The 57,671-nt window shown below is 52.2% G+C and carries 51 protein-coding genes and 1 tRNA gene (2 of these 52 only partly in view); 15 read left to right on the top strand and 37 right to left on the bottom strand.

The window, feature by feature from the left end; all coding sequences use genetic code 11:
• The 3 genes from Abor_RS04710 to Abor_RS04700 form a co-directional block, all read right to left on the bottom strand.
• Positions 1–301, bottom strand: partial view of a lytic transglycosylase domain-containing protein gene (locus tag Abor_RS04710; RefSeq protein WP_048840658.1) — the 5' portion only. 1,637 nt of this gene lie to the left of the window's left edge; only the first 301 of its 1,938 coding nucleotides appear in the window; its start codon is at positions 299–301; its stop codon lies off the left edge, out of view.
• 210 nt (positions 302–511) lie between these two features.
• Entirely contained in the window at positions 512–1,387 is an 876-nt protein-coding gene (locus Abor_RS04705; RefSeq protein ID WP_048840657.1) for a uracil-DNA glycosylase, read from the bottom strand.
• Entirely contained in the window at positions 1,388–1,540 is a 153-nt protein-coding gene (locus Abor_RS04700) for a hypothetical protein (RefSeq protein ID WP_158319718.1), read from the bottom strand.
• A 52-nt stretch (positions 1,541–1,592) separates the two neighbouring features.
• Between Abor_RS04700 and Abor_RS04695 the strand changes: the two genes are divergently transcribed.
• From Abor_RS04695 to Abor_RS04665, 7 genes are all read left to right on the top strand, one after another.
• Positions 1,593–3,386 carry a tetratricopeptide repeat protein gene (locus Abor_RS04695; protein ID WP_244877867.1) on the top strand — a complete coding sequence of 598 codons (1,794 nt, stop codon included), beginning with the start codon at positions 1,593–1,595 and terminating at the stop codon, positions 3,384–3,386.
• Positions 3,386–4,309, top strand: coding sequence for a 4-(cytidine 5'-diphospho)-2-C-methyl-D-erythritol kinase (locus Abor_RS04690; RefSeq protein WP_048840656.1), 924 nt, complete (start codon positions 3,386–3,388; stop codon positions 4,307–4,309). The genes Abor_RS04695 and Abor_RS04690 overlap by 1 nt, the downstream gene beginning before the upstream one ends.
• 151 nt (positions 4,310–4,460) lie before the next feature.
• Positions 4,461–4,808 carry a hypothetical protein gene (locus Abor_RS04685; RefSeq protein ID WP_232015171.1) on the top strand — a complete coding sequence of 116 codons (348 nt, stop codon included), beginning with the start codon at positions 4,461–4,463 and terminating at the stop codon, positions 4,806–4,808.
• Positions 4,809–4,887: 79 nt separating this feature from the next.
• Positions 4,888–5,094 (top strand): TOBE domain-containing protein, encoded by a 207-nt coding sequence (locus tag Abor_RS04680; protein WP_048840654.1) that lies wholly within the window; start codon positions 4,888–4,890, stop codon positions 5,092–5,094.
• Positions 5,095–5,615: 521 nt separating this feature from the next.
• The gene (locus Abor_RS04675) at positions 5,616–8,072 is read left to right on the top strand and encodes a membrane-bound PQQ-dependent dehydrogenase, glucose/quinate/shikimate family (protein ID WP_048840653.1); all 2,457 of its coding nucleotides are present in this window, start codon (positions 5,616–5,618) and stop codon (positions 8,070–8,072) included.
• A gap of 70 nt (positions 8,073–8,142) precedes the next feature.
• Positions 8,143–9,033 carry a transporter gene (locus Abor_RS04670; protein ID WP_048840652.1) on the top strand — a complete coding sequence of 297 codons (891 nt, stop codon included), beginning with the start codon at positions 8,143–8,145 and terminating at the stop codon, positions 9,031–9,033.
• A gap of 157 nt (positions 9,034–9,190) precedes the next feature.
• Entirely contained in the window at positions 9,191–10,111 is a 921-nt protein-coding gene (locus Abor_RS04665) for a helix-turn-helix domain-containing protein (RefSeq protein WP_048840705.1), read from the top strand.
• Between the two features lie 39 nt (positions 10,112–10,150).
• On the opposite strand, the gene Abor_RS04660 is transcribed toward Abor_RS04665, so the two are convergent.
• From Abor_RS04660 to Abor_RS04640, 5 genes are all read right to left on the bottom strand, one after another.
• Entirely contained in the window at positions 10,151–12,484 is a 2,334-nt protein-coding gene (locus Abor_RS04660; protein WP_232015170.1) for a TonB-dependent receptor, read from the bottom strand.
• Between the two features lie 367 nt (positions 12,485–12,851).
• A complete protein-coding gene (locus Abor_RS04655) occupies positions 12,852–13,391 on the bottom strand; it encodes a Dps family protein (protein WP_048840651.1) in 540 nt (179 codons plus the stop codon).
• A gap of 168 nt (positions 13,392–13,559) precedes the next feature.
• Positions 13,560–14,516 (bottom strand): NAD(P)H-dependent glycerol-3-phosphate dehydrogenase, encoded by a 957-nt coding sequence (locus tag Abor_RS04650; RefSeq protein ID WP_048840650.1) that lies wholly within the window; start codon positions 14,514–14,516, stop codon positions 13,560–13,562.
• Between the two features lie 75 nt (positions 14,517–14,591).
• Positions 14,592–14,828, bottom strand: a complete 237-nt coding sequence (locus tag Abor_RS04645) for a (2Fe-2S)-binding protein (protein ID WP_084594372.1) — start codon at positions 14,826–14,828, stop codon at positions 14,592–14,594.
• Between the two features lie 271 nt (positions 14,829–15,099).
• The gene (locus tag Abor_RS04640) at positions 15,100–15,561 is read right to left on the bottom strand and encodes a PACE efflux transporter (protein ID WP_244877866.1); all 462 of its coding nucleotides are present in this window, start codon (positions 15,559–15,561) and stop codon (positions 15,100–15,102) included.
• A gap of 273 nt (positions 15,562–15,834) precedes the next feature.
• On the opposite strand from Abor_RS04640, the gene Abor_RS04635 reads away from it, so the two are divergent.
• The 4 genes from Abor_RS04635 (at position 15,835) to Abor_RS04620 (ending at position 24,586) form a co-directional block, all read left to right on the top strand.
• Positions 15,835–16,851: a CgeB family protein gene (locus tag Abor_RS04635; protein WP_048840648.1), complete on the top strand. Its 1,017-nt coding sequence runs from the start codon at positions 15,835–15,837 to the stop codon at positions 16,849–16,851.
• 59 nt (positions 16,852–16,910) lie between these two features.
• Positions 16,911–19,841: a glycosyltransferase gene (locus Abor_RS04630; protein ID WP_048840647.1), complete on the top strand. Its 2,931-nt coding sequence runs from the start codon at positions 16,911–16,913 to the stop codon at positions 19,839–19,841.
• 137 nt (positions 19,842–19,978) lie between these two features.
• A complete protein-coding gene (locus Abor_RS04625) occupies positions 19,979–23,338 on the top strand; it encodes a glycosyltransferase (RefSeq protein WP_048840646.1) in 3,360 nt (1,119 codons plus the stop codon).
• 57 nt (positions 23,339–23,395) lie between these two features.
• Positions 23,396–24,586, top strand: a complete 1,191-nt coding sequence (locus Abor_RS04620; protein WP_048840645.1) for a hypothetical protein — start codon at positions 23,396–23,398, stop codon at positions 24,584–24,586.
• A 25-nt stretch (positions 24,587–24,611) separates the two neighbouring features.
• Here the strand turns inward: Abor_RS04620 and Abor_RS04615 are convergent, their stop codons facing one another.
• The 13 genes from Abor_RS04615 to Abor_RS04560 form a co-directional block, all read right to left on the bottom strand.
• Positions 24,612–25,358 (bottom strand): lysophospholipid acyltransferase family protein, encoded by a 747-nt coding sequence (locus tag Abor_RS04615; RefSeq protein ID WP_048840644.1) that lies wholly within the window; start codon positions 25,356–25,358, stop codon positions 24,612–24,614.
• A gap of 63 nt (positions 25,359–25,421) precedes the next feature.
• On the bottom strand, positions 25,422–26,426 hold the full coding sequence (locus Abor_RS04610; protein ID WP_048840643.1) for an ABC transporter ATP-binding protein: 1,005 nt from the start codon (positions 26,424–26,426) through the stop codon (positions 25,422–25,424).
• Complete coding sequence (locus tag Abor_RS04605; protein ID WP_048840702.1) at positions 26,423–27,490, bottom strand: ABC transporter ATP-binding protein; 1,068 nt, start codon at positions 27,488–27,490, stop codon at positions 26,423–26,425. The genes Abor_RS04610 and Abor_RS04605 overlap by 4 nt, the downstream gene beginning before the upstream one ends.
• Before the next feature lies 1 nt (position 27,491).
• Positions 27,492–28,466, bottom strand: a complete 975-nt coding sequence (locus Abor_RS04600; protein WP_048840642.1) for an ABC transporter permease — start codon at positions 28,464–28,466, stop codon at positions 27,492–27,494.
• Between the two features lie 16 nt (positions 28,467–28,482).
• Entirely contained in the window at positions 28,483–29,493 is a 1,011-nt protein-coding gene (locus Abor_RS04595; protein ID WP_048840641.1) for an ABC transporter permease, read from the bottom strand.
• Positions 29,486–29,611, bottom strand: a complete 126-nt coding sequence (locus Abor_RS13215; RefSeq protein WP_261767200.1) for a hypothetical protein — start codon at positions 29,609–29,611, stop codon at positions 29,486–29,488. Before Abor_RS13215 ends, Abor_RS04595 begins: the two co-directional genes overlap by 8 nt.
• A gap of 40 nt (positions 29,612–29,651) precedes the next feature.
• The gene (locus Abor_RS04590; protein WP_048840640.1) at positions 29,652–30,785 is read right to left on the bottom strand and encodes an acyl-CoA dehydrogenase family protein; all 1,134 of its coding nucleotides are present in this window, start codon (positions 30,783–30,785) and stop codon (positions 29,652–29,654) included.
• A gap of 35 nt (positions 30,786–30,820) precedes the next feature.
• The gene (locus Abor_RS04585) at positions 30,821–31,435 is read right to left on the bottom strand and encodes an SCO family protein (RefSeq protein ID WP_048840639.1); all 615 of its coding nucleotides are present in this window, start codon (positions 31,433–31,435) and stop codon (positions 30,821–30,823) included.
• Positions 31,436–31,437: 2 nt separating this feature from the next.
• Entirely contained in the window at positions 31,438–34,254 is a 2,817-nt protein-coding gene (polA, locus tag Abor_RS04580) for a DNA polymerase I (RefSeq protein WP_048840638.1), read from the bottom strand.
• 148 nt (positions 34,255–34,402) lie between these two features.
• Positions 34,403–35,461 carry a TonB-dependent receptor domain-containing protein gene (locus Abor_RS04575; RefSeq protein WP_052946357.1) on the bottom strand — a complete coding sequence of 353 codons (1,059 nt, stop codon included), beginning with the start codon at positions 35,459–35,461 and terminating at the stop codon, positions 34,403–34,405.
• 1 nt (position 35,462) lies between these two features.
• Positions 35,463–36,812 carry a TonB-dependent receptor plug domain-containing protein gene (locus Abor_RS04570; protein WP_052946356.1) on the bottom strand — a complete coding sequence of 450 codons (1,350 nt, stop codon included), beginning with the start codon at positions 36,810–36,812 and terminating at the stop codon, positions 35,463–35,465.
• A 217-nt stretch (positions 36,813–37,029) separates the two neighbouring features.
• On the bottom strand, positions 37,030–39,183 hold the full coding sequence (locus tag Abor_RS04565) for a protein-disulfide reductase DsbD family protein (RefSeq protein ID WP_084594371.1): 2,154 nt from the start codon (positions 39,181–39,183) through the stop codon (positions 37,030–37,032).
• Between the two features lie 141 nt (positions 39,184–39,324).
• Entirely contained in the window at positions 39,325–39,540 is a 216-nt protein-coding gene (locus tag Abor_RS04560) for a zinc-finger domain-containing protein (RefSeq protein ID WP_048840637.1), read from the bottom strand.
• A 166-nt stretch (positions 39,541–39,706) separates the two neighbouring features.
• On the opposite strand from Abor_RS04560, the gene Abor_RS04555 reads away from it, so the two are divergent.
• Positions 39,707–40,789 carry an alpha/beta fold hydrolase gene (locus Abor_RS04555; RefSeq protein ID WP_052946355.1) on the top strand — a complete coding sequence of 361 codons (1,083 nt, stop codon included), beginning with the start codon at positions 39,707–39,709 and terminating at the stop codon, positions 40,787–40,789.
• Between the two features lie 137 nt (positions 40,790–40,926).
• Here the strand turns inward: Abor_RS04555 and Abor_RS04550 are convergent.
• Positions 40,927–41,003, bottom strand: a tRNA-Arg gene (locus Abor_RS04550).
• Between the two features lie 189 nt (positions 41,004–41,192).
• Here Abor_RS04550 and Abor_RS04545 point away from each other — a divergent pair.
• From Abor_RS04545 to Abor_RS04535, 3 genes are all read left to right on the top strand, one after another.
• Positions 41,193–41,684 carry a hypothetical protein gene (locus Abor_RS04545; RefSeq protein ID WP_048840636.1) on the top strand — a complete coding sequence of 164 codons (492 nt, stop codon included), beginning with the start codon at positions 41,193–41,195 and terminating at the stop codon, positions 41,682–41,684.
• A 16-nt stretch (positions 41,685–41,700) separates the two neighbouring features.
• Complete coding sequence (locus tag Abor_RS04540) at positions 41,701–42,192, top strand: GAF domain-containing protein (protein ID WP_048840635.1); 492 nt, start codon at positions 41,701–41,703, stop codon at positions 42,190–42,192.
• A gap of 572 nt (positions 42,193–42,764) precedes the next feature.
• Positions 42,765–43,139, top strand: coding sequence for a hypothetical protein (locus Abor_RS04535; RefSeq protein WP_048840634.1), 375 nt, complete (start codon positions 42,765–42,767; stop codon positions 43,137–43,139).
• 446 nt (positions 43,140–43,585) lie between these two features.
• Here the strand turns inward: Abor_RS04535 and Abor_RS04530 are convergent, their stop codons facing one another.
• From Abor_RS04530 to Abor_RS04460, 15 genes are all read right to left on the bottom strand, one after another.
• Positions 43,586–44,170 carry a YceI family protein gene (locus Abor_RS04530; protein WP_048840633.1) on the bottom strand — a complete coding sequence of 195 codons (585 nt, stop codon included), beginning with the start codon at positions 44,168–44,170 and terminating at the stop codon, positions 43,586–43,588.
• Positions 44,171–44,461: 291 nt separating this feature from the next.
• On the bottom strand, positions 44,462–44,881 hold the full coding sequence (locus Abor_RS04525; protein WP_052946354.1) for a hypothetical protein: 420 nt from the start codon (positions 44,879–44,881) through the stop codon (positions 44,462–44,464).
• Between the two features lie 72 nt (positions 44,882–44,953).
• Positions 44,954–45,142: a hypothetical protein gene (locus Abor_RS04520; RefSeq protein WP_048840632.1), complete on the bottom strand. Its 189-nt coding sequence runs from the start codon at positions 45,140–45,142 to the stop codon at positions 44,954–44,956.
• Between the two features lie 250 nt (positions 45,143–45,392).
• Positions 45,393–45,824 carry a DUF1489 family protein gene (locus tag Abor_RS04515; protein ID WP_048840631.1) on the bottom strand — a complete coding sequence of 144 codons (432 nt, stop codon included), beginning with the start codon at positions 45,822–45,824 and terminating at the stop codon, positions 45,393–45,395.
• A gap of 139 nt (positions 45,825–45,963) precedes the next feature.
• Positions 45,964–47,064, bottom strand: coding sequence for a nucleoside hydrolase (locus Abor_RS04510; RefSeq protein WP_048840698.1), 1,101 nt, complete (start codon positions 47,062–47,064; stop codon positions 45,964–45,966).
• A 322-nt stretch (positions 47,065–47,386) separates the two neighbouring features.
• Positions 47,387–48,547, bottom strand: coding sequence for a radical SAM family heme chaperone HemW (gene hemW, locus Abor_RS04505; protein WP_048840630.1), 1,161 nt, complete (start codon positions 48,545–48,547; stop codon positions 47,387–47,389).
• On the bottom strand, positions 48,544–50,544 hold the full coding sequence (locus Abor_RS04500; RefSeq protein ID WP_048840629.1) for a potassium transporter Kup: 2,001 nt from the start codon (positions 50,542–50,544) through the stop codon (positions 48,544–48,546). Before Abor_RS04500 ends, hemW begins: the two co-directional genes overlap by 4 nt.
• 98 nt (positions 50,545–50,642) lie before the next feature.
• Complete coding sequence (locus Abor_RS04495) at positions 50,643–51,326, bottom strand: YggS family pyridoxal phosphate-dependent enzyme (protein WP_048840628.1); 684 nt, start codon at positions 51,324–51,326, stop codon at positions 50,643–50,645.
• Between the two features lie 160 nt (positions 51,327–51,486).
• Positions 51,487–52,515 carry an NAD(P)H-quinone oxidoreductase gene (locus Abor_RS04490; RefSeq protein ID WP_048840627.1) on the bottom strand — a complete coding sequence of 343 codons (1,029 nt, stop codon included), beginning with the start codon at positions 52,513–52,515 and terminating at the stop codon, positions 51,487–51,489.
• A 109-nt stretch (positions 52,516–52,624) separates the two neighbouring features.
• Entirely contained in the window at positions 52,625–53,059 is a 435-nt protein-coding gene (locus Abor_RS04485; RefSeq protein ID WP_048840626.1) for a helix-turn-helix transcriptional regulator, read from the bottom strand.
• Positions 53,060–53,154: 95 nt separating this feature from the next.
• Positions 53,155–53,961, bottom strand: a complete 807-nt coding sequence (locus Abor_RS04480; protein ID WP_126621164.1) for a nucleotidyltransferase domain-containing protein — start codon at positions 53,959–53,961, stop codon at positions 53,155–53,157.
• An 8-nt stretch (positions 53,962–53,969) separates the two neighbouring features.
• Positions 53,970–55,739, bottom strand: a complete 1,770-nt coding sequence (locus Abor_RS04475; RefSeq protein ID WP_048840625.1) for a chloride channel protein — start codon at positions 55,737–55,739, stop codon at positions 53,970–53,972.
• Between the two features lie 158 nt (positions 55,740–55,897).
• Positions 55,898–56,962: an ABC transporter substrate-binding protein gene (locus Abor_RS04470; protein ID WP_232015168.1), complete on the bottom strand. Its 1,065-nt coding sequence runs from the start codon at positions 56,960–56,962 to the stop codon at positions 55,898–55,900.
• A 335-nt stretch (positions 56,963–57,297) separates the two neighbouring features.
• On the bottom strand, positions 57,298–57,525 hold the full coding sequence (locus Abor_RS04465) for a hypothetical protein (protein ID WP_048840624.1): 228 nt from the start codon (positions 57,523–57,525) through the stop codon (positions 57,298–57,300).
• 44 nt (positions 57,526–57,569) lie between these two features.
• Positions 57,570–57,671 carry the final stretch of a gluconokinase gene (locus tag Abor_RS04460; RefSeq protein ID WP_048840623.1) on the bottom strand. 435 nt of this gene lie beyond the right edge of the window, so the window shows 102 of its 537 coding nt (coding positions 436–537); the start codon falls outside the window, past its right edge — the gene reads right to left on this strand; it ends in the stop codon at positions 57,570–57,572.

Genomic DNA, 57,671 nt, shown 5'->3' with positions numbered 1-57,671 from the left:
TTAGGCGGGTCGTGCTGTTAATGGCCTCAGCAAAAGCACCTTGGCGCTGAAGCCGGAAGATAGCGCGAATTTGTGTGCTGATTTCGGGTGGAAGGGGTTTGGGCAGAGGGATATCGTCCCCATCCGGAAAGGCCTGTCTGGGCAGCACCATCGCCAGCTCTTCGCTGTGCGTGTCCTGGCCCGGTTCAGGCGGCTTGGCATGGGCTCGCGTCGATACGACGGTTGCGCTAGCCAACAAAGCTGCTCCAGCCAAAAAGGCCTTCGCCGCGATTTGATGAGATATGTGACCTATCACTCGCATGGCTGGCGGGGTCTATGAGGTTCTGCTCCAAAAATCAAGTTTGGGAATTCTTAATCATGGAAAAGCCATAATTGGGCAACTTGGGTAGAAAACAAGGCAGAGTAGACTAAAACGCAAGAGAACTACTTGTAAACGATAAGGAAAATAGCCCGATATTGGGGTGTAATTATTCTTGTGTTGATATGTTTAACATGTGCAAATTTGTGTGTTTCAACTGTTTAGCTGTAGCGTTTGTGCAACAACCAAAAGCGTCTGCCAGATATCTTTGCGGGCAGTAGGACTGGCCCTAAGCTGCAAGGGGTTACGTATAACCATAGCGGGTAGGGGGGCAGTGTTGGCCCCAAGGGTAAGGGGGTGCCATGCCTGCCGTGGCAAGGGGGTGGTAGAGCCAGTGAGCAAACGTGCTGGCAACCGGCCACACAGCAACAGCCGCTGGGGGGCTAAAAGCGTAATAGCGCGTTGTAAAAACGGCTTACACACTTGTAGTTCGGTATCGGTTGGGGGGCGGCCACCGGGGGGGCGCCATGGTAGGGTCGTGGCTAAAAGCAGGTCTTCGCGCTTTAGGCCAATGGGGCTGAGCATTTGCGCTAACAGGTCGCCGTTTAAGCCTGCAAAAACCGTACCACTTCGGTCTTCATCTGCATCGGGGCTTTCCCCTATTATCATAAGCGGGGCACCGCGCGGCCCCTGCGGAAAGAGGGTATGCATGGCTGTTTTGTGCAGAGAGCATGCCGTAAAGCCCTGCATAGCCGCATGCAAAGCCTCTGGCGTGGTGGCTTGCATGGCCGCAGCTTGGGCCAGTTCAATACATTCCTGCGGGAGAATCGGGGGGGCGTCAGGCTGTGTTTGCAACCGGCGGCGCTGCAGGGTTGGCGCCTGTTGCGCGGGCGGCTGTGCGTGCGTTGGTGGGGGCGCGCTATGTGCCGGGGTGTTGGGGTATTGCCGTGCAGTAGGCTCTGCTGCCGGGCGGTGGGCCGCAGGTAACGGTGTAAGGTAGGCGCGGCGCAGGTCTAGCGGGGTGTCACCAACGGCAACATCTACCCCCCATTCACTATAAAGGCGTAGCAGATCGAGCGCGGCATTCATTCAGGCACACCCTGCTACGCAGTGCGCAGTTTGGCGGTTGGCCGCTGGCAGGGTAGAGAGGTAGGTGCCGTTCATGTCATTCTCCCCAGTCGTTACCGGAACAAGGTGGGTGTGGATGGCTTTTGGGCCTTCGCTGCTCCTGAATAGGGTCATTATGCTATTTTGTCGTCTTCTGCCTACGGGTTTTCTGCTGCTTTCTGCGACCATGCTTTTTACAGCCCAGTTTGCAACCCAGCCAGTATGGGCTGCACAGGCCCCAAGCCTTGAGCGTGTAACGGCGCACTCAACCACTACGGTAAGTAAGATCGATTCGGCGGCTTTTCTTTCTGCCGTTGTCGCAACCCATAACGGAGATGACGTACAGGCTGCCCAGTCTTTTAGGGCGGCTGCAGCGGCAGACCCCACACACCAAGAATTATTGCGGCAAGCCTTTGTAAGAAGCGTAATGGCGGGCGACCCCGAGGCCGTGCCCTTAGCGCGCGCCAACGCCAAGCTGCCGGGTGGCCAGACCATTATTTCGTCTTTGGTGCTGGGTAACAATGCCGCCTTGCGTGGAGACTGGAAAGCCGCGTCTAGCTTTTACCACCAAGCCGAAGCAGACCCAATGGCACACCTTATTATGCCGCTATTGCAGGCATGGTGTGCGCAGGCCCAAAATAATACAGATGCGGCAGTAAACGCTCTTACCCATATTCAAGGCTCAGTTTTAGTGCCGTTTTATACGGTACATGCCGCGCTTATTGCGCAGGTTTCTAACAAGCCAGACTTGGCGGGCACATTATTTACCCAAGCCGCGCGGCTTATGCCGGGTTACGACCTGTTGCTTACGCGCTCTTTTGCTGCGTGGTACTGGGCACAAGGCCAACAAAGCAAAGCCCGCGACCTGTTGCGCGGCATGATAGATGCAGACCCCATGCTGGCTTTGGCGGGCAAGCAGTTACAGGCAGAAATTAGCCATTTTCCGGTTACAACCCCGCAGCAAGGGTTGGCGCGGGCTTATGTGCTAACGGCCTTTTTGCTGCGGCAACAGTCACGCCAGCAAACACCAGATAATGGGCGTAATGGCCCATCAGACCATCAGTTTGATGAAGCCTCTCGCCTTATGTTGGGCTTTGCTTTGGGGCTAGACCCGCACTTGGCCGAAGCGCGGCTTATGTTGGCAGAAATTCAGGAAGATGAAGGCCATCAGGACGCTGCGCGTGAAACCTTGCTGCGCATAGCTCCAACAGACCCCATGGCCCCCGTGGCAGCGTTCCGTCTGGCGTTGGTAGATAGTGCAACAGACCACTTGGCTGAGGCGCAGGCAAAGCTCGTACAGCTTGTGCAAGAAAACCCAGACCAGCTTTTGCCCCTGCGGGCCTTGGCTAACGCCTATGCAGGCCAGAAAAACTGGCCAGAGGCTTTAGTAACTTATAATAAGGCGTATGATTTAGCGCAGGCGCAAAAGAAAGATGACTGGTCTTTGCTGTTTTTGCGGGCTGTTGCATACCACGAACTGAACGATTGGCCCCATACCAAAGCAGACCTGAAAGCCGCTCTTGCTCTAGCCCCCAATGAGCCGCTGCTCCTAAACTTTTTGGGGTACTCCATGGCGGAACGCCGTGAAGACCTGCCAGAGGCAGAACGTTTGCTGCGCCGCGCAGTAGAGCTAGACCCGCACGATGCCGCAATACGCGACAGCTTGGGCTGGGTGCGGGTAGAGCAAGGAGACCTGCAAGAGGGCATGGCCCTACTGGAGCATGCCGCAGAGCAAACCCCAGAAGACCCAGAGGTAAACTACCATTTAGGAGAAGCCTACTGGCGTGCCGGGCGGCATAGCGAAGGGGTAGACCAGTGGAACGTAGCCCTTGGCTTAAAACCAGAACCCCATGATGAAGCCCTGATTCGTGCAGCCCTTGATCGGGCCGCAGCAGCAGGCGACAAAAAAGCAGAAGAAATACAGCATGCGCCGCGGGCCACAGCCCCCCAAGGCCAGACAGAAGGAAAGCAAACGCCGTAATGTCCGCAACGCTTCATCAGGAACTGTCTCCGCAGCAGACCCTTACAGAAAACGCACCTGCTAAAATTAACCTGTATTTGCACGTGACGGGCAAACGGGCAGATGGGTACCATTTGCTAGACAGTTTGGTGGTATTTGCCGGGGCAGGAGACCGCCTGCATTATACCCCCGGCCCAACCCCTTTACGCCTTAAGCTGGCTGGCCGCTTTGGCCCAACATTAGGGGCAGATGCCGCAGGGGCAGATAATTTGGTTATGAAAGCGACCGCAGCCGTACAAGCTGCATGTGGCCCCAATGCTGTGGTGCAGGGTGGTATATTGGTGCTGGATAAAGAGCTGCCTGTAGCTTCTGGCATTGGTGGTGGCTCAGCCGACGCCGCTGCCGCTTTGCGTTTGTTAAACCGTGCATGGCGGGCCGACCTGCCACACGCCACGTTGTTACGCATTGCCGAGACTTTGGGAGCTGATGTGCCGGTTTGCCTTGCCAGCCAGACAGCACGGATGGAGGGTATTGGTGAGCAGCTTTCTACAGCCGCCCCGGTGCCAGAGTGTGGTATGGTCTTGGTCAATTGCGGGGTGGGTGTTTCTACGCCAGACGTGTTCCGTACCCGGCAGGGGGCGTTTCACCCACGGGCAGACCTGCCCGCACAGTGGGCAACCCTCCAGAATTTTATTAGCCTGTTGCAAGCGCAAACCAACAGCTTGGAAGAGCCGGCCTGTAAAGTTTGCCCAGCCGTGCAACAGGTGCTGACCGAACTTGAGGCACTGCCCGAGGTATTATTGGCGCGTATGAGCGGTTCTGGTGCAACTTGTTTTGCGTTGTTCCCAACTGTGCAAGCGGCCCGGCACGCTGCGGCTCGTTTAGCACAAACCCAGCCAGAGTGGTGGGTGTGGGGTGGTGAAATTGTGGGCTGCAAACAGTAAGTGTTAGAATATTTCTAATATTAGGAATAATATTCCCCCTCTGCTACGCTATTTTTCTTGGGCTTTACTGTCTTAAAATTTCGTGTGCAGAGGGAACGCCATGTCTTCAAAAATAGATTTTACCGTATCTGAAGACACGCAGTCAGTAACTATGACTTTATCAAACGATGAAGCCCCTGATGCCCCCATTACGGTGTCTCTAACGCGCGAGCAGGTGACGCAGTTGGTGCAAGTGTTGGGGCATGTGCGCGAAACTTTACTAAAAGATGAAGAAGTGCCCCCCATTGAAGGGGCACGCTTTAACCCTGTTGTAAGAACACGCTGGGCTTTGCAGCCAGAAGCCAGCACAGATGGCTCGCTTTTGGCGTTTCAACACCCCGCCTATGGGCCTGTGGGCTTGGTCTTACCCCCACTAGATGCAGACCGGCTTATGCAAGGGTTACAATTACACCATGAAATGCGGCGCAAACAGCAACCTGCGCGCGGCAAACTTAACTGACCCGTTATAAAAGAATAGAGGCTTGCAGGCGTAAATCGCTTACTCTCTAAGTAACTTGTTTATGAGAGGAGCAAAGATCATGAAACTTAGCGCACGCAATCAACTGCAAGGTAAGGTTGTTGCCATTCAGAAGGGGGCTACAACTTCTCATGTCAGTATCGAACTGGCTGCTGGTACGGTTGTTATGGCGTCTATTACCAATGAAGCCGTGGCAGACTTGGGCTTGGTTGTTGGGCAACCTGCAACGGCTGTTATTAAGGCGTCAGACGTTATGGTTGGGGTATAATTTACCCTGCATTTGAGAGCACCCACCCTATTAGGTGGGTGCTCTCAAATAGTGCTGGAGAATTTATGCCACTGGGTATGCTCTGGCGGCCTAAAATGTAAGGCTGATCGCTATAGTGAGAGTAAGGATTTTGCGTAAAATGGCTATCTATATTTGTTAGTATATAGATATATAAATGTAAGGGGTTTTTATTATATTTATGGGTTTATTTTTAGAGAAATATTTCAATTTATAAACAAGATATTTACTTCTAATTTAAAGATAAAATACTATTTCATGACGTGCATGTAATTCTGTGCGTTACAAGCACTCTAACACCATTTGCATACTTGAAATCGGTGCACTGTCTCAAAACTGAAACAGTTTGTGTTGTTTGATACAAAGATGTGTGAGGCACACCCAATAAACAGTGGCAATTTTTTGGCAGGTGCTGTTCACAGGGTGAAATGGCTGGTGGTAGATTGTGTTTAACACGCCCCCAACGCTGCCGGTCACTGAACACATTCAGAGAGACACGCAACATGCGAGAGAGTAATAAGGGGTTATTTTCAATTATAACCTCAGCCTTACTGGCTCTTATCGGACTATTCCTGTTTTTTGGTGGGGCTGAACTGCTGTTTTTAGGTGGTTCATGGTTCTACATTCTGGCGGGCGGCGTTATGCTGGCCGCTGCGTTTAGTGGTTTTAAAAACCCTAAGCTGGCAGCGCGGCTTTACGCAGCCCTTTTGCTTTTGGCAACGATCTGGTCAGTTGTTGAGGTTGGCTTCAACATCTGGGGGCTGGAAGTTCGCCTCTTTACTCTTATTGGCCTTGGGGCTTGGTTGCTCCTGCCATGGGTATGGCGCACCAGCGACAACTGGCTAACAGACAAGCGCGAAGTGCTTGGCTCTGTCGTGGTTTCTACCCTTGTGGTGGTGGCAAGCTGCTTCTCGTCTTACTCCATCGATGGCACGGTACCAGCAGACCGTATGGCGGCTCAAGGCCAGTCTGATGGCGCGGCTGAGGGCACAGTGCCGCAAGACTGGGCTGCTTATGGTGGCACAGTGGGCGGAGACCGTTACTCCCCCGTTGGGCAGATTACGCCAGCCAACATCAGCCACCTTAAACGCGCGTGGGTTACCCGCACGGGTGACGTGCAGCAAGATGGTGAGGGCACGGTTGCTGGCCCAGACCAAGGGCACGAGTTCAACCTTGAGCTAACCCCCCTTAAAGTGGGCGACACCCTGTATATGTGCACACCGCACAGCTGGGTGATGGCGCTAGATGCAAAAACCGGTAAAGTTAAATGGAAATTTGACCCTAAACCGGCAACGGCTGATCTTGATAAAAACGTTTATCTCGCATGCCGTGGTGTCTCTTACTACCATATTCCAGACGACATTCAGACAAGCTGCCGTAACCGTATTTACTCCCCCGTTGCAGACGTACGCATGGTGGCTGTGAATGCAGAAACCGGCCAGCCTTGCGATGACTTTGGCGACCACGGGTTTATCTCGCTGCGTCAATACCTTGGTCATGTGCCGCATGGCTTCCACTTTGTAACCTCTCCACCCATGGTGGCTAAAAACCGGGTTATTACAGGTGGCTGGGTGTTTGATAACCAAGCCAACTTTGAACCCTCTGGTGCTATCCGTGCCTTTAACGCTACTACCGGCGCTATTGAATGGGCATGGGATGCAGGCCACACACCTGAAACATGGAAACCCGGCGCAGATGATGAGCTGACGCGTGACACCCCAAATGCGTGGGGCGTTTACACGGCAGACCTTAACCTTGGTCTGGTTTACATTCCTACAGGTAACTCCCCGCCAGATAACTGGGGTGGCTCACGCCGTCCGTTTGATGATGCAACGTCTTCTGCAACCATTGCACTGGACATTGAAACAGGTGAGCGCCGCTGGACATACCAGACCGTGCACCACGACTTGTGGGATATGGATATTCCTTCAGGCCCATCTATGGTTGATCTGCCCGGCCCGAACGGCGAAAACATTCCCGCACTGGTGCAAAGCACCAAACGTGGTGAATTTTTTGTGCTAGACCGCCGCACCGGCCAGCCCGTGCCCGGTTACCCCGTTGAAGAAAAACCCGTACCAACAGCCGGTATTGCCCCAGATGACCGCGTATCTCCTACGCAGCCATACCCAACGGCTATGCCCTCTCTGACACCACCCGACCTCAAGGAATCTGACATGTGGGGTGCTACCCTGCTTGACCAGATGATCTGCCGTATCGAGTACCGTCAGTCTGCTTACGAAGGGCAGTTCACCCCGCCGCATGTTGGTAAGACAACCATTGTCTACCCAGCCTTCTATGGTGTGGTTGACTGGCAGGGTATTACCATTGACCCGCAGCGCAAATTGCTGCTGGCTAATGCAAGTTACCTGCCTTTCCGTATTCGTCTTGAGCACCGCCACGTGCTTGAAAAAGATGGCACGCTGCCAAAATGGGATGGTAAGGGTGAAGAACCAGCTGCCAAGGGTGACGCTCTGTCTGTCTCCCCTGATTATGGTACGCCCTACATTGCCTACACCAACCCTTGGCTGAACCCACTGCAAATTCCTTGCAAAGGGCCAGTATGGGGCACCATTACGGCAATCGACCTTGTGACCAAAAAGATTGTCTGGCAGCACCCCGTTGGCACCACGCGTGACACAGGGCCTATGCGCACGCACAATAACTTGCCGCTGCCAACCGGCATGTATAACATTGGCGGTAATATTGTGACCAAAGGTGGCGTGGTCTTTATGGGCGCTACCGCAGATGACTACCTGCGCGCTTTTGATCTAGCGACAGGTAAAGTGATCTGGCGTGACCGCCTGCCAGCAGGTGGGCAAGCAACGCCTATGTCTTACGAGCAGGACGGCAAGCAGTATGTCGTTATGGCTGCTGGTGGGCACGGTGGCCTTGGCACCCGCAGCGGTGACTACATTATAGCCTACACACTTGATAATGCTCCGGGCGCACAAGCCCAGTAATCAAGCACTAAAAGACGGGGTTTCGGGTTTTTCCTGAAACCCCGTTTCTTTATTTGACGGAAATACCATCATGCATCTGATCGAAAAGGCAGGGCGGCTGCGTACCCTGCTTCGTTTTGCTGTGCCCGGTGTATTGCTTGTGTATGCCTCATCAGCGCATGCGGCAGACATTACATTGGGCATCATTGGCCCCCATGAATATGACCTGCCGGTAGACTTCAAGCCGTTTAACGTGCTGGTGCAATATGGTGATGGAAACGCCGCAGGCAATTCCTACAACAGCACAGGCCAACGCCAAGCACGTGGTGGTAGCCATACGTGGGCAGGCATGACCAAATATGTGCATTTCCGTAGTTTTGAGGCCATACCGCATGTAGGCTTTGCCTTCGAACTTATCCAGAGTGAAAGCTACACTTTGGCAAATGGCACAGATTATGGTGGCTTGGGGCCAACTATTGTGGGGCCAGCCGCATGGTTTAAACCTAACGCCCATAGCACCCTAGGTATTCAGACCTTTATGCAAACGCCAGTTGGCACGCGTGATGCTACATCGCCTAATTACTGGTCAAATATTTCTAGTATTATTTTTGACTACGAGTGGAAGCATTTTAGCTTTGATGGCGATATTGGTACCGTTACCGGGTCTACCAAGCATGTTAAAAACCAGCACAGCTACGCACCCGGCGTTGTGTTTTATTCAAACCTACGGTTTAGCTGGAAAGCGACATCGCGCATTGAGCCGTTTTTGGCGTTTGACTGGCAAAACGTAAACGGCACGTACGATAATACCGCCCGCCAATATATGGATAATTCAAGCAGCCGCGAAGTGGCTATGGGGCCGGGTTTAATGTTTACCCTCTCTAAAAGCGTGTCTGTTACAGCGCGTTATTCGCATTCGCTTGAAGGGCGTAACACACCAGAAACAAACGCTTATTACATGAAATTTGTTTACGCTTGGTAAACTTTCATACAGTTAAGCCCCCGCCATAACTGGTTATGTGGAATTTACTTTAAAGATGTTGGAAAAATAGAGTAAAAGGAGGTCAATAAAAATAAGTGCATAACACGTATAGGCAGGATCACATGTGACACGTAGTCTTTCTGGCAAAAAAGAGCCTTTGTCACGGTCGGAGGTGCAAATACTCCCCATTGCAAAAGCCGCAGTAGAGCAATCTTGGGAGCGGTGCCTGTCTGCGTATCATCTTGACCCTGCACAAGGGTGGATCCCTGATATTCTGTCTGGTGCAGAGTTGCGCCATGTCAGTGGTCGTTCTGCTATTTTTCTAAAATCTGCCATGGGTGAAATGCACCGCCTGTTTGAGCTGGTGCAAGGTATGGGCCTTATGGTTATTCTGGCAGACCCTAACTCTACTATTCTGGCCCGCTGTGTTGATGAAACGCATTTATCTGTTTGCCGTAGGCTGCACTTGCGCAAAGGTGCTATCTGGAGCGAGGCATCGGCTGGTACAAATGGTGTAGGCACTTGTATAGCAGACAAGCAGCCAGTGTTTTTAGGGCAGGGCGACCATTGGCGCTTTTGTTTCTCTTTACTGGCTAGTTACGCCGTGCCTGTGTTTGATGCCCAAGGGCATGTGGCCGGGGCACTCAACCTTGCGGCCATGACAGGTAATACCACCCGCCCTTATGCAAACCTGCTTATGGAAACCTTAAAACTTTCAAGTAGGCGTATAGAAGAAACCCTTTTCCGTAATTGCCACATGGGTGAGCAAATTTTGACATTGGGTATGCCAGAAGAAAGCTCGTCTCTTTTAGTTGCGATTAACCAAGCCGGAGAGGTAACGGGGGCCACCCATGGGGCACGCACCTTTATGGGCTGGACAGAAGACAGGTTATGCACACGCCCCAACCTGCTGACAGAACTGGAAGCCGGGGTAGAAATTAGCTTTAAGAAAGCTGAAGAAAGCGTGGTACGCTCAGCTTTGGCAGCAACACAAGGCAATGTGAGTGCGGCCGCCAAAAGCCTGAATATTAGCCGCGCTACTTTATACCGAAAAATGCGAGCGCTTGAGATTCAGTAACGAATATATTTTTCAAACAGCTTTTCTAAATCAGTTTTTTTAAAAACCGTAGGAGACGCGCCCTCCAATAAAGCGTGGTTCACCGGGAATGTAGAAGTAAGTTGTGGTTGCTTGGCCACCACTTTCTGCATAGCGGCGGTTAAGGATATTACGTGCATATACCGTGGCCTCCCAATGGCCAGAGGGGGAGCGGAACGTAACATGTGCACCCAGTAGAAAATAAGGGGGTAAGCGGTAAAACCCTGTGCCACCCGGTGTTATGGCTTGGCTGCCCCGGTATTGCCAGTCTGGGCCAAATTCTAGCGCATAAGCGCGTGCAATAGGTTGCCGCCAGTCTGCCGAGCCATTGAGTGTGAGCTTGGGTTGGCCGTTATCAACGCCTGCAAAATTATCGTTAATGGCTTTCCAGACATGGTGCTGGGCATAATATGCATTGGTTTTGGCACGGTTGACGGTCGGGAAATCTTGGAAATTGCCGCGCTGCCAGCCAAAGTTTTGCGTGATAAATAAGTGGCTAAAGGGGTGGGCTTCTATAGTGCCTTCAAACCCCCAGCTTTCAGATTTAGGGGCATTCGTAATTTCGCTCAGTGGTCCATAGTTTGGTATAAGCACGGTGCCCAAAATTTGCTGGTTATGGAAGTCGTTATAAAAAGCGGCCCCGTTAATCCGTAAGTGGTTGGGTATGGGGTCAGACTTAAAGCCGAGCTCGTAAGTAAGCACCGTTTCTGGCTTAAAGGGGTCAAGCTGGGCCTGAATTTGGGTGTTATTGGCGGTAAAACCACCGGGCTTAAAGCCTTTGCTCATTTTGTAATAAAGTAGGGCATGTTGGGCCATTTGCCACGAAATGCCTACCTGCCCAGCAAACTGGTTAGAGGCTGTACTTTCAGCATGGAAATTTTGGGTGGCACCGCCAAAAATTTCTGATTTAAGGCCGGTAATAGATCTGTCATCCAGTTCGTGCAGCAGGCCCGTCCAGAGCGTAATGCCATGGGGTAGGCGGTAACTGACATGCCCAAATTCTGAAACACTTTCTTGGTTAAGGCCAAAGGTGGTGGCCATCATGTAACGGCGTGCGGTGTAGTCTGTATAATCAAAAAAGAAGCGTTGGTTCATGCGGGTGCGCTGGTAATAAGCGCCTACTACCCATTGCAACCTATCATGCGTGTTAGAATTATTAAGGCGTACTTCTTGCGTAAAGCTGTTGGCATCAACCGTGCGGTAGGTGTCGGCTTGTGCGTCTGCTGTGCCGTCTTGGTCTGTGTATTCGCCTTCACGCTCTGTTTCAAACGCGCTTATGGTTGTTAATGTTACCGGGCCAAAATCGTGGGTTATATGAAGGTCTGCTCCCCAAAACTGGTTATGCTCACTGGGTTTAATACCTGCTTTGCGGCCAAACAGTTTTGCAAATTCTGGCCGGGAAGACCATTGTGCCTGCAGCCATGAACCAAAATGTGGAATAGCCTGTTTACCAATAAGCCGCGCTACGGGTACGCTGGTCACTACCTCGCTGTTGTCTTGGGTAAAATGGCCAGAGAGCAAAATGGTTGTGTGGCTATCGGGTTTCCATTGCAGTTTACCGCGTAAGGCCCACAGGTCTGCATCACCTAAATGGTCACCATTTGTGGGGTTAGTTTGCCAGCCGCCACCATGCAGGGTTTGGCCCGCTAAACGAAAACTTAAACCACGGGCCAGCGGGCCAGAAATATAGGCCTCGCTGCGGCTACGGGCGTAAGAGGCAATATCTTGCGTTGCCCCAAAGTGCCATGTGTCTGTTGGGGTGTTGGTGTGTATATGTACCTCGCCCCCCGTATCAGACTGGCCGTGTTCTGTGCCCACTGGCCCCGGCGTGACAGAGGCCCCCGCGAGGTCAAACATTTGGCCATTGGCCATGGTAGAATACGGGTAGGCTACGTCATCAATATAGGTCAGTACTGGCCCCATATTGCTTTGCGTAAAGTCGTTAAAGCCAATGCCGCGTAAATAAAAATTAGTAGAGGCAGTGCCGTTAATGCTCTGAATGGTCAGGTTAGGGGCCACGCGCTCTAGCCCGCGTATGGTTGTTACATCACGCGCGCGCAGGCGCTCGGCAGTTAGGTGTGTTGTGGCGTCTGGCTCGTGTTGTGCTTCTGGGTAGGCAAAGTCGTGGCGGCGGGCGTTTACATCTAGGCTGGTGGTTTGGGTGCTTTTATGGGTGCTGGGTGTTATGCGTTGGTGTGGGGTATGTTTGCTTGCAGTGCTCTGAGCTGGTGCTGGGCGGAGCAGAGGGTTAGCTACTACAGGCTGTGCCACTGCATGGGGTGTTGCCCAAGCTGTAAAGGGGGTAAGGCCTAGCCCCAAAGTGGTGCCAAGGGTAAGTACCGTACGGCTTGACATAAAGCTGTAACGGCCAGACTTTGAAAAAACAGCTTTTGTTAAAAAGTAAAAAATAAGACCAACCCCTTGCGGCAACCGCATAAAAGCACTGGTCTTCCTGCGCTAAACCCGCGCTGGGTCAGAGAGAAATGACAGCCCATTCAAGCGGGAACAAACACGCTGCGGCCTTGGCACACCCGCACAAGACAGCAGCGTGTATGTGTGCATGCCAAAAATTATGCAACCGTTTAGGGCAAGGCTTTGTTTGTTTTATAGGGTGGTGTGTTTAAATTTCACACTTATTTGGGCTGTGTGTTGCACCATAAAACACGGTGGCCCAAAGGAGCCGCCGTGTTTTAGCTGCATGGTAGCCGGGTGTGCGTTAATATTAGTCGTTTTTACCAAAAACCGGGCGGGTTGATTCAAACAAAAACCACGTGCGGCGTTCGGTTTCGTCAATCCAGTTTTCAATGAGGCTGGAGGTTGCAACATCGTTGGCTTCTGCACACAAAGCATGCACTTTGCGCAGGCGTTTGGTTAAGGCCAGATTATCGTCACGAAGTTCTGCCAGCATATCTTCTGGGGTAACATAGAGGGTGTCATTATCGGCAATTTGTGTGCGGCGGCTAATTTCACCGACCGAGTGCAGCGTTGTGCCACCAATTTTGCGGGCCCGCTCGGCCAATGGGTCTGTCATCGCAAAAATCTGGTTGCTTTGCTCGTCTAACAGCAGGTGGTAGTCGCGGAAATGGCGACCGCTCATATGCCAATGAAAGTTCTTGGTTTTAATATACAGGGCAAAAACATCGGCCAGTGTGTCGGCCAAACCAATGGCAATATCGTGCACATCGGCAGATTTCAGGTCTGTTGGGGTGCCTAAATACTCTTTAATATGAGCAGCTTTGGCATCTAATGGTGCTTTACTCATGGACAAGTCCTTTGCGTTAAGGGTGCAATGTTGCGTCACATGGTGTGGCGTTTCACCTTTAACGACATAGGTAGCCGCTTGTTGCATGCAAGCCGTGGCGGAGCAGCTATGAGCTACAAACACACTCTGTACGGCATGTGGCCCAGCACAAAGCTGTTACTTTGGCTGTTACTCTTGTTTTAAAGGGCGGCTAAGGAGCCTGTCTTGCGCTTGCGCAAGAGAAAGCTTTTGCGTGAGTAGGTCAGACACTGTTTCAATAATTGGTACGCTAACGCCATGTTTTTGCGCTAACGCTAAAAGAGCGCCAGCGGTTGTTGCCCCTTCAGCCACGCCGGGCAGGCCCGCAAGAGCCGCGTCTGTTTGTGCACCGCGCCCAAGGGCCAGCCCCATTTGGTAATTGCGAGATGAGGTGCCCGTGCAGGTTAAAACAAGGTCTCCCATGCCAGAAAGTCCGGCGAGTGTTGTGGCAGAGCCGCCTAGTACGGCGGCTAGTCTGGCTGTTTCGGCCAACCCCCGTGTTATAAGGGCTGCGCGTGCATTTTCGCCTAAACCTGCGCCAATAGCTGTGCCTGCGGCAATGGCAATAACGTTTTTGGCGGCTCCGCCTAACTGCACCCCCATGCAGTCTGTGCTGGCATAAAGCCGAAAAAGGGGGGTAGCCAGCAAATGTGTAAGTGCTTGGGCGTTTTGTTCTGCCTGTGCCGCAATAACTGCGGCGGCTGGTAGGCCTGCGGCAATTTCATGTGCAAAATTGGGGCCAGAGAGAATGCCGCCTGATAAATCTGGCCGCATACGTGCCAGCACCTCTAGCGGGAAGGCAAGTGTATTGCGCTCAACCCCTTTGCAGCACAGCAAAGTAGGGGCTGCGGGCATGAGGGGCAAAACCGAGGGCAAATGCTGTACCGGCACAACCACCAAAGTGGCACTGACCGTACTTGGTATTTTATCTGAAACTGTAATGCTGTCTGGTAAGGGAAAATCAGGCAGGCGGGGCATAGCACCCGATGGTAGCCGCCCAGCAGGGTTACGCGCCCATAAATGTACCTGTACCTGCGTGCGTGCGGCATGTAGGGCTAGGGCACAGCCCCATGCGCCAGCACCTATAACAAGAATACGCTTTGTCATGGCAAAGGCGTGCCAGAAAGCATACAAACAGGCAAGTAACTGCGGGCTAAAAGCACCGGGTTGTGTTGTGGGGTGTTACGCCGAAACGCTTGCAACCGTTTGGGCACAAGCGGCTAGGTGGGCTGGTATGGTAGCAGCTTGCATTTTTTTAAGGCGCGCTTCACGCAGCATACACACAACACCAGACACGCAGTTGCCACACTGCGCTTTACAGCCTTTAGAGGCGTAAATTTCACGCGGGCGGGTCGCACCGCTTTCAACAGCGGCTTCAACGTCTTTATGTGTCAGGCGGTTACAAGAGCAGATGACCATGCACAGATCGTCCCGTTCTTTAGGTTGCTGGAGTCTTTATACAGTAATGAGAATTATTCGCAATATGTTTTTTGCAAGCCAAGTATGCGTTTTAAATTAACGTTTTGTTATGGTTTGGGGGAGGTCACTCAAAGTCCGTAAAAAGGTTCTTCAAAGTGAAGGCACCCTTACTCACGTCAAGCATGGTGGTTCTCTATAGGTAGGCGCGTCTTGTGTACATCTATGTGGATAACGGGGAAGGATGTACACACGTATTGGCCAGAGAAATGGCTTAGTTTTGCTGCGAATATGCGGGTTTAATGGGAAAAATAAAATCGTAAGCCATGTTAAACAAAAACGCATAAATAAGATAGAAAAGTGCAATTAAAAAACTCATGGAAAAAGCAGCCATGATGGAAATTTTCAAATACAATGCAATGGCGGGTAGCAGCACAACCTGTAAACCCGCCTCAAAGAGTAAGGTATGGAGAGCACGTATGCTTATGCTTTTACGCGTGCTGCTAGCTAAATGGTGCATCACGTGGTCAAAGCCCAAATTATAAAGGTAGTTCCACACCGTTGCGGTTATGGCGCTGCCAACACCAATTACCCCCATTTGCTCAGTTTGTAAGCCAAACAGGTGCGAACCAACAGGAATAACAAGCGCTAAAGCCAGGCATTCAAAGAGCAAAGCATGGCGTATGCGGTCTGGAGTAGAGCGCATAAGCGGAGGAGGAGACGTATGAACCGACATGGCTAAACTTTAAAGGCTTCATACAAAAAGGAAAAGTGTCAGGGGGAGGCTTTTTAACGTATTGGGGTTAAGAGAGTATTACGAATTACTTTTGTAAAAATTAGCGCGTTTTTTAATATCAAACAGAATTTGTTTATAAAAATACAAACATAACTGCATTCATAAAGTAAAAACTTTACGCGTGTTGCGTAGAGTGAAAATAATATTGCATATTCTTCTAAACTGTACACACACTAAGCCACACGGGCTTATCGAACTTGTGGATACAATTTTATGCGCGCTCTTGCAGAAGACAATATCTCCGTAGCCCCGCTCTGTAAAAATCAGAGAGTGTTGGTTTGTAGTGGCGGGCGTTATGAATCGCAGGCCAATGCTCAAATTCGTGAATCTATTATGGATGGCTGGGCAGAATGTTTTGGAGAAGAAAACGTAACAGCCGTGCATATTAGTGGTGCAGCCGCGTCTATTGCGCACCTTAAACCCACCATTGTTTTTGCTATTGGCTCTTATTTACCTGAAAGCACCTATTTTGGTGAGGTGTGCCGTGAAGCCAAAAAAATAGGGGCCATAACGGTTTTCTGGGCAACAGAAGACCCCTACGAGCAAGACGCCAACTACCGTATTGCAGATGATTTTGACGTTATTTTCTCATGCGATAGATGGGGCCATAATTTCTACTTGAGAGACCACGTTTATCATCTTCCTTTAGCGGCCAGCCGTAAGCTCCATTATGCCCCCCTAACAGGCGAGGCTGAACGGAGTATAGATGTGTTGTTTTGCGGCGTAGCATTTACCAGCCGTAAAGATATAGTGCGCACCCTTATGCCAACCTTGCGCCAGTTGAATGTGCGCATTATTGGCCCCGGCTGGGGGGAGTTTGGTATTGGTTTTTCAGATGCGCGCATTGAAAAAAATCAACTGGTTGAATTATATCAACGCTCTAAAATTGTCTTAAATCTCGGACGTTCTTTACATTTCGAGAACAAGCGCTTCATGATAGCCCCTTCTACGCCCGGGCCACGGACGTTTGAGGCTGCAGCAGCAGGTGCTTTCCAAATTTTTCATGAAGATACGTACGAGTTGCGCCGTTATTACCATGCAAAAGAAATACCCTCTTTTTCTAATAAACGAGATTTTGACGGGTTAGTGCAGCACTATCTACACAATGCGCAAAAACGGGCAGATGCAACACGCTGTGCACAAGAGCGCACATTGGCCGAGCATACATACGGCCATAGAGTGCGCACTGTTGTTAATATTTTGCAACAAGAAGGATTTATGGCGGCATAAAGAGAGAGTTAAGACCTTATTATTTATATAAAACATTTTACAAAGGTACTGTCTGTCACATGAGCCTTAAAATTGACTGGTCAGTATTTGATAGCGAATGGTACAAAAAAACCTACCATTCCGTTCTCTCTTTTTTTGAAGTAGACGCTGACAGCGATGTGCACAATTTTTATGAGCACTATGGGGCTGCTCTTCAGCACTCTCCTAATATGTTTTTTGATGAGGAATGGTATTTAACACGCTACCCAGCGGTACAAACTCTTATTGCATCGGGTGATTATAAAAGTGGTTTTGAGCATTATAAAAATTTAGGCTTTGAAAGCTACAGCCCACACTGGTTGTTTGACGAAGATTATTACAAACGCACTGTCTTGGATGCCTCTTCTGCTATGCTTGCGCAAAATGGTTTCCGAAATGGGTATGACCACTATTTAAACCAAGGGGCGCGCTCTCTTAGCCAACCATGTTTATTTTTTGATCCAGCCTTTTTTTTGAAAGAAGAACCAGAGTTTATCTTTGATGTAGAAGAAGGGGTGTTTATAGCTTTTTTACGATGTCTTTCAGAGCCACGTTTTCAACATACGCGGCTTTCATGGTATTTTGACCCGGCATGGTACGCAAAACACTATGCAGACTATGCGGCAGAGCCTGCGGCATGGTGTGGGCCGTTGCACCATTATTTGGCAAATACCACCCCAGAAAACTATGACCCCAACCCGTATTTTTCAGAAAAATTTTATAGGCAAACATATGAGGATGTTGCCGCTGCTGTTGTAAGTGGCGCGTTTCGTTCTTGCTATGAGCATTTTATAAAATTTGGGCAGTATGAATTTAGACAGCCCGCGCCTGATGTAAAGCTGCGACAGTATATAGAAAACCCAAAAGTAAAGAGCGAAGTGGCTGCACAAAAATACCCAAGTGTTTTTGTGCATTATATGGCGCATGATGGCATGGTAAATGAGACAGGTTATACAGAAGAAGAGGTCGAATATATCTCTAAATCTGTTTATCAGAGTATGTGCCGCGCACGGCTGCCATTGCTAATGCGTGCCGGTATAGACTTCACTTATACAAGCCCGGATATAAGCGTTATTATAGTGTCGCATAATAATTTTGCCATGACACTCTCAGCTTTGTTCTCATTAAGAGAGAATTATAAAGGCAGTATACAGCTTATACTGGTTGATTCAGGCTCGTCTGATGAAGTGCGCCATATTGAGCGTTACGTGCAGGGGGCGCATGTTATACGCGCTCTTGGTAATATTGGGTTTTTATTGGGTTGTAACGAGGCCTTGCGACATGTAAAAGCTGACTTTACGCTTTACCTGAATAACGATCTTGAGCTTATGCCGCATGCCATAGATAGGGCTTTGGCGCGGTTTGTAAAAGAACCTAAAGCCGGTGCGGTTGGCGCAAAACTTTTGCGTACAAATGGGTTATTACAAGAAGCTGGGTGCATAGTCTGGCAAGATGGCGGCGTGGTTGGGTATTTGCGTGACCAAATGCCAGATATACCAGAAGCAAATTATGTAAGGTCTGTCGATTTTTGCTCTGGCGCATTTTTGATGGTGCGCACAGCCCTGTTAAAAGAGCTTGCCGGGTTTGATACAGACTACGCCCCAGCCTATTTTGAAGAAACTGACCTTTGTGTGCGCCTTAATAAATATAATATGGAGGTTGTGTATGACCCCGCTGTAGTGGTGCTGCATTACGAATATGGTACATCTGGCAACCATGAGAGTGGGCAAATGATGGCTATAAATTTTCAAAAATTTAAAGAGAAAAATAACACATATATTGCAACCAAATTACAACGGTCTGAGCATAATATAGTAAAGGCGCGCAGCACACGCACCCCCACAAAAAGGGTTTTATTTATTGAAGACTACTTGCCGTTTCGTCACCTTGGCTCTGGGTTTACGCGCTCGCATGATATTGTAACAAGCATGGTTGAGCAGTTGGCCTGTGATGTAACGCTCTACCCCGTATTTAGGCCCATAGGTATGGTGGAAGACACATACACGGCTTTTCCCGATAGGGCCGAAGTGATGTGGAACAAAGGGCTGGAAGATCTTGCAGCCTTTTTGCATTCTCGCCCCGGTTATTATGATGTGGTGTGGATAGCCCGCACCCACAATGCAGAGCGTTTAAAACCTATTTTGGCTGAGTTTACTGCGGCACTTGGGCGCGCAACTGTTGTTTTGGATACAGAAGCTGTGGCTGCTGGCAGAACGATGCAAAAACTGGCTTTGCAAGGCGAAACACCACAGCATAGCTTAGAAGAAATGCTGCAAAAAGAATTTCGTGCCGCACAGGTAGCGCAACAGTTTATTGCCGTGAGTGCACAAGATGCACAAACCCTGCGCACGCTTGGTCTGGAACAGGTTAACATTTTGGGACACCAACAACAGGTGCGCCGTTTTACCCCCGGCTATACCAATAGGCATGATATACTCTTTGTGGGCGCAATTCATGATCTGGAGTCTCCTAATCTCGAGTCTTTGCTTTGGTTTGTTAAAGACGTGTTGCCTGTGCTGGAACAAATTCTGCAAGAAGACTTTAAACTGCGTGTATGCGGCTACATAAACCCGACTATAGATTTACCAGAGCTTTTGGCACACCCGCGTGTGGAGTGTGTAGGGCGTGTTGAAGATATAAGCCCATATTATGATACCCACCGTATTTTTATTGCCCCTACGCGGTTTGCTGCGGGTATCCCGTATAAATTACATGAGGCAGCAGCAAATGGCTTACCCATTGTTGCGTCTGACATATTGTGCAAACAGGTGGGGTGGGTGAATGGTACAGATATTGTAGCAGCTAAGACAGGTAACCCTGCTGATTTTGCACAGTGTATAAAAGAGCTTTACAAAAATAGAGAGCTTTGGGAGCGCGTGCGCCGTAATGCTTTGCGGCGTATTGTCGTGGAAAATAATACAGAGAAATATATTGAAACCATAAGGTCTATTTTAACATTTTCTAAAGTGTAGATGTGTATTTACTGTTAAAAATTGGCGCGTTATGAAAATAAAAAGAATGAATTCTGTAAGGTTTTATAAAACGTTCAGAATTCATTCTTTTTATTGGGTAAACGCCTGCTGTATGTGTGCACAAAGCAGAGGATCAAATGGCGATTATTTACAATACCAATTATACGCATAACCCCAACTCCTATTTAACGCTAGCGGTAGAGCGCGCAGCAAAAGCCATTTTAGGGGCAGATCAGGTTGTGGTGGCTGACAACCACACTTTAGCTGCTTTGGCGGCACGGGGTGAGCATGAAACTTTGCTGTGTATAGATGCCCAGCGCATTAACCTGCCTTTGTTACAACGTGTACGCCCAGCATTTAAAACGCTTATTCTCTGGACGTTTGAAGACCCCTTCATGAAAGATTTTAATGTAGGGAACGCAAGTGTTTTTGATTATGTTTTTACCAACGACCCCTCTTGTGCAGAAAGTTATGGTGCCAAAGGGCACTATTTGCCTCTCGCGGCGTCCCTTACGTTGCATGAAAGGCGTATCAAACCTGTTGAAGAACTAGATTATGATATCTTTTTTGCAGGCACAATGTGGCCAAACAGAGTAGAGACACTGCGCCATATTATTACGGCTTTTCCGCAGGCACGGTTAAAACTTATTTGCCCCGGCAATGAATATTTACCCCCTTTACCGTCAGACTTGGCTGAATTGGCTATTCAGCGCCCTGTTAGCCATGAAGCGTTTATAGATTTTGCCAATGCCAGCACAGTAACGCTCACCATGTTCCGTGATTATGCAAGCCATGGAGATACAAGCCAGGCAACAGCACCGGGGCCACGTTTTTATGAACTTGGGCTGGCCGGTACAGCACAGGTTATTGAAGCCCCAGAAGCAATGGCCAGCACCTATTTTGATGATGTAAAAGGTATTGCCCTAGCCCGGCATGTTGGGGGTGTTATTGCCGCAATAGACAGTTTTCTTACCAACCCATCTTTGCGGCATAGAGCTGCGCAGGCTGCACAAAAGTCAATTAAAGCGAGTCATCTTTATGAGCATCGTTTACGTGAAATTATAGAAATAACTGGGGCAGAATTCAGCCGCCGTACAGCCACACCGCCAGTTGTGCCTGCACGGCGTTTACGTGTGCTTATGTGCACACATTCTACTAAATATGAAGCTGCATGGGGTGGGGTAGAAGTGTACCAAGAAACGCTTTGCTCTCTCTTGGGCCGAGATGTTGATTTTTATTATTGGCTAAGGCGTGGCAACCAATGCCGCCTTCTTACCGCTGATGGAGAAGAAATAGAACGCTTTGAAGTGCCAGAAGTTGGTTGGACAGATGCAATGTGTGACGCCCCAGAAGAAGTGGCGTTTTCTAATGCTATAAGCCATTATAATTTTGATATCGTACATTTTCAGCACTTAGGGCACCATGCGCTTTCATTGTTGCGTATCGCTAAAGCCTGTGGGGTTGGTGTTGTTTTCTCAGCGCACGATTTCTGGTTGATTTCTTCTCGTTACAATTTGCTCGACCAGAGTTTTAGATATGATGAAGAGCAGGCAAAATCTGTTGTTGCATACGATATTATTTTAAAAAATGCAGAAAATGTTGAGTATGGAGGAGAGCAAACGCGCCGGGCATTTGTGGCAACTATGCTCCATTCAGTTGATGCTTTTTTGTTTGGAACCGAACACTCTTACACTTTAACCAGCGAAGTTTACCCTATTTTAAAACAGAAAAATTGTGCTGTTTTGGGTATTCCCTCACCTGAAAGTACTTTGCCTGTCGCACGTAAGGCATATGAGCCTTTGGAAGGGAGAAAGCTGGGTGTGGCAATTGTTGGCAATTTTTTACGCACTAAAGGTGCAGATACTATTTTAAACCTTATTGAAATTGCACACCCGGAGCATTTTCAGTTTCATATTTTTGGGGCAGTTCACCCTGAATATAAGCAGGTTTTAGAAAACCTGAAATGCCCCAATGTAACCTTGCACGGCCAATATTCTATGGGGAATATAGAGAGCCTGAAAGTAGCTGATGTAGCGCTTAACCTGAGTATTTGGCCCGAAACCTACTGTATTTCTCTTTCTGAGGCATGGCAGAATGGTCTTATCCCGATTGTAACAGATGTTGGGGCATTGCATGACCGGGTAGCCGATGGTGTTAATGGTTTTGTTGTGCCGCTTAATAACCCCTCAGTTGTGTTGGCACGGCTTGAATTGCTGCGCTCTTCAGAAACTTTACGTAAAACCATGATGGACGCAATTTCTCCCGTATTATGGGCAGATGGGCAGGTTTATGCACAAAAATTGCTAGAAATTTACCAAAACGTGGCACCCTTTAAACGGCTTGGTTTTTCAGAAATGCAGATAGATGCAGGGCAGGTACATTTGTTGCCACATGCCTCATGGCGGCATCAGGCTCCACCACGGCATATTTTTGACCCACCGACAACACGAGATGTTGCCGTTGAATTGCCTGAACCTGTATCTGACTGGTTCGCTATTCAAGATGCAGAATATTATATTGATGATATATGCCACCTTGTTTTTGCAGAAAAAAGTATAGCAGATTTTAATGAGGCTTACGAATTCCATATTCGTGGGTGGCACATGGTGCCGCGTGTTAGTGCCTCGGGTAATTTGTATACTGTTTTGCTGGGTGAGCCAGACCAGCCTGTTATCTTTTTACCTTGTATTCGGGAGTCTCGACCCGATGTTATGTCGCTCTATCCAGATGCACCAAGGCGCTCGGGTTTTGCAGGGCAGGCTGCCTTGCGGGGCAAATGGTGCGAGGGGCGCTTTAGAATTGGTTTAGTTAATATTATAAGTGGCCGCGGTAGTTTTGCCCTTACCCCTTTCCAGATAAAAGTTGAGGGCGGTAAAATTATTGAAATTATGCAGCTTATGCCTTCTGCTATGCGGGTTATGTCTGACTTTAAGCGGGTTGCCCACCAAGACGGGCAATTGCGGGGTGTAAAACAACCCAAGGCAAGCAGAAACCCACTTGAAATTTACCAAGAAGGTGATCTGGAATATTATATTGATGCCTGTAGCGGGCTAATTGGTGACCCTGCGCCAGAGGTTACCCCTACCGGTTTTTATTTAAAAGGTTGGGCTTTTTTACATAACCTGCGTGCTGCGGGAAAACTGTTTGTTGCCTGTGTTGCTGAGAATGAGCCGGAAATTTTCTTTTTTGGCACAGAGCGCAGCGTGCGCAGCGATGTAAGTGGTTTTTTTGCAGATGCACCGCTTTGTGTTGGGTTTGAGGCTGATATCACCTTTAAATCTGGTTTTCCTAAAAGCATGAAAGGGAATTACCGTATTTGCCTTGTTAATACTGTTAAGGGCTACATTGGTATAAGGCCGCTGGATATTGTGGTTGTTCTTGAAAATAACCGTGTGCAGTCTGTTGAAAACCACGATGTTTCTCAAGGTGTAGCAGAGCATGTTGAGGCTATGTTGCGGCAAAGCCTTGTGGAAAAGCATGCCGAATTGGCGGGTTAATATGCGCCCGAGCGAAACATTATTTTTTCTGACTTCTTTGGCTAAAGTGGGGGCAACATGGTAGAAGAACAAGGTAATTTGGTGCCTGAAACAAATTTTGTGCATACCCAAAGTGACCAAGATATTTTTGGTAATACGCACGAAACCTACCCACGTACAGCAACGCAGTTTGAGAAAGGGTGCATCAACAGCGATGATGAAGCCCGTGCTTATTATGCCGAGCACGGCGCACAAGAGTGCATACATGCCTTTGCTCTGGCAGAAATTTTAGTGAGACGTAAAAAACCCTATGAAGCGGCTTGTTTATATGGGTTATGTTATCGCTTACATTCTAAAAGCCAAAAACAATTTCCTGATACGTCGACACTATTGCTTTCGCGCTTACTGTGTTTTTTGAAAGCTGGGAAAGAACTGCCCGAGCACGATATGCACCTATTAGCAGCGCAAGCGCCGGTATATGCGCGTTATGTTGCCACTATGCGTACTATATGGCGTGGCCAAGCGGCTGACCTTGCGCAAAGTTTGCGCGGTATGGGCAATGCGTTTGAAGAATTTGTGAGTGGGGAAGAAATTGACCAGCTCTATTTAGAGCAGGCCAAGCAGGTGCAGCCCAGCGTATTTGAGCGGCATATTGGGCATGAGGGTACAGTAAGGGCTATCCCTCCTCTATTGTGTTTATATTGGGATAAAGAGCCCCCCACTGAAATTATGGAAAATATTTATTTTCATCAGGGTATTCCTGATTTGGATTTGAAAATTTTTAATCATGATGAGGCTGTAGACTGGTTGTATCGTTTTTATGGCACGGAAGCGCGAGATTTTTTTCTTTCTATGCGCAGTGCCGCAGAAGCCGCTAATTTTTTTAAGCTACACGCAACAAATTTGTATGGAGGCTGGTGGTTGAACACAACTCTACGCCTTGCAGGAGAAAACGCGCTAGATTTTGTGTTGCAGGAGCAAAGTGATGTGGCGTTATTTTTAACACCAGAGTGCCGCGTGAATGACTGCTTTTTTGGCACAACGCAGCAAAGCGGCTTTATGCAAGAGTGTTTACTCATTTTATACGAAAACTGCTACAAGCATAAGCATCTTTACCCAGAATATAAAACTGGTTCTGGCGTATTTGGGCGGGCGCTATCGCGCAGGGCGTATCGTGTGCTTGAGGGGGTTGAGAGCAACGAGTGTATAAAACTTTACAGCCCAGAGCAGCTTAATACGCTTGTATATAGAAGCCAAAACCCAGCGTGAGAGGCAACTGTGCCTTGCTTAAAGTCTAGCGTGTAGTGGTTTGAAAAATACGTTCAACAGCACCGACAAGGGCGCGGCCACTGGCTTCGTCTCGGGCGGGTGCGCTAAAGCGTGGGGGTAGGCTTACGCTATAGCGCATGGGTAAGGGCGGCTGTTTGTAAAATGGCCACCCTTGAGACAGATAAGGTGATGTTGTTTCAATAAGAATTGGTTGAACGGCAGCACGGGTACGTTGTGCAATAGCGGCAAACCCAGCTTGAAAAGCGCTAGGAGCCTCACCCGCGCGGGAGCGCGTACCTTCGGGGAAAAGTAAAAGCTGGCAGCCTTCATGCAGGCTTGTGGTGGCCGGGCCGAGCAGCCGCAAGAGTGTGTCATGCCGGGGGTAGCCTGCTGTGCGTAATGTGCTGCCCAGTGTTGGGCGCTCCCAGATGGAGGCTTTGGTAACGCACACCATACCCGGCAGGGCAGAGGCCAGAATAAGGCTGTCTAGGCGTGAGGGGTGGTTGGCAACCAGTATAAGCCCTTTTTCGTGTTGTAGGGGTTTAAGGGCTTGAAGGTTGCAGTCTAAAATACCAACGCGACCAAGGTAGCCTACGGTTAAGCGTGCCATAAAGCCAAGCCACCTACGCCCCAGCGTGCGGCGGCGTGGTGTGTCTGGCAGGCCGTGGCGTAATAAAAAAGAGCCTGTGTCGAGTGCCAGAAAAATAAGAGCAACCACAAGCAAAGAGCCATAAAAACGCAGGCTTATTTTAGGAAAATGCAGGCGGGGCATAGAAGGGCTGGCTCACTGCTGGGGCGCATGGGTTTGAGAAGGGGCATACTGACCCTATGCGGATCATGCCAGCGGAAAATGACAGGCAACAGCCCGGTGTGTTGAAATTTGGCGTAAAGCGGGCTCTTCTGCACGGCAGAGGGGCTGCGCTATGGGGCAGCGCGTATGAAAGCGGCAGCCCGCAGGGCGTGAGACAGGGCTTGGAATATCACCCCGCAAGGGTGGGGGGCGTATGGCCCCTATAACAGGTTGCGGCACGGCTTGGGTAAGGGCCAGCGTATAGGGGTGTGCTGGGTTGTGCAACACTGTGTCTGTTTGCCCTAACTCCATAATGGCCCCCAGATACATAACGGCTACCCGCGTGGAAATTTGGCGTATGACGGCAAGGTCGTGCGCAACAAAAACGTAAGTGAGCCCAAGCTGTGCCTGTAGGTCTGCAAACAGGTTGATAATTTGGGCCTGCACGGAAACATCTAGCGCAGACACGGGTTCGTCTGCCACAATGAGTTTGGGGGAAAGGGCCAGGGCGCGGGCAATATTAATGCGCTGGCGCTGCCCGCCTGAAAATTCGTGCGGGTAACGCTCTAGCGCAGACAGGGGTAGGCCTACACGCTCCATAAGCTCGTGCAGGCGGGCTGTAATGGCGCTGCTAGAGCGTTTTTGGCCAGTAGCTGTGGGGTGTACGCGCAATGGCTCTGCCAATAGGTCTGTAATACGCCGCCTTGGGTTGAGAGACGCGTATGAGTCTTGAAAAACCATTTGCATGTGGGGGCGTAAGGGGCGCAAAGCGCGCTCGGGTAGTTTGGTAATATCTTGCCCGTTAAACAGAATTTGCCCGGCAGAAACATCTGTTAAGCGCAGCAGGCAACGGCCTAGGGTTGATTTGCCGCATCCAGATTCTCCGACCAGTCCGAGCACCTCGCCGTGGGTGACACTAAGCGAGATACCATCAACCGCTTTGAGCTTTTGCCCGCGTGGCAATGCGTAAGTTTTATAAAGCCCACGTACATCTAGCAAAGGGGGTGTGGCATTTGCTGCGGTAGGGGGCGTGGGGGCGCAGGTGCTCATAGCGGGGTGGTTCCGGTTTGGTGTGGTGCGCTATGGGCTTGGGCGGTTTGTACCGTACCAAGGCGGGGTGGTAGGGGCGTACCTTCGGTTGGGAGCACGCAGGCGGCAGCGTGCTGTGCGCTTATAGGCACAAGAGCGGGTTGGCTGGTGGTGCAGGGGGTGTGCGCATACGTGCAGCGTGGTGCAAAAGCGCACCCTACAGGCCGGGTGTGTGGGGTTGGCGGGGCGCTTGCAATAGTGGGCAAATGAGCAGGGCGTGGGCCAGTTATGGGTGGAATAGAAGCCAGAAGAGCGGCCGTATAAGGGTGGCTAGGGTGGGCAAACAGGTCTGCTGTGGGGCCGGTTTCTGCTATGCGGCCAGAATAGAGCACCAATGTGCTGTCACACGTTTGGGCAACTACCCCCATATCGTGCGTAATAAACAGCACGGATGAGCCGTGGCTGCTGCGTAAACCCCTGACTAATTCTAGAATTTGCGCTTGCACAGTGACATCAAGTGCCGTGGTGGGTTCATCGGCTATGAGGAGTGAGGGATTACAAGACAGAGCCATAGCAATCATGGCGCGTTGGCGTAGCCCACCAGAGAGCTGGTGGGGGTAGCGTTGGGCCATTTGGGCGGGGTCTGGTACGCCCATTTCTGCCAAAAGGGTTATGGCTCGCTGCTGGGCTTGTTTGCGTGAGAGGCTGGTGTGAGCGCGTATTTGTTCCTCTATTTGCCAGCCAATTGTGTAAACGGGTGTAAAGGCCGTCATGGGGTCTTGAAAGATCATGGCAATGTCGCGCCCGCGTAGGCGGCGGAGTAAGCGGGGCGGCATACCTACGAGTTCCTGCCCTTTAAAACGGGCAGAGCCAGTTATGCGCACACCGGGGCTATCTAGCAGCCCCATAAGAGCCATTGCGGTTACAGATTTGCCCGAGCCAGATTCCCCCACTAGCCCCACAATTTCTTGTGCGCCAACAGTAAAAGAGACGTTTTCGACTAAAGAAATAAGCTGACCTTGTGCAGGTACGTGCACGCTGAGGTTTTGCACGACCAATAGCGGTTGTGTGGAAGTGTGTGGCATGTCAGCGCGCATCACGCACACGGGGGTCTAGAAAAAGATAGAGCATATCAACCAACGCGTTGGCCACGACGACAAAGACTGCCGAATACATGACCGTTGCCATAATAAGCGGCAGGTCAAGGTTGGTAAGGGCTTGGTAGGTGAGGTGCCCAACGCCGGGTAGGCCAAAGACGACCTCTGTTAATAAAGCGCCCCCGCCAACAAGCTGGGCAAAGTCTAACCCGAAGAGCGAGACAAACGTAACCAAAGAGGTGCGTAGCCCGTGGCGCAGTAAAATACGTGTGGGTGAAAGACCTTTGGCGCGTGCTGTACGCATGAAGTCTTCGTTAGCCAGAGCCACAAGATCTGCCCGTAAAACGCGGCTATAAATGCCAATAAACATAACAGCCAGCACACACCACGGAGTAACCAGCGTTTTAAACCACCCCCACGGGTCTTGGCTGAGTGGAATGTACCCAAGCCCCGGCACCCAAGAAAACAGCCATGTATTATGGTAACGGCTTTGCGTAACAAGGTTAGTAACCTGCCCAAGCCAGAAAACTGGAATAGAAATACCAATAAGCCCCAGTAGCATAAGGGTACGGTCTACCCATGTATCTTTAAAAGCTGCGGCAAGTGTGCCCATGGTAATGGCGGCCACAACCCAGATAAGAGCAGCCCCGCCAACAAGCGAAAGGGTGACTGGGGCTGCCCGCATAATTTCAGGCACAACGCGCTCGCCCCGGTCTACGTAAGAGGCAAGGTCTTGGGTGATGAAAAGCTTTTTCATCATGGTGGCGTATTGCACCGGTATGGGCCGGTTAAACCCATATTCTTGCCGTACTTTTTCTAAGGTTTGTGGCGAGGCATTGCGCCCGGCAATACGGGCTGTAGGGTCTGCCCCCGGTGTTGCAAAAAACACAGCAAAGACCAAAACCGAAATACCAAACAACACAAATACTGTTTGCCCAAGGCGGCGGAGAAGGGGCAGGAGCATGGGCTTTCCTTCTCGGCTATTGGTTGCGGTGGGCGCTGTCGCGCACATCAAGTGCATCACGCAGGCCGTCACCTAAAATATTAAGGGCCAGCACCACAATAACAATGGCAAGCCCCGGTGCAATGGCCACCATGGGGCGGGTGTAAATAAGCCCCTCACCATCTTGAATAATGGTGCCCCACGATGCGGCAGGAGCCTGCACACCAATGGAGAGAAACGAGAGCGCACTCTCTGCCAGCAAAGCAAGCGCCATAAGGAGTGGCCCCATAACCACAAGTGTGGTCATGACATTTGGCAAAATATCATGCAGCACAATGCGCCATTGCGGCACGCCAAGGCAGCGGGAGGCCGTTACAAATTCCGCTTGCCGTAAGGCCATAACGCGCCCGCGTATAGGCCGGGCAGCATAGGGCACGTAAACAAGCGCTATAATAAATATGGGAATAAGCAGGTTATTGGCTTCAATAACAAAGGGGCCAATGTGCAAACCTTGGCTGACAGTAACAATAGAAAGCGAAATGGCAAACAAATAGACGGGCACCGCCCACATAATATCCATCATGCGGGAGAGCACGCTATCTACCACCCCGCCAAAAAAGCCAGCGGCAATACCCACAACGCCTGCCAGTATAAGGCACAAGCTGGCCGCACAAGCAGAAATAAAGAGAGAGTTGCGCCCCCCATAAAGCAGGCGGGCGGCAACATCGCGCCCTTGGCTGTCTGCCCCTAAAAGGTATGTAGTGTGGCCAGTGGGGCCAATGGGGGTTAAGCCAAGGTGCAGCGGGTTGTCGTTGGGTTGCATAATATCAACCTCTTGCCCGTTAAGGGTAATGCTGCCTGCCACGTTAGACGTAAACGGGTCTACCCCGGCAATGGTATGGGCATAAAATGGGGCCAACACGCTACAAAGCACCATACAGCCGAGCACACCCAGCGCCAGCATGGCGGCGCGGTTATGCCGCAACACCCGTATGGCCCGGCGCCATGGCCCAATGGGGCGTGCGTGGTCTGTGGGCGGCTTAGCCATATGTAGCGCGTGCAATGGGGGCGGTGTTGGGTATCATACTCTGCTTATGGGGCTGCATGGGGGCTGTGGTAAAGCGTGTTTCGTAAGAGTAATGAAATGGAGTGGGGGCGTGCTGCATGTTAGGCCCTTGTTGGGCACCCTGCACAGTAGCAGCAGCGTTACACTCCCCCTAATGCGGCTTTACCTGCGGCGGCCAAAGCGGTGTCTGCCTGCGGGGTATGAATACGGGCGCACAGCACGTTCCGTAAGTGGCGCTCAAGCGGGTTATCGCGGCATAGGGCCGGGTTGCCAATGGCGGCTACCCCTTTTTGCACGCTGGCAATAGCGTTTTCTGTTACGATATATTTTGCAAGGTTGGCCGTTGTTGGGGTGGCGGTGCCGTTTTCATAGTGCGTGAGCCACTCTGCCATAACCGCTTGGTTCGTTGAAAGCAGGCTTTGAATTTCACCCATTAAGGTATGAAAGCGCGGTAGCGTTGCTAAAGAGGCACCAAGGTTTGCTGGTTTGCGGGCATGCAAAAAGCTAACCAGCCAGTCTTTGGCGGCAAGAGCTACCCCATTATATAAACTGGCAATACACAGGGCGTGCCACATAATAATGTCTGTGCCAGAGTTTTTCCAACCCTCTGGTGTGCGCAGGTCAACCAAAAAGCTTTCTGGTATTACCACGTTATCAAAATAAATCGTGTGGCTTGCGGTGGCACGCATGCCCATTTGGTTCCATGTTGGGTCTATGCGTACACCCGGTGCATTAAGGGGTACGAGCACATGGCCTAGGCGGGGCTCGGCCTCTTGTGTAGCGGCCCAGACAATACCCCAGCGCAACGCCGTAGAACCGGTTGAATAGATTTTGTAGCCATTAAGCACCCATTGGCCATTATGGTATTGAACCCGTGTGGCCGGTATGCCCCCGCGTGAGGGGGTGCCTAGTTCAGGCTCTACGCGCAGGGCGTTAAGCAGTGCGCCGTCCTGCACGGCGGCAACAGACACCATTTTGCGTACCTCTTCTGGCCAGTGGTGCGCGGTTGCAATGCTGTGGTGGTGTAAGCACTGCATGGCCAAAATAAGGGTGGTTGAGGGGTCTCCCTGTGCGAGGGTTTCAAGCAAGGGCAAAATATCACGCAGGGTTTTACCGTCGCCGCCATACTGGGGGGCAACAGTTAAAGCTAAAAGCCCGGCTTTTTTAAGGTCTTGCAGGTTGTCTTGCGCAAGGGTGCCTGAGTGGTCGTATTGCGCTGCCCGGCTGGCAAAGAGGGTAACAAGATTGGAGAGAGAAGAGCCAGTGCTGGGCATGCGCGGTAACCTTTGGTGTTATGGCGTATTTGAAACTATTTTTCAGGAGTCATGAGTTTTTCAAGTTGCATGCGCATGGCCTCTGGGGTTTGAGAGGCATCTATAACCCCTTTGTAGCGCGTATTGGGGTCCATTACGACAAAGTGGGGCGACATACCCATGGTATAAGACCATTCGGGGTCATCTGTTTTTTCAATGGGGGCTTGGTATTCTTTGGCCAGGTCAACCAGCGCGTGGGGAGATGCCGTGCCCGCCACAACCCGTGGGCCAATAGCGGTGGCAAGTTGGTGTAGGCGCTCGGCATCGTCTCGGTCGGGGTCTAGGCTTACAAAAATAATAACCGCGTTGCGGCGGGTGGGGTCTACACGATCGAGGGCCTCAGACATGGCGCGCAGGGCGGGTTCACACGCATCGTGGGTGCAGTGGCTGGCGCCAAACAGCACAACCATCCAGCGGCCATGAAAGGTTTGGTCGGTCATGGTGCCGGTTGTGGCGTCCATAAGCCTGAAAGAGCCGCCAACCTCGTTACCATAGCTGTTTAACGTAGGGCCGTGGTGTAGGGCCAAGCTGGTTGTAAAATACACACCAAGGCCCGATGCCGCGAGAATGGCTGCGGTGGTAAGGAGAATACGCTTGCCTTTAGGTGTCATGGTTAGTGTGCCTCTGCCCAGTTGTGGCCAATGCCAGTTTCGACCACCAGCGGAACAGACAGTTCAGCGGCGGATTCCATAATGTTACGTACCAAAGCGGCTACGGCTTTAGCTTCGTGGTCTTCTGCTTCAAAGAGCAGTTCGTCATGCACTTGTAGCAGCATACGGGCAGAAAAACCGGCGTCTTTTAAGGCTTGGGGCAGGCGCACCATAGCGCGTTTAATAATGTCTGCGGCGCCACCTTGTAGGGGGGCGTTAATGGCCTGTCGCTCTCCGTATTGTCTGCGGGCGGCACTTTTTTCGTTAATGGTGGGTACGTAGCACCGCCGCCCAAAGGGTGTAAGCACATAGCCTTGTGCCCGTGCTTGCTCGCGCATGCGCTCCATATAATCCCGTATGCCGGGGTAGCGGGCAAAATACGCATCAATATAAGACCGGGCCTCACCCGCCGGTATGCCAAGCTGGCGGCTTAGGCCAAAGGCAGAAATGCCGTAAATAATACCAAAGTTAATGGCTTTTGCCCGGCGGCGGGTTAGGGCGTCCATGCCTTCTAGGGGTATGCCAAACACTTCAGAGGCTGTGCGGGCATGAATGTCTTGCCCAAGGGCAAAAGCCTCTCGCAGGGCGGGAATATTGGCGACATCTGCCAAGAGGCGCAGCTCAATTTGAGAATAGTCAGCCGAGATAAGTTTTTTGCCTTTAGGCGCAATAAAGGCTTGGCGTATGCGGCTGCCTTCTTCTGTACGGATAGGAATGTTTTGCAGGTTTGGCTCGTTAGAAGACAAACGGCCCGTAGTGGTAATGGCCATTTGGAAAGAGGTGTGCACTCTATCTTCGGTTGAGGCTTGGCGCAGCAGGGCGTCTGTATAGGTGCTTTTAAGTTTGGCAAGTTGCCGCCATGCCAGCACTTTTTCTGGCAGGTCGTGCCCTTGGTCTGCCAAGTCTTGCAGCACAGACGAATCTGTACCCCACGCGCCAGCTTTGCCGCGCTTGCCGCCTTTTAGGCCCATTTCATCGAATAGAATTTCACCCAATTGGCGGGGGGAGGCCACATTGAACTCTCGCCCGGCAGCTGCGTGAATTTCTTTTTCCATAACCGCCATACGGCCAGCAAAGTCTTCAGACAGGCGGCCCAGCTCGGCACGGTCTATGGCAATGCCTGCTTTTTCCATACCGGCCAGCACGGGCGAGAGCGGGCGCTCTATCTGCTCATACAAGGCCAAGGCTTGGTTGGTGCGCAGGGTGGGGCGTAAAACGTGCCATAGGCGCAGGGTTACGTCTGCATCTTCTGCGGCGTATTCGGTTGCGCGGGCTACGGCTACCTGGGCAAAGGGCACGCGGTTACGGCCGGTACCGGTTACGCTGTCGTAGCTTATGGGGGTATGGCCAAGGTGCAGGGTTGAAAGTTCGTCCATACCTTGCCCATGCAACCCGGCAGACTGGGCGTAAGACATAAGCATAGTGTCATCGACAGCGGTAATGCTGGCATAATCCAGCCCCGCGCGGTCAAACACCAGCAGGTCAAACTTCGCATTTTGGAAGATTTTAAGCGTGGTGTCGTCTGTAAGTAGCGGGCGTATAAGCTCTAGAGCGGCTTGTACGCTTAACTGCTCCCCTGCGGGTTCTTCTAATGTGCCTTCGTGCCGTAGGGGGACATAACAGGCCTTACCCGGTGCTGTGGCCAAAGACAGGCCAACCATGTTGGCATTAAGCGGGTCTAGGCCATCGGTTTCGGTATCGACTGCGCATAGCCCGGCTTCTTGTGCAGCACTTACCCATTTTTGCAGGGCCTCTGCGGTGCGGACAGTTTCGTAACCGCTATAGGGGGCAGCCAGCAGGGCAGCGTTGGGTGTGCTTTCAGAAGGGGCTGGGGTAGCCGCAGTTTGAGCCGCCCCGTTAATAGAGGCATGTGCTGTTGCATGTGCTACCCGGTGCGCATGTGCGCCCGCAGGGTGGCTAACACCAAGGCGGCTGAGCACGGAGCGGAAGCCCATGCTCTCCAGCCAGTCTGCCAGCGTGAGTTTATCTAGCTCACGCACACGTAGGTCTTCTATGGGTTCGGGCAGGGGTACGTCACAGGCCAGTTCAACCAGCTTGCGCGAAATACGCGCGGCCTCTGCATGCTCTATCAGCATATCGCGCCGTTTAGACTTTTTCATGTCTGGGGCGGCGGCCAGCACGGCTTCTAGGGTGCCAAACTCGTTAATAAGGGCAGAGGCCGTTTTGGGGCCAATGCCGGGTACGCCGGGCACGTTGTCTGTGGAGTCTCCCATAAGGGCCTGCACTTCAACTACCTTTTCGGGGAGTACGCCAAATTTCTTTTCAACTTCTGGCAGGCCAATGGGGGTTTGCTTCATGGGGTCAAGCATGCACACGCCATCTCCCACAAGCTGCATCAGGTCTTTATCGGATGAGACAATGGTACACGTGCCCCCAATTTTACGCACAGCGCAGGCGTAAGAGGCTATCAGGTCATCTGCCTCCCACCCCTGTAGTTCAATGCTGGGTACGTTAAAGGCGCGTGTGGCATCACGGATAAGGGAAAATTGTGGGCGCAAATCTTCTGGTGGCTCGGGCCGGTGGGCTTTGTACTGGGGGTAAATTTCGGAGCGGAAGGTGTGCCGCCCGGCATCAAAAATAACCGCTAAATGCGTGCCCACATGCTCGCGCAGCATACGGGCAAGCATGTTGGTAAACCCATAGACCGCGTTAACCGGCACACCATCGGGGCTGGTCATGGGGGGCAGGGCATGAAACGCGCGGAAAATAAACCCGCTGCCATCTACCAGAACAAGGTGGGGGGTATCAGATTGGGTCATGGTCAGGCTACCGGCTTCAGGGCTGCCGGGTGCAGCCGTGCAGAGAAGAAAAGCATTGGTTTGGGATATGCGCCCTTAGCCCCGATGTCCAGCACCGACTTGTTACCCAGCCCTATGCTAAAGGCTGCCCCAGCAAGCAGCCTAAGCCCTAAAACCCGGTAGAAACAGACACCACCCCCGCAAAGCCACCCCCTACAAAATAAGTGGGTGCGCGGCCCGCTATGGTAGAGCCATAAATACCTTTGGTGCTTTTGGCATTGAAAGACACGCTGTTAACTCCAGACAAATACCCCGGCTGCCCAAGGTTAATAAGGTTAAGCTGAATTTGCGGAGAGCGTGCAAACCCCACCTGTTTAAGCCGGTACCCTATGCTGAGGTTAGCCGTTGTAAAACCGGGAATACGCTCATCATTCATAAAAGTAGAATAAGTGGGGCCAACATAGTTGAGGCTAAATTGGCCAAAAGCGTGCCCATTGTCATAAGACAAGCCAATACTGCCCGAAAAAGTTGGTGTGCGGATGGCTTTTTTGCCCTTGGTGGGCACGTAATCTGTGCCAGAGCGCAGGTTATTATCCAGCGTTGCATGAATATATTGCCCAGACACGTAAGGGCTAAAATGGTGCCACGGGCTAAGCCCTACCTCAAGCTGGGCACCGCGTGCTGTTTGGCCCCCACCATTAATGGACTCTGTTACCATAACGCCGTTTAAGCTGCTGGTGGTGCTAATCTGGCGGTTGGTAAAGTTGTAGTTAAACACAGAGGCAGCAATATTGACCGGCCCGGTATGGCGGTAGCCTAACTCTTCCCCAATTGAATATTCGGGTTTTGTGTCTGCTGTTGCACTGCGGTTTTGTTTGCCGGTGCTTACGCTAAAACGGTCATTGTAGTTAGAAATACCAGAGGGTGCCCTAAACCCTGTTGTACCGTTTATAAAAACTTGGTCGTGCGGGGTTATGTCGTAACTGGCACTAACCTGTGGTTGTGGTGAAAAATAACTGGCACCATTTCTGTATCGTGCCCCCGGTAAAGCGTTGCTTATGGTGCGCGTTACCATAATGGCCCTAAAGGCCGCAGACAGTGTTAAGCGGTTGGAAAGGGCGCGAAAGCGCTCTTGCACAAAAAGGGCGTTAACTTGTTGTACCAAGTGCGAGTTGTAAGAGGTAAGTGGCTCACCCGTTTGGGTTAAAATAGGCTGGTGGCCCTGCATATTATTGGCCCCCCCCTTGCGCGTTAACCGCGGCATAGCGGGATGGGTTTGAAAAATCGTAGTAAGAATACCAAGTGCCCGCAGTTAGGGTATTATGCCCGTAGTCCCACCGTAAAGACGCAGTAATGCCAGAGTGGGCCTGTTTAAACGTGTCGGTTGCAACTGCAGTAATAAGGCCATTTTTACCAATAGTGCCGCCCTGTAAGGTGCCTGCTGGTTGGTTGCCTTGGTAGCTGCCTGTAGGGTCTAGCGTTGTGCCGTAGCTATCATACCCCGTTACGTAAATAAAATAGGGGTTAAGAGAGAGGTGTAACTGCTTGGTAAGCGCAAATTCTGTTGGTGCAGCTATAAAAGTTTGGGCCCGTGCATTTTCTTGTAACAGGTAATAAGCGGTGTCTCCGTCTGTGTAGTGGCTGGTGTAGTTAAAGTGGGTACCGTTGGCCTGCCATTGGGTTTTGGTAGGGGCGCGCAGGTAAAATTGCCGTTGCCAGTTATACGAAAAAATAAGAGAGGTTTTGCTGCCTTGGCCCCATTCTTTGGCGAGGCGGCTGTCAAGATGATAGCGCGGGCTATGCCCGGCCCCGCGCCATTGGGCGGCATCTCGGTATGAAAAAGAGGCAAAGCTGGTTATGCCACTATGGCCTATCTCACCGCTATCAAGCCGCAAAAATTCGCGATTGAGCGCGTAAGACCCGTAAGAGAGGTCTATAAAACCCCCTGCATTTTTCTCGGGTTGTGCCATTTGTACACTTAATTGCCCCCCTACGGCATTATAAAGCGAGGCAGTGGCATCTGACGAACCTTGAGTGAGTGTAATGCTGCGAATGTTTTCTGTATCTGCCGTGGCAGAGGTGTAGGGTGTTAAAAAAAGCGGTGGGGCCGCGGGTACGCCTTCAAACAGGTAGCCTATTTCAGTTTGGTCTAACCCTCTGACAGAAAGGCCTTGTTGGTCATCGTTTGTGCCAAGGGGGTCGTTTGCGGCGTAAATAACGCCCGGCAGGTTGGCTATGAGGGCAACAGGGCTTTCGGTCGGGCTTTGGCGTGCGATAAAATCTCGGGTTATACCGCTTTGGGCGCGTGGTGCTTTTTGGGGCGGCATAAGCCCACCACCGGGTGTGTGGTGGGTTGTGCCATCTGCCGTGGCGCTGCTTTTAACAGTGACATACTCCGGCCCATGGGCAGAAGGGGGGCGGGGGTCTTCTTTCTCGCTCTCTTGGTCTTTTATTTGTTTGGGGGGTGTTTCTGGCGCGGTATCGGCTTCTGCCATGCCGCCAAAACTGGTTAAGGCCGCTGTTAGCAGCAGAGCAAACAAAAACGTGGTGTCAGACGGTGGTAAAAAGACCCGTGGCACGGTGCATAGTTCCAGACTGTTATTTTTGTTCTGGCCAGATTAAATAAATTTTTAAAAAGAGTAAAATGATATAACATAACATTTATGTAGGGTGCGCATAAGTGCTGCGGCGCTGTTGCGGTTTAATGCGCGACCGAGGCACTTTCCTATCGCGGTTTTGCCACCCTATTGCTTGGGCCATTAAGCTTTTTGCAAAGGGCGGCAGGTCGAGTTGTTTTTAAGGGGTAATAGTTTTTAGCACCAAGCCCGGTGTTAAAATTTGGGGTAAAATCTGGTCTGGGCCGTGGCCTGCATTATAAATGTAAAGTGGCACGCCGTCTCTGTGGTGGGCTTTTAAAAAGGCGCTTATGGCGGGGGCGTGGTTTGTCCAGTCTCCGCGCAGTAGGGTAACGCCATATTGGGCAAAAGCCTGTTGTATGCTGGCTGTATCAAGCGCCACGCGCTCGTTTACTAGGCAGGTAATGCACCATGCGGCTGTCATATCTACAAAAACGGGTTTGCCTTGGGCTTTTAGGCTTTCAAAGCGTTCTTGGGTAAACGCTTCTACCCCTTTGGGGAGTGTAGCAGGTTGTGTGGTATTGGTTGGTGGTTGCCCTGCCAAATGGTGCAAAGCAGGTGCCAGCGCAAGGGCTGCTATAAGCCCCAAAAGTGCAAGCCCGTGCAGCGCTGCCGTACCACGGCTATGGCCATGTTGTATAAGGCGCGCCTGCGCTACCCCGTACAACCATACAGCAAAAGCCAACAACACAAGCCCGGTTGAAAGCAGCAGCACAACATTTGCCCCGCCTTCTAACGCGGCTACCCACAGCAACCACACGCAGGTGCCTAAAAGTGGAAAGGCCAAAAACTGGCGTAAATACTGCATCCATACGCCGGGGCGGGGTAGGTGTGCGGCTAGGCCGGGAGCAAGGGTAAGCACAAGGTAGGGGGCCGCTAAGCCAAGGCCCATAGCGGCAAAAATACCCAGCCCTATAACCGGTGGGCCAGAGAGTGCCCCTGCAATGGCAACCCCCATAAAAGGGGCTGTGCAGGGGGTTGCAACAACAACGGCCAAAATGCCGGTTAGAATATCGTGCCAATGGCCATGCTGTGGGGTGGTTTGGTTTTTACTGCCTGTATTAACGGGTAAAAACTCAAAAACCCCTAACAGGTTAAGCGCCATAACAAACAGGAGCCACGTAACGAGTGTAACAAACAGCGGTGACTGAAACTGAAAGCCCCAGCCCGCTGTATTACCCGCCATACGTAACCCAAGAAGCAGACCGCCAAGGGTTAAAAACGTGATTAATATACCAAAAGTATAGCACAGAGCGCTTAAGGTTTGGATGCGGCGTTCAGTTTTACCTAAACGGGCTACGGTAAGCGCCTTCATGGCCAGAATAGGAAAAACGCACGGCATAAGGTTAAGAATAAGCCCACCCAAAAAGGCAAATAAAACCAGTTTGAATAAGCCGGTTTCTGGTTCTGCCTCTAAAGTCTCATCGGGTGGGTTGGTGCTGGTAGGCTCTGCTTTTTGGGCAAGAGCATGTTGGCTGCCCGCAGCATCTTGCAAAACCAGTGTACCAGAAAGCAGCTGTTGTGGCCCAAATTCTGGCAAGCGCTTAAGTTTAAGGGTGAGAGAGCCGTTGTGCACAGTAAGTGGTTGCTCTGCGGGTTGGTCTATAAGCCCAGACTGGTCAGGCATGAACCATGCCTTTTTAACCGCAACGGGGGAAAGATCTGGCCCACTCAGATGCAATGCCCCATTGGGGGCAATGGTGGCGTGGTAAGGTGAGGGCACAGGGGTGGCTTGGCTTGCTGCCTCAAATAAAGGGGCTTGGGTTGAAGGGGTAGGCGGCCCGTAGGGGAGTGTAAGTGTTAAAGTTGCCTCTTCTGGCACACAGAGTGTTGCGCATACCAACCACGTGGCGTGGGCGTTTAAAACCGTATTGCGGCTGCCATCTGTAAGCGTGTTTTTGCTTGGTGCCAGAGACAGTGCCAAAGGCAACACAACATCACCAGTATAGGCGTACGACATGAGAGAGGCTTCTCTAATGCGACGTGGGGTTGGCCATGTAATATGGTCGGTCTGGCCGGTTAACGCCCCTTGTGCGGTTAGGGTTACGGCCGTTGGCTCGCCCGCATCTCCCGGGTTTTGGCCGTAAGTGTGCCAGCCGGGCTGTAAGCGTAACCGAAGGGCAACGGCTAGGGGGGCAGAGCCATCTGTGCTGTCTAATGCGGTAATGAGAGTGGCTTGGGAATGCTCAGTGCTAACAGCCGCACTTTCTTTTGCCTGGGCAGCATTGGGTAGGGTGGTAGCTAACCCAATGCTGGCAGCAAACGGCACAGCAGCAAACAGGCGCGTAACAAAGGAGCGGGAGAAAATGCGCATGCATGCAGTCTTTCAAGCAGAGCAAAAACCACTTTACGGGAATACCCTACTCTATAACGCATATACCTTTGTTGGGTAGGGCTATGAGAGTGTGCTGCTGCGTAAGGCTTCTGGCTAGCGCGGGCTGTCAGAACTGTAGAGTTAATGGTCGTGCGTGTGTGGGGTGTCTGGTTGCAGCACAAACAGGCGCGAGCAATAGGGGCATACCGTTTGGTGGTCTGCTATTTTAAGCCATACACGTGGGTGCCCCAGTGCACCTAAGCCCCCATCGCAGGCAATTTTACGAGTATCGACCACTATGGTTTCAACATGCCCCAACCGGGGGCGTGGGGCAGGGTTTTGCGGCTGGATGAGCATGTAACACGTCCTTCAAAGCCCAAAAGGCAGGCATTAAAACCGACTCTGGTTTATCGCAAAAGGCATGTTAACTCTGTGTGTGGTGTGTTGCTATGTGCTGGGTTATCCCATCAGCGTGAGCAGTCGGGTAAGGCGCAAAAGCTGCGTTAAAAAGGGTGCAGAATTAATGGTGCTAAAACGTGTACTGGCTCTGTGTTTGCTGCTTATGGTGGCGGCATGTAGCACCGTTATGCCGCCCGCGCCCAAGCCACCTGCACAATGGCGTGAGGCTGCCCGCCTTGTGCCTGCACAGTTACACTTTACTCTGTCTGATGGTGCCGTGTTACCCGCACGGCTCTGGCCCGCACAGGGCAAAGAGCGCGCCCTTATGCTGGCGCTGCATGGCTTTAATGACAGCCGAGACGCATGGGAGGTGCCAGCCGCCCAATTTGCCCAACACGGCATAACGGTTATAGCGCCAGACCAAAGAGGTTTTGGGCAAGCCCCCGGCCGGAGCTTTTGGGCCGGTACGCCCCGCATGGTGGCTGATATACGCAATATTGTGGCCCACCTGCAGCATGAGCACCCCACGACACCGCTTTATTTGGCTGGAGAAAGCATGGGGGGCGCTGTGTTAATGGTGCTTATGGCCCAGCCCGATGCACCAAACGTAGCCGGCACGGTGCTGCTTGCGCCTGCTGTTTGGAATTTGGGAGCCGTGGCGCGCGCGCCATTGGGGGTGTTTAGCACCTTGGCCCCCCACGCCTTGGTACCGGAGCACAGCGTGCCTGTGCATGTTGTTGCAAGCGATAATATGGCCGCGCTGATACGGCTATACTACAACCCCCTAACGCTACACGCCACCCGTTGGGAAGCCCTGCAAGGGCTGGTTACCCTTATGCGGCAAGCGGCCCATGCTGCCAAAAACCTGCATGGGCCTGTATTTTGTGCGTATGGCGATAAAGACCAACTTGTGCCCCCCGCCGCTATGGCGCAGGCGTGGCAGGCAATGGCGCAAATACAAGCCTTAACAAAAGCACGTTTGGACGTAATACCCGGTGGCCACCACCTTTTGCTCCGCGACCGTAATGGGGCGCTGCTTATGCAAGACATAGTAAGCTGGATGTTTAACCCCAGCCATTGGCTCTCATCGGGTGGGGACAGTGCCGCAGCCCTATGGTTTGCCAGCCAACAAGGCCAGTTAGGCTATGGCAAGCAGGAGTTACCCATTTTGTTGCCAGCCCGGCTAGAGAGTTTAGTGGGGCCTTAACCCGACGAGATGGCGTAAGTGGGCGTGGTGTATTGCGCACAAAAGCCGCTTGCCACAGAGCCAAATGAGCACAGCACTGCGCAACAGCGCGCGGCTATACGTTAAAGAGATATTGGAGCATATTTGGAGAATTGAGCTGGTGGACCCGACGCGATTCGAACGCGTGACCTTCGCCTTCGGAGGGCGACGCTCTATCCAGCTGAGCTACGGGTCCGTGGCCTTCTCCCTAGCGCAAAGCACGCAGGCTGCCAAGGGTAAATACGAGCGGGGGCAACCTTATGGGCGTTTTGTGTGCAAGCGTTTGGTGCCGGGGGCATGGCAGTAAAACAGGCTAAGTGGCTTGCCGCCTGTGGCTAAGTGTTTTTAAGTCTGTAGCGTCTCTTTTGTTTTAAGGAATTACCATATGTCTGGATCTTGTCTGGTTTCCAAGCTGGCAGCAGCACTGGCTGTTAGCAGCTGCGTAGGGCTTATAGCGCTTGGCACACCAGCCCATGCCCAGACAGACACACAGCCCCCCGTGCCAAGCCACGCGCCCGGTAAGCTGGTGGTGCCAAGAACAGCCCCACCCATGACAGCAGCTAATGCCGCCCCCGGCGTGCTGGACTATGATGGTATTCCAACAGTTGAGGGTGCTTCAGCCGCGAATGTGGCGGGGCTTATGGCGTATTGCTACGGGCATAACCTGACAACAGATACAACAGTACGTGTGTTAGGGCGTAAACTTGCGCGCAAACCGGGCGTAAGCACTAACCCTGCTTATGCGTGGGGTGGTGTAGGCCGCCTTATGCTCGATAAAAACACAATGTTTGATGTTACAACACTCAAGCCGCGTTTGCAGGCCGCAGTGTGCAGCCGCTCTGCGCTGCGTGGGCCAGATTTGTTAAACACCAAATAAGAACGGTTTTGCGCGTATGAGTGCCCCAGCCCAACGCCTAACCCCAGACGACCTGCTGAGCGCAGTTAAAGGGGTGACGGCACATGAAACAGACCTGATTGCAACATTGGCGAATGTCTCAGCTTTAGTGTTTGAGGCTTTGCCAGACCTGAACTGGGCGGGGTTTTACCTGCTACGGCATGGTGAGCTTGTTTTAGGCCCGTTTCAGGGGCGGGTGGCGTGTACGCGTATTCCGTTGGGTAAGGGTGTGTGTGGTACGGTTGCACAAAGCAAAACGGCTTGCATTGTGCCAGATGTGCACGCTTTTCCCGGTCATATTGCCTGCGATGGGGCATCTGCATCAGAAATGGTACTGCCTGTACTGCTCCATGGCACCTTATTGGGGGTGCTTGACCTAGATAGCCCCCTTAAAAACCGCTTTGGTGCCGCAGAGCAAAAATTGCTTGAAGCCGTTTTGGACGTGGTGGTGCAGGCTCTCAGCCGAGGTGAGGCAGTGTTGTTCCTGTAAGGGGACGACCTTCTGAGAGAGGCCTGTCAAAAAATACCTTCAAAAGTGCTGCAAAAAAGTAGTGTCCCTGTTTGTAAGGGCGTGTGTGCTTAAATTAGGTATTTCGACAGCCACGATGCTGCTGTTGCGGGGTACAAAGGCCGCGTGGGTAGCCTCGAGATAGTAAGTTAGCCCTTAGTGGGCGGCTGACGGCTCTTGAAGCGCGCTCGTAGCGCCGTTGTAAATATTGTTTTAAGTGGGGCCGGTATTCCTTCTAGTGGCCTGAACGCGTTGTTGGGTGTGCTAATACGATGTGAGTGCATCATGGCAGAAAAATTGTTTATTATTTACAAAAACAGCCTCTTGATTCTTGAATTATGAATTTTCGAATGAGCAATGAGAGTGTGCAAGCCAAGGCGTTATGCTTTGTACTGGTAAGTTAAGTGTCGCATCTTGGTTATGTGTAAGGCGGGTCTTGCTAGCTACGTGGGTGACGGCCTGCAACATGCTGGCATTGTGAGAACACAGCCGCGTGACTATATTGAAAGACTGGAGCCGTTAGCTGAGAACGGTAGTGTGAGGAAAAAGAGTTTATGCGGCAGTTTACACTTTTGGCGGCTGTTGCCGCTGTTGCCCTTACCACGGGTACGGTGGCGCAGGCTGAACCCGGCGGGTGCCTAAAATATGGTGCGGCTGGTGCGGTTGGTGGCCATTTGGTGAACCACGGTGTGCTTGGGGCAGTAGGGGGCTGCGTAACTGGCATGTACCGCCGCCACGAATACCGTAAGGAAGCCAAGCAGAAAGCCGCCTTGTATGATAAGGAACACCCCGGCGCAAAAGGCACCTATCAGGAAAAAGCAACGGCGTACGATGTTGAGCACTCAACCACGCCGGGTAAATTGACCTCAGAAAACCCCGCCCAGCAAGAGGGCGCTAAAGCCCCAGCACAGGAAAACGCACAGTTTTAAAGTGCTAATGGGTCGTTCTTAATTTATGCCTGCATGGTGCTGCCGTTTTTGAGGCGCTGCCATGCAGGCGTTTAGCGTTTTCCCTCATATTTAGTGGCGTGTTTTGCTGCATCGTTAAAAACTTTTAAGCATAGCGTTATTTTCAAGAACTATAATCACGCTCTGGTTGTGTATTGCTAAGACTAAAGGCGCGAGAGGGCTGCCACGATGCCCGCTTTATTGAAGTGACGCAGCCATATTTGCATGTCTCAAACGGCACATAAGATCGACTTGCCTGACTTTTGCGGCAGCCTATTTAGTGAAACGTGCAGAGCGTAATGTGTTCTGATCTGATTGATGATGAGCATCACACTTCGTTCATGCAGAAAACCAAAATAGTTTTGGCTGTTTGTGTATTTGTGGTGCAGCAAACTTGTAGCCCGTGCTTAATATATAAAGTTGTGGTGTTAGGGCGCAGTGGCTGAGTTGGGTGCGGGTAAGGTAATAAGGGTTTGGGTTTTGACCATAGGGTCAACCGTATGGAGCAGGGTGCTTAACCCCCATTTTCGTTGGTCAAACTCGGCGTTACTGGCAATGCTGGTTAACGTGTTACCCGTAAAATGCATTTGCACGGCAAACGTAAGAGGGTGTGTTTGACCTCTCATGGTGAGGGTGCCAACAAGTTGCGTATGGAGCTTGCCATGGATTATTTTAGGTGTGCAATCACCTACATAATGCATGGTAGGGTGGGAATCACTATCCAACATAAGGCCAGAGAGCATAACGCCTTTTATAAGCGCACTGCCTACTTTAAGGCTGTCTACGTTCATGGTTAGGTCTACATGGCAGCTTTGCTCTTCCAGATTATAACTGAGAGAGCCGCTAACTTTTTCAAATGTGCCATCTATGGAAGACACAGCCGAACTAGCCTGTAGGCGGGCTTGGGTGTTGTTAGGGGTTAGTGTGAGGTGTTGCTGGGCTGGGGCTGCTACAGCCGTGCTAAGGTATAGAAAAGATAAGGCCGGAAGTGCTGCAAAGGCTAAAAAACGCATACCCTAATACTCCACGCTCTAATAAAGACGATTCATTTTTAACGGAGTAATGGCGGAGAGGTTGCGTGTGCTGGGTTATGATAGGGCGCGCGAGGCTGCCCAAAACTCTAATGCAGCAACAGTGCAATGTTGTAGCCAATATAGTGTGTAAATAAGCAGAAATGCAGCGTCTGGTCGCAGGAGTTGCGGCTAAAGGACGGCCTTTTTAGAGAGGTTTTGTGGGGCAATAAACAAAAATGTAGCGCTTTGAGTATACTGCTTACAGAGTTGCGGTAAAGCTACAGTATATTTTTAGTGCGTAAGCAACACTTTTGCAGCCCCATGTGGAAAGGTTTTGGTGCTGAGGGTAAGGGAGAGTTGGTTTTGCTGGAGCGTGCTTTCTTGCTCTGTTGTGAGTAACACGCTGCCTGTTAGGCTGTTAGCCGTGCTCCGCTCTGTTGTGCCGCTATGGGGTTTAGCTAGCGGGGTATTGACCAAAACAGCGGTAACAGGGCTGCTCGTGGTAGGCCACGTGGTTGTGTAGCGCAACACATGCGCTGCGGGGTAAAAAAGCGCATCAAACGTGGTGTTGGCAAAGGCGTGGTTACTGTGCATTGTTTTAAAAATGCCGGTGTAATGCACGCTCCGTTCTGCAAAAGCTTGTGGTATGCAGGCCAGTAAAGCCGTGGCCACCAACATTATTTTTATAAACGCTCTTATAGGCAGGGTCATGGTATGGCTCCGCTTTGTGCAACACGTCTTCTTTACTTGTTAGAAAGAGAAAGTGTCAGAAGCGGGGCGGTTTCATTCAAAATCGCGCAATGTGCCTTCTTCATCAACCGGGCGTAGGGGGGAGCGTTGAAAATGCACACGCGGTTGCGTGGGGGTATTTTCAACCTTTTGCCGTATGGTTTTTAGCCACCGTTCTGTTGCGGTGTCGCGCGGGGTAGAGCGATCTTGAAAAGCAAGCGGTGTGCGAGAGGGGTAAGGCATGGGGCAAGCTCGTTGTGAGAGAGACCAGACCAAAGGCGGGGAAGCCCTTACTAAGCGCCCCATAATACAAGCTCTATGCCCGTTAAAATGAGGTGCCTGTTTCTCTTACCGCGATTTCAGATATGCTCGTGTGACGTTTTCTTGAAAACAGATACACGCCGAGTTTTCTGTATCAATTACAAGAGTTTTTAAAGGAGCGCGTGCGGCCCGACAGGGGGGGGCAGGCAGGCTTTTTGTACCAGTGCGCGTGTTATAGCCCCAGTAATGTTAGCTCTTTTTGCAATGCCGGGGGGAGTGCTGCTTGGGTGGTTGCACCCGTGCCAAGGTCGGGTGGGGCGTCTTTGCTCTCTAGGTAGCGCCAGCCTTGAAATGGTCGTAGGGCGCGGGCTTCCACCCTAATAATCTGTGGCGAAAGTAGAATAAGCGTGCCCTGTGTGCTATCTGGCCGGGTTTCGGACACAATATCTAGTATGGGCTGGCGGCATAAAATAAGCCCGCTAATAACGCGGTAAAGTGAGCCCCCGTCTAAAATTTCGTCGCAGCGGCGGGGGTAAGAGCGGGTATGCACAACAGGCAAGGGCCCGTGCTCAGGGTGTAGGCGGCAGTTAATAGACTGCTTTTGGCGTTCTGCCAGTTCTTCAAGCGAAGAGACGCCAACAACGAGCTTGATGAGGTTAAGCATAGCGTTAGGTTAGAACAAAATGGGCACAGCGCCTACTCTGTTTTCATAAAGTTGTGCGGCCTTGTAGCTCAAGGCTAGGTGCAGGTGGTGGCGCTGTTGCTGCCCTCTTTTTGAAGGCAGCAAGATTTGGTGTTGGGTATTAGAGTGAGTGTGCCTGTTGCATAAAGCTGTTTAGAAAACGGGCTTCATCTATTTTCTGCACAAGTATAACCTCACGCACATGCTGGGTGCGGGGGGCTGAGTCTTTTGGCCATACACGGGCATGGCCGTAATGGCTGCCTTGGCTCGTATCAATATCCATATAGGCTTTAACAGACTGGGTGACCAAAGAGGGGTCTGCGGCTATGGCGGTTGTCATTTCGTCCCACATGGGGAGGGGCGAAATATACTGGCTTAGATAGCGCGTAACAGGGGTAGATTTTTGCGTAATGCGGGCCATGTAGGCTTTGGTCATTGCGACCGAGTTGGAAATATTACCAACAACAGTAATAGCAGGCCACGGGGCGGTAAGGGTAATGTGTGCGGCTTCGGGGTCGAAAATCATGTTAAAGTCTGAGGCAAAATTGGCGTTGCCGGTAACAGACATAAGGTCTGTATCAAGCAAGCCCCCCATAAACACTAAGTGTTTGGCCGTAGCGGCAAAGCTTGGGTCTAGCCTAATGGCGAGGGCTAAATTGGTAAGTGGCCCAGCCGCCACAATAGTAACCTGATGCGGGTGCTCATGCACCGCACGGATAAGAAATAAGGCAGCAGTCTCTTGTGCCGCAGGGGTGCTGGGTAGCCCTTCTGGCAACTTGGGGAGGGCTGGTTGTGTTTCGGGCACGGTGGTGCCATCGCCTAGGCCGCCCCAAGCGCCTTTCCATGGAATACGGCCAAACTCCTGCTCGTGTAGTCTCATAAGGGCAGGTGTGTTGAGCAAGGGGTAAACGGCCCCCTCTGCAACTGGAATATCTGTGCGTTTTGCAAATTCAAGAAAGCGGCGCAGGTGGGCTGACTCGGCATTTTCCCAGTCATCGCCGGTAGTAACGGTAAAGCCTAATACCTTAATATGCGGGTTACCCAAGAGCGGAATGGTAGACTGAATGTCTGAGCCACCGGGGCCTAGAAAGTCGTTGTCTTCAATAACCAATGCCGGGTCTTGAGCGCTTGCAGCGTAGGTGCTTGGGGCTGTTGTGCACAATGCTACGGCAAGGGTACATGTACCTAACGAGAAAAAGCGGGAGAGAGCAGTTAGGCGCATAAAAGACCTCGGGCAGTAAGGGGCCATAGCAGGCCAGTTCTTGGCAACAGAGGGTTGTTTATAGGGCAAGAACGAGAGTGTTGCTGAAAAAATATTGCCGCCAGAGGGGTACCTTTTTACTTGCTTGACTACGGTGCAGGCTGCGTCAAAAAAATCTGGGTTTAAAGGTAGAAACAGCAGGCGTTTTTGTGCCTGAACAGGTGACCTTTGAAGCGGGCTTTACGAGCGTGCCGTAATGTTCCGTATTGTGGTGGCAAAAGTGGCTATTGCACCACAATAGTAGCACCGATAGAGCCTACCATGATGCCGTGCAAAGCCGTTGCTACACCAGCAAGGCGTGCAGCAGGGCTTCTAGCCTTACGCGGCCTTCTGGGGTGGCGCGTAGGGTGGTTGGGGTAAGCTCCAGGTAGTTTTCTTCTAAGGCGGCTTGTAAAATTGTAGCGTTCGTTGCCTGCTCAAGCGTTAGGCCTGTACGGGCGTTAAAGCGGGGTAGAGCAATGCCCTCTGTAACGCGCAGGCCCATAAGCAGCATTTCACGTGCACGGTCTTGGGGGCTGAGTGCTTCTTGCGATGTTTGGCCTGTGCCCGTTTGTTCTACCCGCTCAGCCCACGGTTCAGGCGCGCGGTGGCGGCGGGTGGCAAAAAGAGCGTTGCCTTCTGTTACGCGGCCATGGGCACCGGGGCCAAGGCCCACATAGTCTCCATAACGCCAGTAGGTAAGGTTGTGGCGGCTTTCGCTGCCGGGTTTTGCGTAGTTTGAGACCTCGTACCCAGCCAAGCCGTGGCGGGCGGTAATATTGGCTGTTTCTTCGTAAAGAGCCGCGGCTTCTTCTTCATTGGGGAGTGTAAAAGCGCCTGTGCGGTACAGGGCTTCAAACTTTGTACCCGGCTCAATGGTGAGTTGGTAAAGAGACACATGGTCTGCCACGAGGCTGAGGGCCGTATTAAGCTCCTGCTGCCAGTCGGCCAAAGACTGGCCGGGGCGCGCGTAAATGAGGTCAAACGTAATACGCGGGAAAAGCTTGCGCGCAGTTTCCAGCGCAGCCAGAGCTTGCGGGGCTGAGTGCTCGCGGCCCAGAAATTTAAGAGCTGTATCATCAAGGGCCTGAATACCCAAAGATACCCGGTTAACGCCCGCTTGCCTGAAGGCGGCCAAGCGCCCGGCTTCAACACTGGTGGGGTTGGCCTCCAGTGTTATTTCCATATTGGGTAGAGGCTCAAACAGGGTTGTGGCATCTGCTATTAAAGCGGCCACACTCTCTGGTGCCATGAGGGAGGGCGTGCCCCCCCCAAAGAAAATAGACCCCAGCTTACGCCTACCAAGCCGTGCGGCATCGTGTGCCAGCTCGGTGCGCAGGGCTTTGGCAAAACGGGCCTCTGGCATGTGGGCCCGCACATGTGAGTTAAAGTCACAGTACGGGCATTTAGCCAGACAGAACGGCCAGTGAATATAAAGGGCGAGGGGTTCGTTACTGTAGGTCAGATTGCCACCTTAACGCCCAACTGCACCACACGGTCTGGTGGAATACGGAAGAACTCCATGCTGGAGGTAGAGTTACGCGCCATAAACAGGAACAGAGACATACGCCAGTGTGAAATGCGCGGCACGGAAGAGCGGGTAATTAACTCGCGTGAGGTAAAGTAAGAGGCTTGCAGCGCATCAAAATCTACTCCGTTGGCTTTTAGCCCTTCAAGTGCACGCGGAATGTTGGGCATTTCCATAAAGCCATACCGCAGAATGATACGGTAGATATTGGGGGCCAACTCTTCAACAGAAACGCGGTGCCCACGGTCTGCCTCTGGCTGGTCTAGGTTTTGTACGGTTACAAACAACACATGGTCGTGCAGAATTTTGTTGTGGCGCAAGTTATGCAACAGGCAGGGCGGCACAAAATCTGGTGTGCCGGTCATGAACACAGCCATACCGGGCACGCGGATAATGCGCGATTGTGGTAGCCGGGCAATGAAAGACCCCATGGGCAGGCTGTCTTGGCGTTGGCGGCCCACAATAAGGCCACGGCCTTTTTTCCATGTGGTCATCATAAGGGTTAGGACGCAGCCCAGCAGGACGGGCACCCAGCCACCATCAGGAATTTTAAGCGCGTTGGCTGAGAAAAAGGTGAGGTCAAGCAGTAGAAAGCTGCCAAATACCGCAGCCACTTGGTACGGAGACCAGTTAAAGTGGCGGCGAAACACCACAATGGCCAGAATAGACGTGCAGATAAATGTACCCGTAACCGCAATGCCGTAAGCCGATGCCAGAGCGTCTGAACTGCGGAAGGCCACCACAAGCAGCACAGCCCCCACGGCCAGAAAGCGGTTAAAGTCTGGTAGGTAAATCTGGCCTTCTTCTTCCGCATTGGTGTGGGTAATGCGCAGGCGGGGCATATAGCCAAGCTGGATAAGCTGGCGGCACAAAGAGAACCCACCCGAAATACCGGCTTGGCTGGCAATAACCGTTGCAAAGGTTGAAAGCACAACCATTGGTCCTTGCATCCAGTGCGGGCATAGCAAAAAGAAGGGGTTAGCCAGTGCTTTGGGGTCTGCAATAACCAGAGCAGCCTGCCCAAAATAGTTTAGTACCAACATGGGCAGCACAAAAAACAGCCACGCATACCGAATGGGTGCGCGGCCAAAATGGCCCATATCTGCATAGAGGGCTTCGGCCCCGGTAACGCACAGCACCACAGAGCCTAGTGCTAAAAACGAGAGCTTGCCGTGGTAAAACACAAATTCAAGCGCGTAAGTGGGGGAAAGCGCCATGAGGATACCGGGGTGGTGGAAAATTTCCATCGCCCCTGTCACCCCCAAAGTACCAAACCAGAGCAGCATAACAGGCCCAAATATGGTGCCCACTTTGCCCGTACCTACCCACTGCACACTAAAGAGACTGATAATAACCACAATGGCTACGGGTATGACAAAGTCATGCGCGGCAGGCACGCTAACCTCTACCCCTTCAATGGCGGACAGCACGGAAATAGCTGGGGTAATAATGCCGTCTCCAAAAAAGAGGCAGGCCCCTATAATGCCTACCAGCCCCAGCATAAGCCTTACACGCGGGTTGGCCGTTGTACGTTGCGCCAAAGAGCAAATAGCCAGAATGCCGCCCTCACCATTATGGTCGGCCCGCATAATGAGCAGCACATATTTGACGGTCACAATGAGAATAAGTGTCCAGAAAATAAGGCTGGCAACACCTAAAATTTCCCATGGGGCAACGGAGTGGTGGCCTGAAATAACCTCTACCGTAGAGCGAAAGGCGTAGAGCGGGCTTGTTCCGATGTCTCCGTACACAACGCCGAGCACGCCCAGTAGGGCGGCAAAACCGACAGGGGCCGCAGTATGTTGCGGTTGGTCTGCATCAAAGTCTGTAATGTGGCGGGGGTTGTGCTGGGCGCTTGCGCCCTCCGCCTGTGCGGCGTTGGAGCCTGTGGTGTGTGAATCGGCCTCGGCAGACGTGCTGGCAGGGTCGGTCATGTTAGCTCTGGCTCCAAGTGGTGCAACGGGGGCATGTGGTGGCGGGGTTTACAGTGCTGCCAACAGAAAGGGAATGCATGATTGGCTAGGGCTTTATGTTAAGGCGTGGCAGGGCGTGCGCCAAAAATGGCGGTGCCAACGCGCACAAGGGTAGCGCCTTGGGCAATAGCCTGCGGGTAATCTGCCGACATCCCCATAGACAGCACGGGCAGCCCATGTGTTTGCGCCATGCTGCGCAAAAGCTGGAAATGGGGCGTGGGGTCTTGGGTTGCGGGGGGTATGCACATAAGCCCTTTAAGGCTGGTGCCAAAACGCTGGCGGCAGGTGCGTATAAACGCATCTGCCTGCTCTTTTGGTACACCAAATTTCTGGGGTTCGTCGCCGGTATTTACTTCTATCAACAAGTCGGGCATGCGGCCCACGCTGTCTGCTGCTTTGGCGAGGGCATCTGCCAGTGCAGGGCGGTCTAGGCTTTCTATCATGTCTGCCAGCTGCACGGCGTCTTTGGCTTTGTTGGTTTGCAGGCCGCCAATAAGGTGCAGCCTTATATCTGGGTATTGGGCGCGTAAGGCGGGAAATTTAGCGGCGGCTTCTTGCACCCGGTTTTCACCAAATACACGCTGGCCTGCCGCCAGTGCCTCTTGCACACTGCTGGCAGGGTGAAATTTGGAGACCGCCACCAGCGTGACCGCGTTGGGGTCTCGGTGGGCGTGGCGTGCGGCGGTTTCGATCTGAGCGCGCACTTGCGCCAGTCTGTCTACCAGAGCGGAGGGTGTCACCATAACAATACAGGACTTCTCATAGATCGAGGTCAGAGGCAAACAACGCATACTGCACCCAACGGTGCAGTTTCGCTAGAATAGGCTTAACGTTTACTCTAGCTGATCCTGCAAAGAAAAGGCACCCTTCTACCGGGTAGGGGGTATTCGTGCCTTATGGGCCTTATTGTGTATGGTCTGGCACCAGAATAATTTTACCGCAATGCTGCCCTTCTTCTAACGCCTTATGGGCCGCAACAACTTGTGAAAGCGGGAACACGGCATGAATAAGGGGGCGCACTTGGCCCTCAGCCAGTAAGGGCCAGACATGCTCTTGTAACTGCCGGGCTATGCGGCCTTTCGCTGTGGCATCTCGGGCGCGCAGGGTGCTGCCGGTTACGGTAAGGCGGCGGGTCATGATACGGGCCAAGTCTGCTTTTTCGGCTTTGGCGCCGCCTTGCAGGGCAATAATCACCAGGCGCCCATCAGGTGACAGGCTTTTTAGGTTGCGGTCGAGATAGGCGCCGCCAATCATATCCAAAATCAGGTTAACGCCGCGGCCTTGGGTAAGGGTGTGTAGGCGTTCTGCAAAGTCTTCTTCTTTGTAGTTTATGGCCTTGGCCCCAAGGCTTGTGCAGAGAGCGCATTTTTCTGTGCTGCCAGCGGTTGCAAACGGGTGCCCGCCAAACGCCTTAACAAGCTGTATGGCGGTTGTGCCAATACCACTTGCCCCACCATGAATAAGCACGCGGGTGCCCGGTGCCATAATGGTGGGCATAAACAGGTTAGACCACACGGTAAAATAGGTTTCTGGCAAGGCGGCAGCCTGTATGGCGTCAAACCCTTCTGGCCACGGTAGGCACTGGCCAGCGGGCACTAGGCAGTAGGTGGCATAACCGCCGCCATTGGCCAAAGCGCACACGCGGCTACCTAATGCGGGCATGTGTTGGCCCTCTAGTGCTGGGCCTGTGGCTATAACCTCGCCTGCTACTTCAAGGCCAAGGCGGGGGTTGGCACCGGGCGGTGGCGGGTAAAGTCCTTGGCGTTGCATGAGGTCTGGCCGGTTAACACCTGCGGCTAAGACACGTACCAAGACCTCGCCCCGGCCGGGTTGGGGCACGGGCAGGCTTTCTAGGTGCATAACCTCAGCCGCGCCGGGCTGAGTGTAGCATACTGCTTGCATGGTGGCGTGGGGCAGACTTTGTGTGGGCATGGCTCGGTTCTTTAGAGTGTGCAAAACCAAGTGTATCAAGCCGCAATTTGTTGCCAACCTAAAGGGGGGTGGCCTTCACGTCTTTGGTAGGTGGGGTATGTGCGTAGGGTTAAAATAAAATGAGCGTACACAGCCCACCAACAAAAACCATGCCCCACAATACCAGCAAAACAACCCTGTGCCGTATAGCCGCACGGGCTAGCAGTTGCATAAGCGGGTCAATATGGGGTGCGGGCGGTGTTTGGGGGGCTGGCTGGGCTTGTAAAGGGGGCAAGTGTGGGGTGTGTCGCGTTTGTTGGTAAGGGGTATCTGTTTGGCTTACGCCCACAGCCTGCAATAACCCTGTTTTGAAACGCTCCAGCTCTTCTTCCCGGTAGACAGAGCGGCCGTCTAGCTGGCGGGGGCGGGGGGTGCAGCGTAGGGTGCGTAGGGCCAAAAATGCCATACGGCTTACCCCTAAATAATGCATAGCCTCTTGCCGAGAGAGCACCGTTTTGCCGGGAAAATGCACAAGACGCCCATCAGAAGAGGTGTTGATGGACATGGGGAAATCCTGTTGCTGGCAAGGGTTAAAAGGGTAAGGCCTTAAAGGCCAGGCGTCAGAAATTTGTCTGGGCTTTGGCCTTTTTCGTGTGCCCTCTACGATGCCGGGAAGCTGTTTACGAGATCAAGAAAAATCTGATTGCTTTGTGCCAGAGCTTGTGTGGCATTGCAGGTGGTATGGGCTGGTATTTCGGGTGCGCGGTGAAGTTCGTCTTTAATAAGGGCTTCTAGGGCCGGTAGGCGGGCTGTGTTGTGGCGCTCGTTTGTACGGGCTTTGGCAGCAACCAGCGTGGCTATGTCTTCTTGCAGGGCGGGGGTAAGAGTGGCGCGTTCAACAAGGGCTTGCAGGTTCATGGGCGGGCGGCTGTGGGGCGCTAGGCGCAGGCAGCGTATGGCAAGAGCCGGGCGGAGCGCATAAAAGTATTTTTTAACGGGCACGGGGCCGTCAGAAGTAAGCCACCGCTCTGCTGCGTTGTTGCCAAGGCTTGCATAATGGTGGGCGAGGCCGCGGGCATTGAGCACGGTGTCGGCTAGTTGGCTGAGGTGCTGCACAACGGGGTGGTCTGGCAGGTAGCGAATGGGGGAATCTATCCATTCACTTATAACCGCGTTGGACTTGAGCAAAAGCAGCAGGGCTTTGCGTATGTCCCACCCGTTTAGGTCAATATCATTTTCTATTGGGGTTTCTATAACGTCTCGGCCGGGGTGGAGTTGAAGATACCAATCTCGCGGGCGGATATACACAAAGCGAATATCGTAATCACTGTCGGGGGAAGGGAAACCCCAGGCCCGAGAGCCAGATTCAACGGCCAACAGAATATGCATGTTTTCTTGTCGCTCAAGCGTTTTAAGGCGTTGTGCAACATCGTGCTTGATAGCGGGGGAGACGGTGTTGAGGCTCATGGGGGTTTTCAATGTTTGTGTTTTTCGCCGGCTAGTTCGCGGCGGGTGCGTTCAAGCTCTTCTGCGTAGCGGCGCAAAACGTAGCGCTCGCTTAATAAGCCCAACACCATACCATTTTCGTTTGTAACAGCTAGAGCAGGGCGGGTGGTGCGCTCAAAACTATCTAACGCGCAGGACAGTGATGTATCAGGCGAGAGGGTTTCATCCCCAGTTTGCACTAAGGCGGTGACGGGGGTTGTGTCTGCATAGTGCCGGGCATGTAGTTGTGTGTTTTCAATAAGCCCTACATAGCGGCGGTGTGCGTCGCGCAAAATAATGTAGCGCGGGGTTGCGCCGGGGTAGGTGTCTCGTGCTGTGGCTACGGTAGCCGTGGCGGGTAGGGTTGGCACTTCGGTACGCATCATGCGGGCTACGGTTAGGCTGCGCATCCAGCCAACATCTACGCCAGAGCGTATATTTTCACCGCGTAAATGAAAGCGCCATGTCGCAAAGGAATACCCAAAAGTGCGGCGCACGGTCATGGAAGATAAAATGGCCGAGACCATAACCGCACTGGTAAGGGGGAGGCTGCCGGTTGTTTCAAGAGCCAGAAAAATCATGGTCATGGGGCCGCCAATAACGGCTACAGCCAGAGCGCACATGCCCACAACAGAGCAAACCGAAACCGGCAACGCCATAATAGGGGCCAGCACCCCGGCAAAAACAGCGCCTGTTAAAACCCCTAGATAAAGAGACGCAAAAAACAGCCCTCCTCTAAAGCCAGACCCAATAGAAATGGCCGAGGCCAAGGCTTTAAGCCCCAGCAAGCCGGCGGCCAAAAGCAGTGGTGGCGTACTAATAAGCCCCATTTGCATGGCCATGTGGCCAGAAGACAGCACGGAGGGCGAGATGAGGGCTAACAGCCCAACCAGCAAGCCCCCCAAGGCAGGTTTAAGCCACTCTGGTAGCGGTAGTGTGCGCATGGCCTGCTCGGTTAAGGTGACAGCGCGCATAAGGGCAATACCCACAAAGGCTGCAACAATACCAAGGCCAGCAATAGGCACATAAGCAACGGCCGGAATACGCACAGGCGTTGACACCAGAACCGAGGGGGTAACCATGCCCGTGGCATGTACAACACCAAGGGCCGCTATGGCTGCCAACGCAATAGGGGCAAGGGCCGAGAGGGTGTACGTGCCAATAATAAGCTCAAACGCGTAAAAAGCTCCGGCCAGGGGGGCATCAAACGCGGCCCCAATTGCTCCGGCGGCACCGCAGCCAACAAGCAGGCGTACATCGGCCCGGTGCATACGCAACTGCCGCCCAATGCGCGACCCAAAGGCTGCTCCTAACTGGCTAAACCCGGCCTCTAGCCCCAAAGATGCCCCACAGCCGTTGGAGAGAACGGTTTGCAAGGCCACCAGCAAGCTGTCGCGCAAAGACATGCGGCCACCATGCAAGGCGTTGGCTTCTACGGGGTCTATTGGGGTAAAGCGCCTGTTGCGGGCGAGCAGTGCGCCAACGCCCCCTAATAAAAGCCCCCCCAAAGTGGGCACCAGTAAAGCCCGTACTGGGTCTATAGCTTTTAGGCCAGACAACCGGCCTGCGCCGGGCGCTAAAAGTTGGTGGGCCAGTAAAGTGGTGGCGGTCATGGCGCTTACAACACAGCCAGCAAGAATGCCAGTTATGGCGGCAAGGGCAATAAGCCAAAGAGAGTCTGTGCGTACCAAAGCCCGCAAGGCCGCCAAAAAACGGGGCGGTGTTGCGTGGGTGCGCATGTGGTCTAGCAGCCCGGTCATGATGGCTGCTGCACAGCAGGCAGAATATATGCCAGTTGGTGTGTCACGTGCGTATCATGCCTGCACTTATGGGTGCAGGCAAAGATGTTTTTGTGCAAAAGGGCAGTGTTTCACAAACCTGTAGTCTGTGCGGCTTTTAAAAAGAGGAAGCGGCCCTGTTATGGAGCCGGAGGGCGGGCAGCCAGAATACGAGCGGTGTCATCGTCATTGAGCGTGTAATGAAAAAACGTGCGGTAAAACGCTTTTACGTCGTGTGGTAAATTAAGGTCTGTAAAAAGGGTGGGGTGGAAGAGTTTGGCGGCCCATTCAAGCTGGAGCAGTTCTTCACACCCGTATCGGTCCCATGAAAAAACGCCTTGGGGGTTAACGGCCCAGTGGCCTTTTGCAAAAGCTGGCAGGCTGCGTAGCGGCGCGTCTTGTGCGGGTAAGCCTGCGGTGGCCCCGAGTATAATAAGGTCTGGGTTCCACGCTGCAATTTGTTCAAACGTTGTGGGTTTATGGTTGCCAGAAACTGTGGCGGCGTTTTGCCCGCCTGCGGCCGTGATCCAGCTATCAATGAGTGTGTTGGTGCCATCAATTTGTAAAGGGTTTAGGCGGGCTATGTGTAGCACTCTTGGGCGGGCGGTGGCTGGCAGGGGGGCTGTACGGCTTTGCAGCAGGGCCAGCATATGCTCCATCTGGCTACGGTAAAGATGTGCTGTGTTGTGGGCTTCTGGCGTACCAAGGGCTTGGGCTGTCATGTCTAGAGAGCGCAGCATGTCTGGTAAGGTGGCATAATGCGCATCAAGCGTGGGTAGGCTGGCATGGCGCAAGGTTTCAGCCGTGGCGCGTTGCGGTACAAAAACCAGATCAATTTTACGGGCCAGCAGGTCTTCTGGGTTGGCGCTTTCTGGGCGTACCCCTGTGCGTGCGCTTAGCAGCACGGGGGCCACTTTAAACAGCCACGGGCTGTCTTTGGGGTTTTCAGCCGTTACTTTAATTTTGGCGGCGGCACCGAGCATGACCAAAATTTCGTTATGGGCAAACCAAAGGTCTGCAATGGCGGTAGGGGTGTCTGGCACGTTTACAACTGTGCCAGACATATCCGTAACGTTACGGGCCAAGGCCGGGGTAAAAGAGGGTGCAAAGCCTAGACCAAGCGTGCAGCAGAGCAAAAGGCTGGCTTTGTGCGCTTTGGTGGCGGTTGTACGGCACATGCTTGCCAAAGACAGAGAAAACCGCATGAAGCACCCTTGTATAAAATTGGTCTGTATAGGGTAAAATATAGAACGGAGAGGGGCAACACGCCAGCGCATGTTTTGTGTGGGGGCATTGCGTGGTTGTGGTTGGTATTAAGGGGTGTGTTTACGCCGCATGTGCCACATGGCGTTGTGGCTAATAATAACAGAGTGCCGCGCCATAGCAGGCAGCCTTACCTAGCCAGTGTGTGGAGTGGCCTAGGTGGTTTGGTAGCAGCAGGGTGGTAGCCCGTGTTGGAGTGGGGTAAAGGGGTGGCGTGCCGCTACGGTACAACCATAAGTTATAGCAATGTTTGTAAAATAGCTGGGTTAGCCAGAGGTTAGGCCAAAACCGTTCTGTTTTTGCGCCATGTATCTTCTAGGGCGTCTGCCGGGTCTTGGTGGGTAGCACTCCATTGCCCTTCTTGCTCTGGGGCGTGGGTGAGGGCGCGCCATGTGGCAGTACCCGGTTGGCGCTCTAGTTTAATAACCCAGTGGGTGGGAATACGGGCTAAAAGCCGCTCTAGTTTTTGCCCAGATGATAATGGTTTTGCGTAATTATGGCCCATAAGATGCCCCCTGCAAACGTGCCGCAATAAACCCTGTATATGGGTTAACGGCGTGAAAGATGGCTAATAATTTCTGCAATAGTTTGGGGCGGCGGGGTGGCGCTGTCTATGGTGAGTGTGCGCTCATCTGGCATGGGTGGTTCTAG

This window comes from Acetobacter orientalis, assembly GCF_000963965.1.
Taxonomy (GTDB): domain Bacteria; phylum Pseudomonadota; class Alphaproteobacteria; order Acetobacterales; family Acetobacteraceae; genus Acetobacter; species Acetobacter orientalis.
This window is presented reverse-complemented; position numbering and strand designations above follow the sequence as displayed.

Bases quoted from the DNA above. Each gene is read 5' to 3' on its own strand.
- Abor_RS04705 (WP_048840657.1), bottom strand. From the start codon at position 1,387: ATGAATGCCGCGCTCGATCTGCTACGCCTTTATAGTGAATGGGGGGTA.
- Abor_RS04700 (WP_158319718.1), bottom strand. From the start codon at position 1,540: ATGACCCTATTCAGGAGCAGCGAAGGCCCAAAAGCCATCCACACCCAC.
- Abor_RS04695 (WP_244877867.1), top strand. From the start codon at position 1,593: ATGCTTTTTACAGCCCAGTTTGCAACCCAGCCAGTATGGGCTGCACAG.
- Abor_RS04690 (WP_048840656.1), top strand. From the start codon at position 3,386: ATGTCCGCAACGCTTCATCAGGAACTGTCTCCGCAGCAGACCCTTACA.
- Abor_RS04685 (WP_232015171.1), top strand. From the start codon at position 4,461: ATGACTTTATCAAACGATGAAGCCCCTGATGCCCCCATTACGGTGTCT.
- Abor_RS04680 (WP_048840654.1), top strand. From the start codon at position 4,888: ATGAAACTTAGCGCACGCAATCAACTGCAAGGTAAGGTTGTTGCCATT.
- Abor_RS04675 (WP_048840653.1), top strand. From the start codon at position 5,616: ATGCGAGAGAGTAATAAGGGGTTATTTTCAATTATAACCTCAGCCTTA.
- Abor_RS04670 (WP_048840652.1), top strand. From the start codon at position 8,143: ATGCATCTGATCGAAAAGGCAGGGCGGCTGCGTACCCTGCTTCGTTTT.
- Abor_RS04660 (WP_232015170.1), bottom strand. From the start codon at position 12,484: ATGTCAAGCCGTACGGTACTTACCCTTGGCACCACTTTGGGGCTAGGC.
- Abor_RS04655 (WP_048840651.1), bottom strand. From the start codon at position 13,391: ATGAGTAAAGCACCATTAGATGCCAAAGCTGCTCATATTAAAGAGTAT.
- Abor_RS04650 (WP_048840650.1), bottom strand. From the start codon at position 14,516: ATGACAAAGCGTATTCTTGTTATAGGTGCTGGCGCATGGGGCTGTGCC.
- Abor_RS04645 (WP_084594372.1), bottom strand. From the start codon at position 14,828: ATGGTCATCTGCTCTTGTAACCGCCTGACACATAAAGACGTTGAAGCC.
- Abor_RS04640 (WP_244877866.1), bottom strand. From the start codon at position 15,561: ATGTCGGTTCATACGTCTCCTCCTCCGCTTATGCGCTCTACTCCAGAC.
- Abor_RS04635 (WP_048840648.1), top strand. From the start codon at position 15,835: ATGCGCGCTCTTGCAGAAGACAATATCTCCGTAGCCCCGCTCTGTAAA.
- Abor_RS04630 (WP_048840647.1), top strand. From the start codon at position 16,911: ATGAGCCTTAAAATTGACTGGTCAGTATTTGATAGCGAATGGTACAAA.
- Abor_RS04625 (WP_048840646.1), top strand. From the start codon at position 19,979: ATGGCGATTATTTACAATACCAATTATACGCATAACCCCAACTCCTAT.
- Abor_RS04620 (WP_048840645.1), top strand. From the start codon at position 23,396: ATGGTAGAAGAACAAGGTAATTTGGTGCCTGAAACAAATTTTGTGCAT.
- Abor_RS04615 (WP_048840644.1), bottom strand. From the start codon at position 25,358: ATGCCCCGCCTGCATTTTCCTAAAATAAGCCTGCGTTTTTATGGCTCT.
- Abor_RS04610 (WP_048840643.1), bottom strand. From the start codon at position 26,426: ATGAGCACCTGCGCCCCCACGCCCCCTACCGCAGCAAATGCCACACCC.
- Abor_RS04605 (WP_048840702.1), bottom strand. From the start codon at position 27,490: ATGCCACACACTTCCACACAACCGCTATTGGTCGTGCAAAACCTCAGC.
- Abor_RS04600 (WP_048840642.1), bottom strand. From the start codon at position 28,466: ATGCTCCTGCCCCTTCTCCGCCGCCTTGGGCAAACAGTATTTGTGTTG.
- Abor_RS04595 (WP_048840641.1), bottom strand. From the start codon at position 29,493: ATGGCTAAGCCGCCCACAGACCACGCACGCCCCATTGGGCCATGGCGC.
- Abor_RS13215 (WP_261767200.1), bottom strand. From the start codon at position 29,611: ATGCAGCACGCCCCCACTCCATTTCATTACTCTTACGAAACACGCTTT.
- Abor_RS04590 (WP_048840640.1), bottom strand. From the start codon at position 30,785: ATGCCCAGCACTGGCTCTTCTCTCTCCAATCTTGTTACCCTCTTTGCC.
- Abor_RS04585 (WP_048840639.1), bottom strand. From the start codon at position 31,435: ATGACACCTAAAGGCAAGCGTATTCTCCTTACCACCGCAGCCATTCTC.
- polA (WP_048840638.1), bottom strand. From the start codon at position 34,254: ATGACCCAATCTGATACCCCCCACCTTGTTCTGGTAGATGGCAGCGGG.
- Abor_RS04575 (WP_052946357.1), bottom strand. From the start codon at position 35,461: ATGCAGGGCCACCAGCCTATTTTAACCCAAACGGGTGAGCCACTTACC.
- Abor_RS04565 (WP_084594371.1), bottom strand. From the start codon at position 39,183: ATGCGCATTTTCTCCCGCTCCTTTGTTACGCGCCTGTTTGCTGCTGTG.
- Abor_RS04560 (WP_048840637.1), bottom strand. From the start codon at position 39,540: ATGCTCATCCAGCCGCAAAACCCTGCCCCACGCCCCCGGTTGGGGCAT.
- Abor_RS04555 (WP_052946355.1), top strand. From the start codon at position 39,707: ATGGTGCTAAAACGTGTACTGGCTCTGTGTTTGCTGCTTATGGTGGCG.
- Abor_RS04545 (WP_048840636.1), top strand. From the start codon at position 41,193: ATGTCTGGATCTTGTCTGGTTTCCAAGCTGGCAGCAGCACTGGCTGTT.
- Abor_RS04540 (WP_048840635.1), top strand. From the start codon at position 41,701: ATGAGTGCCCCAGCCCAACGCCTAACCCCAGACGACCTGCTGAGCGCA.
- Abor_RS04535 (WP_048840634.1), top strand. From the start codon at position 42,765: ATGCGGCAGTTTACACTTTTGGCGGCTGTTGCCGCTGTTGCCCTTACC.
- Abor_RS04530 (WP_048840633.1), bottom strand. From the start codon at position 44,170: ATGCGTTTTTTAGCCTTTGCAGCACTTCCGGCCTTATCTTTTCTATAC.
- Abor_RS04525 (WP_052946354.1), bottom strand. From the start codon at position 44,881: ATGACCCTGCCTATAAGAGCGTTTATAAAAATAATGTTGGTGGCCACG.
- Abor_RS04520 (WP_048840632.1), bottom strand. From the start codon at position 45,142: ATGCCTTACCCCTCTCGCACACCGCTTGCTTTTCAAGATCGCTCTACC.
- Abor_RS04515 (WP_048840631.1), bottom strand. From the start codon at position 45,824: ATGCTTAACCTCATCAAGCTCGTTGTTGGCGTCTCTTCGCTTGAAGAA.
- Abor_RS04510 (WP_048840698.1), bottom strand. From the start codon at position 47,064: ATGCGCCTAACTGCTCTCTCCCGCTTTTTCTCGTTAGGTACATGTACC.
- Abor_RS04500 (WP_048840629.1), bottom strand. From the start codon at position 50,544: ATGACCGACCCTGCCAGCACGTCTGCCGAGGCCGATTCACACACCACA.
- Abor_RS04495 (WP_048840628.1), bottom strand. From the start codon at position 51,326: ATGGTGACACCCTCCGCTCTGGTAGACAGACTGGCGCAAGTGCGCGCT.
- Abor_RS04490 (WP_048840627.1), bottom strand. From the start codon at position 52,515: ATGCCCACACAAAGTCTGCCCCACGCCACCATGCAAGCAGTATGCTAC.
- Abor_RS04485 (WP_048840626.1), bottom strand. From the start codon at position 53,059: ATGTCCATCAACACCTCTTCTGATGGGCGTCTTGTGCATTTTCCCGGC.
- Abor_RS04480 (WP_126621164.1), bottom strand. From the start codon at position 53,961: ATGAGCCTCAACACCGTCTCCCCCGCTATCAAGCACGATGTTGCACAA.
- Abor_RS04475 (WP_048840625.1), bottom strand. From the start codon at position 55,739: ATGACCGGGCTGCTAGACCACATGCGCACCCACGCAACACCGCCCCGT.
- Abor_RS04470 (WP_232015168.1), bottom strand. From the start codon at position 56,962: ATGCGGTTTTCTCTGTCTTTGGCAAGCATGTGCCGTACAACCGCCACC.
- Abor_RS04465 (WP_048840624.1), bottom strand. From the start codon at position 57,525: ATGGGCCATAATTACGCAAAACCATTATCATCTGGGCAAAAACTAGAG.